Source organism: Sphingomonas sp. TREG-RG-20F-R18-01, assembly GCF_022662475.1.
Lineage (GTDB): Bacteria > Pseudomonadota > Alphaproteobacteria > Sphingomonadales > Sphingomonadaceae > Sphingomonas.
Genome location: NZ_JAKNQQ010000012.1, coordinates 1 through 54,300, shown reverse-complemented (window position 1 = coordinate 54,300; position 54,300 = coordinate 1). Strand labels below are relative to the sequence as shown.

The following is a 54,300-nucleotide window of genomic DNA, read 5'->3' as shown; positions in this document are numbered from 1 at the left end:
CTAAGCGCAACAACGCCTAACGCCACGATGGTCAGCCTTTTCATACGGTCTCCGTTCGTATCTTTGCCGCGCGGGCGGTGTTCGTGATCCATGGTTCGAGAGCGAGCAGCGATGCGGCCTAAGTCGAGCGAGAGGCCGAACCGCCCGAGCCGCCTCCAGCGACCGGACGGTTCGCCTGGGTGGCGCGCCGGAACATGAGTCGGTTGGTCAACATGTTCGCGCCGGTCATCAGGAAGCCATGGCCACCAGATGACGCGCCACCTGCGATGCCAGCCGCGATCGCCGGCGACTGGAAAAAGAAAATTGTACCGACGATGTAGATCGCCGCGCAGGCGACCGTGGCGACGAGCATCACGGACGCCTTCAGAACGATATAGCCGTTCTGGGTCATCAGAAATGACGAGCCATCATCGGGAACCGATCCCATGATACCGTCCATCGCGGCCTCCTGCAGCCCCGTAATGAACTTCGTCATGATCGCCATGACGACCATCAACAGGATGAAGTTGACGGTCTGCTTCAGCCATCCGTCGAACAACCAGCGGGAGGAGTTGAACAGCAGACATGCAAGCGCGAGTGGGGCGAGCGCGACGCAGATCGCGACTGACAGCTTGGCAAAGATGACGATGCAGAAACCTATCGACGCGGATAGGAACGCGAAGATGTAAAGGATGCCAATACACAGGTAGGTAATCAGCGTAGCGCTAAGCTGGATCACCGGCGTGCGGAAGTCGGTGAAACCCTTCTGTTCTTGCGACTGAACCTGTAGGTTCGCATTGACCAGCTTTCCTGCCAGCTTGCCCGTATCGGAGACATAGGTGTCGAAGGTCGTCCCCGGGTTGGTGACGGGCGTGCCCGATCCAGCCGCGATGATCTCGCTCGGCAGGTTGGTGACCACGTTCACCACGAACGCTGAATAGCCGATTGAGCTTGCGGCAGCTAGCGCGAAGCCAACCTTGCCGGCTTGGAAGACTAACTCGCGCAACGGCGCTTGAATCGCGCCTCGCAGCACGGCGAAGCCGAGCAGAAGAAAATAGATGATCGCTGCCAGCGCCAAAGGCGCCGCGACAAAACTGACGAGCCCCGACCCGAAGCTCGCGACCGAGGTCGCGATGGCGCTTTCGACGTACGTATACATCGTCGTGAAAAGCGTCATGATGTTGGGTGCAGCAGCAGGCATTACGGCATTTCCGATCTTCAGCGATCAAGGCGTAAAACGGGTTGCTACTTCCGGATCGTGTTCGCCTTGAAGAAGTCGGCTTCTTCGTTTCCGGCTTTGATCTGCGCTACCGAGATTGTCGCATCCCCAGTGGTTGCGCACATCCTTGCCTTTTCGTCGGCGGAAAGGTGACTATACTCTCCCGTTTCGCACTTCACCCGCCACTCCGCGAGGAGTGGTGGGCTTGCGATGAGTTCTTTCGCAGTCGGCACCACGACATTCTGCTGGCACCCACAAACAAACAGCAAAGCCGAGAGAGAGAATATCTTGCGCATGATTACTTCCTGATTGTGTTGGCGCTGAAGAATGCCGCTTCTTCGCGACCAGCCGCGACCTGCGCCGCACTGATCTGCATGTTCGCCTGACCGGACTGCGCCAGCTGGATCGCTTGCATCTTCAGCGTGTCGTTCTGAAGCTGAGCCTGTTCGACCGCGATACGGGCTTGCAGGTCCATCACGTCCTTGGGATCCTTAGCGGTATCGAGCTGCGACCGAAGCTGGTCGAGGCCCTGCATCCGGGTCTGGGTGATACTGAGCGTATTCTCGCCCAACGCTGCCATCGCCGCGGACGAGCCGGTCGCGTCCTTAAGCGCCTGGTTGTACGCCGCGTCCGCGTCTGAACCCGTCGACAGCGCGTAACGAGACTGGATGCTCGATGCGAGCGTACCTAGCGAACCGATCTTCGACAGGTCGCCGCTTAGCAGGGTCGACGCGTCGATCGTCGTGTTCGGCAAGATGTTGCGCACCTGCGGGCTCAACAACTGCGGCGCGAGACTGTTGACGTTTGTCAACTTTTGAAGCGAGCTGAGCTGGCTCGATGCCGTCTGGATCTGCTGCTCACCCTGCTGGATCATCTTCATCGTGTTCTGGACCTGGGCAAGCGCTTGCACGTAGGTCGACGTGTCGAACACAGGGATGCCCTGGGCTGAGGCCGGCGACGCGAACGCAGCGAGCGCGACGGGCGCGGCTGCAACCATGATGATATGCTTTAGCGACATGTCAGCTTCTCCTTTGGTTGGCGTAGAAGTGCGGCAGCCACGCCGCGGGATCGTTGCCCGCCAGGGCAATGGCCTCCTCCATGGCGACGAGCGTTTCCTCGCGACCAGAAAGCACTTTCAACTCATTGGGCATCCCGCCCAGATCGAGCTTCGCTACGATCGACGTGTGCCCTTGCTTGACCAGAAAGGTCCGGCTTTCCGGGGTGAGATCCTCGCGGATCAGCCGATACTCCGCCTCCGTCAGCCCCAACCCCTCGCAGTAATCCGACCGCTTCGCGTCCGAGTTAGGTAGGAGGATCTTGGTCGCCGTTTGCTCGATGATCGAGTGTGCGATCGGCGAGCGCAGCGCGTCAGCCGGCGACTGTGTGCCGAACACCATGAACGCGTTGCGCTTGCGGAAGGTCTTCAGACCGTCCTGCGCAAAAGCGCGGAATGCATCGTCCTCCAGCGCCTTCCAGAACTCGTCCACGTCAACGACGACACGCTGCCCGTTCAGCAGTTCGTCGACACGGTGGAAGAGGTACAGCATCGTCGGGGTGCGGATCTCCGGGTTCTCGAGGAAGTCCGTCATGTCGAACCCGACGAACTGCGCCGCCATCGACACCTTGTCCTCCGGCCCGTCGAACGCCCAACCGAGCGGCCCACCCAGGCACCAGCGCTCGAGCCGCGCGCCGATCCCCTCGGCATCGGCGTAGCCCAGCATCTCGCGCAGCGCGCTGAAGGAACGCGACGGCGCGGGCAGCCGCATCACGGCGTCGATCCCTTCGTCGATCAGCCGCTCTTCCGCGACGCTGAGCGGCCGGTTCTCCCGACGCACCAGTACGCGGATGAATTGCCGCAGGAACGCGATGTTATGGGCGCTGGCGGTCAATCCCTTGAGGGGCGCGAAGCCTGTCGGCTCGCCGTTGCGAAGCGCCAGATACGTGCCGCCACAAGCACGCACGAAGATCTCGGCGCCGCGGTCCTTGTCGAAGAAAACCTGCTTGGCACCGGTCTTTTCGAGCTGCGCCTGCAGGAAGTTCTGCAGGACTGTCTTGCCGCCGCCCGTGGGGCCGATGATGAGCGTGTGGCCGATGTCGGCGCGGTGAAAATTGAACCAGAAGGACGAACCCGCGCGCGTCTTGAGCAGCGTCACCGCTTCGCCCCAGTGGTTCCCGGACTTCCGCCCTGCCGGGAAGGTGTAGAACGGGCTCAGCGCCGCGAAATTGCGGCTGTTGATGACCGCTGGGCGCGCCCGCATTTTGAAGTTGCCGGGAAGCTGCGCCCAGAACGCGGCTTCCAGCGCCACGTCCTCGCGTGCCATTACCATGCCCGTGTCGGCCGCGGCCGATCGCGCGATCGACAATCTTTCCAGAAGCCGCTTCGGATCCTCGTCGATCACCGAGATCGACAGATGATGCTCGCCCATGGCGAAGCGGTTCGCCATCAGATCGTCGACGCCGTCGAGCAGCTCCTCCGCCTGGCTGACGCCGGCGTCGTCCGACGACACCATCTGCTTATACTTCTTCGTGAAGCGCTCGCTCGCGACCGACTTCACCAGCGGCGCAAAGCTCTGGGTCAACACGAAGGGGAAATCGAGTGTCAGGAGGCTGTTGAACTGCCCGCTACGCGTGCTGGCAACGTACTCACGCACCCCGAACATGCCGAGGTAATGCGACTTGTGCGGCAAGCGGATCTCGGCCGCTTCGCGGCCGAACACTACCCGCGAGGAGTAGAGCGCCTGACCAAGCCTGCCGTTGAGCAGCGGGATGCGGATGCGGTCACCGGTCAGGATGAAGTGCAGCACCTCCATCGGTTGCGAAAATAGGACGCCGTTGTGCTCGTAGAGCGACAGGGGCTCTGGCGCGACGTCGGCGAGCAGCGATTCAAAGTCCCGGCACTTGTCCGCCATGAGCGTCAGAGCACGATCATCGATCTCGGTGCTGGCACGCTTCTTCGAAAAGAACCGACCCACTTGATCGCCCGCCATGCTCGACGGACGCACCAAGATCGTGACGTAGAACTCGTTATGATAGAGAACCTTTTCCCTCAGGGTCTCCGCGTATTTATCCTGCAACGCCTTCGCAAATGCAGAATGGAAGTCGCCTCCCAAAACTGGGTCGGTCGCCGTTCGCACGAGATGGGTCCACATCGCGACGCGATCGTCACCTATCGAGCGCCAGGCGATGTTGAGCTTGCTATGCCATGTATTGAGGTCGGAGATGTCGCTGGTCTCGAACGGCCGCCCATCAACGCGGTACATGCGCATGAGCGAGCCGTCTTCGAGAGCGACCAAGGTATCGTCGACGTGCCGCGTGTAAGGGATGAACTTAATATCATCCGCCTCGCGAAGCGCAGTTTTCTTATGCTTCAGCTTGGAATCAGTCATCGCCGAAATGCTTCCGCTTCACGCCTTTGGCGAGGCGGACGGGAGAGTAGCTCCCGCCTCCCCAGAACTTGCGATTCTTTGATAGAAAACCCGTCTGGAACCACAGGCCCCACAGCCGGAACGCATTGAAGTCGTAATGGCAGATCATGCGGGCCGGAAAGTAGAGCGCCCCGAACAAGGTCAGGGGGTAGAAGGGATTATGGAAGATCCCCCAGAAAACCATGCAGACCATGATGATCGGCAGGATCGCCTCGAGTGGCAACCCCATGAACACCGATGGTCTGGTCAGGGCGAGGAACACCTTATCCTCGGTGATTTTCTCGACCTCAGGCACCCGAACTCATCCAGCCGACGATCGTCGTGGCCGAGAAGATGATGCCGATACCAATCAGGACGGTGACAGCCTTGCCCCAGTCCATCCGGCCGGTCAGCTTGGCGTAGCCGACTGCCATCACGGCGATCACACCGACGACCGAAGCGACTGTGGTCATCCACGTCTTGATGGTGCCGAGGCCTGACTCAATCGCCGTGCCGTCCGCGAGCGCCGGCTGCGCGATCGAGATGAGGGCAAGCGCACCGGCAAAACCGACGACCTGCCGGGCTCGGACGTCGGACATCATCCGGCCCATCTGGCGTGTGAACTTCATACGGGTCTCCATGGCTTGAGTTTACCTCTCGAGGTCGTAAGTGATTTGAATCGGTTCGATTTGCCGAACGGGCGTTGGCTCACGCACCGACACATCTAAGCCGCGCATCAGCGCGCCCGAGATCAATTCGCGGCTCTCCAGGCTCGCGGACATCATCCGATCCGCGTCCCCCTGGAAAGCCACACCAATGTGCTGCTCCATCGCCGCCTGTGCTTCGAGCGCATTGGCAAGACGTGGATCGGCCGCGATCCGCTCGGCGCTGCCGCGCAGGAACAACTCGGCCAGTTCCTCATTCTCGTCGCGGGCGGCAGCAGGACCGTGCTGCCGCTCCTCGCGAACGATTTGTGGTTCCGGTTCGGGCTGCCGTTCCGGCGGGGCCGTCGACGTGGCGACCTGTTGGTCTTCGCGGTCCGCCTCAACCGACGCTGCGGTGTCCCTCGCCACATCATGTCGATTGAGCCCCGAGCGGACGAGATAGATCGCGTCAGCGACCTGGCCATCCCACTCTCCCTCGCGCGCCATTCGGCGCAGATCGTCGGGCTCGTAGCCCGCCTTGGAGAACGAGCTGACCAGCGTCGGGCTCTCCAGCGCCTGCTCCAGCCCTCCGTCCAGCGCCTCCTTGTTCACATCCAGGCGCTCTTGCCGAAATTCTCGCTCCATCGGCCCGAGGTCCGGCGTCATACCCTCCGAAAGGGCTTTGCGATCTTGGGTGAAGACGCTCAGTCTCAACAGCAGGCATTTGTCGTCGTCCGACAGCTCCGCGCCGCTCTGCGCCGGCGACGCCGCGCCAGCAGGATCCCGACCTACATCTGCGGTCCGCACCCGATCCGTCGCAGCGATCGACACTGCGGCAACGACCGGCGCGGCCGGTTCGACCGCCGGGGCAGGCTTTGCAGCCGCCTCGCGTTCGCGCTGGGCCGCTTCGACACGCTCGCGCCGGCCCTGCTCCATTCGCGCCTGCTCGTCGAACTTTGGCTCATAGCCGCGAACCGTCAGTCCCTCGCGCGACCCGGCCTCCCACACGGCCTGCCGGAACTCGGGTGAGCCATCGACGTCGATCCCCTCCCAGCCATTGTGCTTGGCGATCTTGACCAGCGCCGCGACGGTTTCGGGATCTTCGTTGCGCGCGATGATCCGGTCCCCGTTACCAGAGACCTCGATCGATGGGTTCTCGCGATCCCCGGGCAGGAACATGCCAATGCGAGGCTCGCTCGCGTCGCTTGCGGGGATAATCCGAACTTCATACCGGTCCGCGAGATCGGGCGGCATCGCAAACCCGGCTTCAACCGCTCCGGGCGCCACGTCCCGCGTCGTTCGTGCAACGCTATTGTCCACGCTCATTTGAAGACCTCGATTGCATCGGAGGCGATCTGCCCAACCACCCAGCTATCGCCGTCACTTGGCGGTTTGGCGGCGCCGGTCGCAGCGACCGCCACAGCAGGCGCACCGAGAATAGGCGGGGGTGCCTGTATCGAGCCCAATCCGCTCGCGGCCGACCAGATGCGACCGACGTAGCCGTTGCGGAAACCCCGTGTCAGCGTGCCGGTGTTGTAGAGCGAGTACGTCGCAGAAATGGCGTCCAGGCCGCTGTAGTGCCGGCTCGCGAGGCCATAGCCCTCCTGCAACAGCGTCGAGGCAAGACGCAGGTTCGTGCAGGGATCGAACGCTTGCTCGACCGTGACGCCGAGCCGGGCGAAGTTCGTCGAGTTGATCTGGGCTAAGCCCACGTCGACCGTATAGCCCTGTGCCATATAGCGCCGCACCAACCCGGCGCCCTCGGCGACCGACCCGGCGCGCACGCGCGGGCCACGATTGACGTTGATCGAGAGATCGTCGCCGGCACTCTCGGTCACGACGAGCGGCACGACGGCCTCGGTCGCGACCTCGCCGGCACATCGCTGCGCCAGCACGGTAATGGCGGCGACGGTGTGGATCATTGCTGCGTCACCGTCTGGTAGCGCGCATCGAGGGAATAGCGCGAGGTGGTGCCGTCGGTCTGCGTCACGGTCATGGTGTAACCGTGCTTCGCCGACTTCGTTTTGATGCCGACCCCCGTGCACGAGGGAAACCCAGCGCCCATAGCGAGTGCGTTCCAGAGCTTCGTGATCGGAGGCACGCACTCCGCGTACTTGGTCGGCGACCCCGGAGTGGCGAGGCAAAGCACCACCTGGCACCCCCAATCCGATGCAAAGGCCGGTTGAGGAGCCGCAACTGCGATTACGCCGGCAACACAAAGCGCGATCGCGCCGCTCTTGCTCCCGAGCTTGTTCAGAAAACGTCCGATCATGAACCACCTCCGTGAGAAGCGCGCCATTCCGCACTCGCGAACACATCCCATTGCGGCGGGGCCTTCGCTGCGGTCTGAAGGACCAAGGCAGGCGCGGTATGCGCTTCGGTCCCAACCGGCGCCGACGCCGGCGCATCGGCGCTGGCGACATTGACGATCCAGTCTTCGTCCTCCCCGACCGGGCGCGTTCGATCGATGACCTGTCCCGGCCGCGCGAACGCGACATGCCAGTGGTTGGAGTGACCGCGGTCTCCTGGCCCGAGCAGCTCAATCAGGCGGATACCGCTCTGCCCCATCAGGGTGCGGATCTGATCGCGATTGATGGAATTGACCCCGCCCGCAGGCACGAAGTCCACCGCCTGACCAAATTTGTGCCAGCTATACCGCGCGCCGTAGCTCGCATTCATCGGCCGGATCGTATCGGTGACACGCGCGCCAAACGCGCGTCGGACCAGGGCAGCGACATTCGAGACGGTTGGCGCACCGGTTGCTGGCGCATCCATCCGACCATTATCGATATGGGCGAGCGCACAAGGATCGAACACCGATGCGGGCGTGACGCCGTAGGTCGCAAAGTCGCGTCCGCTTATCGCAAGCGGACCCGCCTCGAAATCCGCGCCCAAGGTGATGAGATCGCGAACTGTCGCCTCGGCGTCGCCCTCGACGAGTGGCTGGCGCCTGAGCGCCGCGCCAGCATGTATCGTGATTGCATAAGACACGGGGCCGGGCGCCACACCGGCTCCAAGCCCTGCTGCACAGAGCTGGATCGCCTTTGCCGTGAGCCCCACTGGAAGCATAACCGCCTTCCGATAGCCTAGTACAAATTTGATCCTATTCCATAATTGACGAGACTGGCAACACGCAATCGCCAAGGCGGCAACGATGTATCTGGTTATTACGGCTGCAAAATCGCTTCCGCTGTCAGCCTCTCGCCCGGTTGCCGATTCGCGTGGCTTGGCATAGAAAATTCCCTTTTTAGGGGTGGCGGCGCGAAGCGTCGTCGCGGTCTCAGGATAATGCGCTTCGCGTAAAGGGCAGAAGATTGAGCAAAAGCGTCGCTTTCCTCGCGCAAACACCGGGCTCGGCGACGATCGAAAGCCAACAATCGTGCCTCAACCCTGATGACATCGAGGTCTTCGCGGGCCGGAAGACGTTCAGCCAGCTCAGCGAGCTGCTGGAGCGCAAGGGCATCGGCCTTGAGGCCGGCGACCGGGTCAAAGTCCACGATCTCTCCTGCCTGACGATCGCAACGCCGATGCTCGTGCGCGCGATAATCAAGCTGCTTCGCAGTGGCGTCAGCTTTGAAATCTGTACGCCCCGGATCCATATCGAACCCGGTGCCGATGATAAGCTGCACGCGATGCTGGATGCGCTCGACGGCCATTATCGGCACCTGCACGGCATCAAGACGCATCCTGCCGAGATGTCGCCTCCAGGACGCAAGCGACTGCTTGCGCCAGACAAATTACCGGAGATCCGCAAACTGCTGAGCGCCCCAGGTGCAACCGCCACGGACGTCGCCCAAGAGCTAGGCATCGCCCGGTCCACGCTCTTCAACTACCTCGAGCGATACGACCTCGACCGCCGAACTGGTCGGGAGAAGAAGGGCGTGAACCGGCGTTCCGAGAACAGCGGCGATGACAGTCATATCGCGGAAAGTGACCGGGACGAGACTGCCAGCTAGGATCCGATCAACCCGAGTTGACGGCAGCGCGCTTCGCTCCGCAAGCTCGTCCTTCGATAGTCCCATTTCGCCGAGCAAGGCTCGAACTCGGCCCGCAAAATGCGATCGTACCTCAGCACTATCCCGCGCAGGTATCCCTTCTGCCCCCGATGCCGTGGCGGGATTCGTCTGAGGGCGGCTCGACACGCCGGTCATGCCGCTAACGACGAACGAACGAGCGACATGTCGAGGGGACCCGGCTCGTCCCAACGGCCCTCCGGCCTGATCGCCATCATCGGATCAATCCCGAACCGGATTTCGAGCGGATCCGCGGTCAGCTCCGCGACGATCTCGACATATTCCACGTCTGAGAACCAGAAGGACGGGCGTTGCGGGATGACATCAAAACCCAGACGCTGCCAAAACCCGACCAGGTCCGAGCGGGAATGTCCGTAGATCCGGCGGAAACCCTTCCTCGCGCAGTGAGCCAGCGCAGCTTCGACCAAAGGACGCGATAAGCTCCGGCTTCGATATTCGCGGCGAATGGCAAGGCGCTCGAGCTTCGCAAAATCACCGAAATAGCGGATGCGGATGCACGCTGCCGGATCATCGCCGACATACGCCAGAAGCTGTGTCGCACAAAAATCGTTGCCGTCGAACTCCTCGTTGTAAGGGCATGCCTGTTCAGCTTGGAAGGTGGCGGAGCGGACCGAAAAGACCTTGGCCATGTCCTCGATCGAGCGTGCGACGGCGACATGCAGATGCCCCTGACGGGCCCTTTCGATGTTCCGGGCGATATCGATCGGCACAGCATTGTCGGGGCATGCCGCGACCAGATGCGCAGGAGCGCCGGGGAACATCTCCTGAGCCGGACGGAAACCGACAGAACGTTGGATGCTCACCGAAGCATCCGTCGCTCCGTACGAGAATATGGCGCAGCCCTCCGGACAAAGTTCACGAAAGAGCCGCGCTATGGGCTCGAACATGCGGATCAACAGCCCCGGCGCGACGATCAGCCAGATCGCGATAGCCGACGGTTTTTCGCCTGCCGAGCAGATCCAGGCCGGGTCGGGCCTACTGCCATCATACCGTCCGGTGATCAGCGCCCATGCTCCGTATGCATTGAGCGGGAGGTAGGCAAAGATGCCCGCTGCCCCATCTTCCCCGGGCACGGTTACGGATCGGACGATATCAGGGTTCTTCTCAAGCATTCGGGCAACATGCACGCCGTCCGCCAGAGGAAGCTGCGCGCGCACCTCATCGATCATCTTCTTGGTGCTACCAGAAGGGAGCCGCTGCAGCCGGACTTGCCGACGGTGATTACGCGCGATGAGCGCGTCCATGCGGTCGTTGAAGCAACCATCCCAGAAAGAGGTCGGTTGGGAGCCTATCGGATTGCCAACGTCTTGAAACATTCGATATCCCCGGGGCTGTCGTGCGAACGGCGTCGTAGCGGAGGTGATATTGCGAAGGCGTCTGACTGACAGGCTCACAAAAGTTGAACCACGTGTTCCAGGGGTGAACACCGAACACCATGCCGAGTTCGCCGACCTGCAATGGGACGACGTGAGGCTGTTCCGGGCCATCCAGCGGCTCGGAAGCATGCGAAAGGTTGCTTCAGATCACGGGGTCGTGGTCAACACGATACGGCGGAGGATCGAGCGCACTGAGACAAGGCTCGGTCTGACCTTGGTACATCGCAGCGCCAACGGGATCGTGCTAGCCGAGGACGGAGAAAAGCTCTTAAGAATTGGCGAGGCGATGGGCCACGCCGCAGAGTGGGATCTTGCAGCGAGTAGCAAGGACGTTCTAGTGAAGCCTGGGCAGCTCACCATCGCTTGCACCGAGGGTATCGGAACACTATGGCTGACGCCGCGGATGTCGAGGTTGCAGGCAGTCCTCCCCGAAATGACCATTGGTCTCGATTTCGACTACAACCTTGAGCGTGACCGGACACACGAGGCCGACATCTGGTTGACGTATGAACAGCCAACGCAGGCGGATCTCATCGCCTCGAAACTGGCGACCATTCATTTCGCTGTGTATGCGAGCCAAAGCTACATTCAGCGGAATGGCATCCCAACAACGATGGACGCTCTTAAAAATCATAGGGTCGTGGAGCATGTCAGTCCTGGTGTGCGCTCGGAACTTCTCGACTTCCTAATCGGTACGGAACGTCCCCAAGGCTTCATCGCGATGCGAACCAACTCGTCGCTATCTCAGCTTTGGTCGGTCACGAGGGGGGTTGGTATCGGTGCACTGCCGACATTTGTCAGCGAAATCACAAGTGCTGCGGCTCCTGTACCTGTGGAATTGAGAATACGACGGGAGCTTCGCCTCGTATATCGTTCCAAGGCTAAGCCATCCCCAGCCATTTTTGCGGCAGTGAAATGGCTCCGTGAGTGTTTTGACCGGGCGATCCATCCCTGTTTCGCCGATACCTATATCGATCCGAAGACCTTTCGCCGGGATCCTAGCGACACCAACATCGTCAACATCTTTCCGGATACCTTCGACGAGATCGATTGACGAGGCTTAAAGCCTCGCCGCCTTTAGCCCTCAGCCTCTTTGTCAGAAGGACGCAGCAGATCCCAGATCTCCAGGTTCAGCGCCGCCGATAGCTTTACCATCATGTCCAGGGTCGGGTTCGCACGGCCCCTCTCGATCGAGGACAGGTAGCCTATCCCGATTTCCGTACGCTTGTAGATGTCGGTCTGAGTAAGCCCAAGCGCCTTGCGTCGCGCCTTGACGCGCGCTCCGAAGTCGAGCGCGGCGGGCTGAATAATCTCCTCCAGATGGAGTCTCATCGTCATTCAAAGCTCTCGTGCCGCTGCGATCACGGCCACGAATCCGTGTCCATTTGGTAATACCTTAATCCACGCCGCCTCGATATCCAAGGCGGCGCTAACGACAAGAGCCGCATCGATCTGGCGGAAGCCGTGCGGGACGTGTTCTCTGGCGATCCGACAAACTTAAGAAGAACGGCATCCGCTGGACGGTCGAAACACCGGACGGGCCGGTGCGTGTCGAGGCCGTCAAGGGGATGCTCCACCAGATCGTGGATGTGGATCGGCGTCGAAGCGTTGGACGCCGATCCAGACGTTATTATAGTCAGCATTTAAGAGTTGGCTGGATTTACAACTTACAGCTTGCCAAATCGGATTCTAGGACCGGCCTGGACCCGCAACGCGCGCATTTTTCGGCTTTTGTGCGATAAAGCACGAATATTCGTGCCGCTTTCGTTCGGTAAAGCACGAGTCAGGCCGCTTGCTCCGATCCGCGATTTCCCCACTTCTGGAGAAACTACCGATCCGAAAATGAAACGGATTCGGAGTCGAACAGGAGCCGGCTGTGACCACATAAAAGAATGCCCGGCACGAGGCCGGGCACCCTGCGGAGAACCGCTGCCACACGCCGCCAAGCGTGGGGCCAACTACGACAGTTGTTCCAAGGTAGCACCCTCCCCGGCCCCGTTCAAGATCGCGCGCCTCGCGCCACGCCTTCGTTTTGCCTGGTGACGGCCTCTAAGCATGGAGTGTCGAACGATGTCCTATACCCAAACTGCTTTCACAGGGCGGACCGGGGCTCGCCCGATCTCCGCGCTGACGAGGCTGATCGAACGCGAAGTGGCTACGCGCCTTGAGAGTGCCTGCGATATCGACAGGAACGAGCTCTATCGGGTGCTCGACGGCGCAAAGACAGCGATCGGCCTAAGCGCGTCGGCGCTGGAAACGCTCAAGCATCTGATCGGCTATACCCGTCCGAACGATTATAAGGGCGCAGCGCGCCCGATTGCATGGCCGAGCAACTATACGCTGGCGGAACTCGGCGGCGTCACCGAAAGCGCGATCAAAGCGCGCCTGCGCCAGCTGCGCAACCTAGCTCTTATCACTATGCGCGATGCAGCCCACGGCCGGCGCCGTGGCCAGCGCGGCGCAAGCGGTGAGATTGTAAGCGCTTATGGCATTGATCTCACACCGCTTCGCGCGCGTTTCGATGAATTGAAGGCAGCGGCAGAGGCACACAGCGCCTTTTCGCGCCTTGACAAGCTTGGGCGGCAGGAGATTGCGCGCGTACGCCGGATGGTCAGCCAAGCGCTTGCGCAGGCGGCCGACATGCGGTTAACCGGGCCGCACTGGATCATGTTGCAGGAGGCGATCGAGACTGTGGCGCAGCAGGCGGCCATGGCCCGATCGAGCCGAGATGCAGCGCTTTACGAGCGTGCTCTGGCGGATCTTCCCGAGATCGAAGATCAGGTTGGACAGACGATTGACCGTTTCATGTTTCATGATGAATCTAACGCCTCGGGGTCAAAATCCTCACCCTTCATACATATACAAACCAACCCCTGTCATGACTCCGTAACGGCTTTGCGAGAACGTAGTTCTGACCGGGACAGTCCCGCGCCTATCGAACCGGATCTCCCGGTCTCTCCGTCCAACAGCACATTCAAGACCTCGCCGATTGAACTCGTCGAGATGTTCCCCAGCACCGCAATGTACGTGGAGCGTCCCCGCCCCTCCTGGATCGATCTGCACCGGGCGACTGCGCGGCTGAGGAACGACCTGGGCATCCGCACCGGAACGTGGGTGGATGCGCTCGATAAACTGGGGGCGGACGGAGCCGCTGTCGCGATCATGATCACCGCCGAGCGCAGTGCGCGCCATGAGATCCGCCTGACTCCGGGCGCTTACTTCGCAGGCATGGTCACTCGCGCGCAGCGCGGCGAACTGGACCTGTCGAAGAGCCTTTGGGGCTTCCGCACCGAGCGGGCTGCGCTCCAGTGAAACAGCGGTCTAGGCTGGATGGCGCGTTACCGCCGCGGGGGCTTTCGTGCGGTAAAGCACGAATCGTTGGCAGGCTTCCAAATCGCCGCCCCATTGAGCGATCCCTCCCTTTCGTGCGGTAATTCACCCGAAAAACCACCGGAGTTCACATGAAATTGAGCTTCCGGTCGGCCGGCCATGAGGGCTTTCGTGCGCTTTTCCACCGGCACGGTGCCCAAGCGGGGCCTTTCGTGCGCTATCCCACCCGGAAAATCCCCAAATGGTCGACGGCCGCCCTTCTTTCGGGCGGTATCGTGGTTGCGGCAACCAACAACGGCATTCGACCGACCCTTTCGTGCGGTAAAGCGCGAGTCGGACGCGATCGCGACTCGGATCGGTCCCAAACTGTGGTCAATCGTGGTCCGGACACCGCTTCTCGGGCCCAAACCGCTCCGTAGGATCCGATAAATGCGCGGGTAGCGAATTAATGCTCGTGCTTTACCGCACGAAAGCCCCCTCGAATCGTGTCAGGCGTTGCATCGAATCGATGAAGTCGGTCATCACCCTCGCTCGAGGAGTTCCCCGATGGCCCGGCCCATGGAGATTCAAGGCAACCTGTTTACGCTCGATAGCCCGCTGCTCGGAGAAATTCTGGGCGAGCGCACGGTCGCCGAATTTCCTTTTTTCGCGCTCAAGAAGGCCCGTCAGCTCGAGCCGATGACCTTCCAAGCCGAAGGTGTGACCATCGAATTGTCGGCCGGCAAGCACGGTATCGCGACGATCTATGACAAGGAGATCCTCCTCTACGTCGCGAGCATCATGACGGATCTGCTAGATCGCGGCGGCACCCCGGCGCGGACGATCCGTTTCACCGCGCATGACCTGTTTCGCATTACTGGGTCGAATGCGAGTAAGCGGTCTTACGCGTATCTTATCGATGCGCTACGCCGGCTTCGCAATACGATGATCGAGACGAACATCGCGACCGGCGGTGAGATTCAGGAAGACAACTTCTCTTGGCTCGATCACTTTCGCGTCATGTACGCCGAAGACATGCGCGGCGAGAAGCGCGTCAAATATATCGAAGTCACGGTCTGCGATTGGTTTTATCGCGCGGTTCTGCGGGATCGACGGCTGGCCGCCTACGATCTCGATTACTTCACTCTTACCCCTATTCAGCGGCGTTTGTACGAGTTGGCGATGTTCCATTGCGAGCCGGGCAAATCTTTTGAACTTGGTCTGGAGGTAGTGGCGCAGCGGATGGGCTGTGGTGCAGCGCGCCTGCGTAATGCACGCGCTGAGATCACGAAAGTCGCCGAGCAGGATAGCCTGCCTGGATACTCGATTTCGCTCCACAGCGAAAAGGTCCCGACGGCAGGTCGGCCCCGCCTCCAGACGTTTGTGACGTTCACTGCCCGGCAGACCCTGCGGACCCGGAAAATTGTCCCTCAAACAACGCTAGTCGGGACCGAAGAGGCCAAGTCGGACGAACAGCTCAAGATTTATGAGGACGTCAGCGAAGCCGCTGTGTGACCGAATTCGCGTGGCATAAGTCACTGGCCGAAAAATCGAAATTGGCGATCGGGGATGTCGCCTTCAGCGAGCGGCACCAAAGTCCTGAGTGAGAGCATGCCTTTCTGGCCCTGCCACGCGCGCCGAATTGCGTGAAGCCGGACCCCGCAAGGTCGTGCTTCATGGTATTACTATCGGTCGACGCGAAAGTCCGTTGGCTGAGGTCGGCCGCGATCTCCTCGACGAGGCCGCGCGATAAACGCCGCCCCTGCATATGCTTGGCGATGACAACGTAGCCAAGCTCGAGCACATGCTCGAATCCGGTAATCGCGACGCCGGCTTGCTCGAACTTGTGTGCCCGGTAGGCCCTTCCCGGGGCCTTGAGCGCAGAGACTCCGACAATGCTGCCAGTCGCGGGCAGGCGCAGCAGCGCGAGGCGTCGCGTCTGATCGTCTGATCGAGGCGGCGGGTAATCTCGACGACCGTGCCGATGATCGAGCCGCCCTCCTTTACAAGCTTCGCGACAGCACGCCGATCGCCGGTGCATCCGCGCGGTTCTTGCGGCATGACGCAGGATCAATGCCCGATTTTGTCGATCTCGGCGGAGCCCACCGGTAGCGTTGGGCGGCGTCGAACAGACGCCTCGCCGCACATCAGCTGCGGTGGCCGCGCGCCGCTGGCAACTCGTCACCTTTTGGCTTCATCGAGCCGCGCTCACCTCCTGACCGCCAGCAGGCGAGACGACATACCGGAAATTTTCCAGCCTGTCGCCGGGGGGCCGTCATCGTACCCGAGAGAAGCTGGCCCAGGGCCAAACATTCTCTCACCGTCCATCACCATATCCCATCGAGCCGATGGCCGCGCAGCGCGACGTCGCGCAAGAAAGGCCGTGGTGGCACTCTGAGAGAGTGAGGGGAGTCTGAGCGGCGATACACGCGGCGGTCTTAGAAGGTCCAGCATCCGATCTCTCAAAGATCTGCCCGCCCGTGGGGTCCACCCCCTCTCTTTCCTGAACGACCTAATCCGGCCGTCCGCCGCCTCCAACCCGCGATCATTCGGGCCGAGTTGACGCTTTGCGCCTGCCCGCACCACCCCTTTGATAGGGGTTTCCCTACGCGCTGATGCGCTCAGTGGAGGCGTCGTCCTGGCCGTCTCTTTTTTGGTGTTCAGTCGAGGGGATGAGCCCCCGGCGAACAGAAAAAGGACCTCGAAATGCAGAACCTCGTCATTCTCGCCGGCAATGTCGGCGCAACGCCCGAGACCACCACCACCCAAGGCGGCACCAGGATCGCCAAGTTCAGCCTCGCGACCTCGCGCCCGAAGCGCGACCAGGACGGCAAGACCCTGAAGGATGGCGACGGTCGCCGGATGGAGGACACCGAATGGCACCGGATCACCTGCTTCAACGGCACGGCCAAGACGGTCGCCGAATATGTTGGGAAGGGCCAGAAGGTCATGGTCCGCGGCCGCATTCACTATACCCGCTGGACCGACCAGGAGAATGTCGAGCGCTACGGTGTCGAGATCATCGCCGACGAGGTCACCTTCCTCAGCTACGGCAAGTCCCGGCAGAACCGCGAAGGCGCGGCCCAGGACAATGAGGATGACGACGTCCCCTTCTGAGGTTAGCATTCAACGGCCCGGCGGCTCGCGCCGTCGGGCCTCTTGCCATCTTACAGGTCGAGCAGGCCGCGGGGCGGCCCGGAAACCCGCACGACGACAAACGCGAAGTCGATATGATGGGGCATGATCATCAGGCGCTCATAATGGACGTTGACAGCGGTTGTATCGTTGACGAAGCAACCTGGCCGTAAGTCCAGCAGCTTTTGCGCCGACGGGCCCTCGCTGTGTTTGGCGACCTCGGCCGCATATTTCAGGATCTGCAGCTCCCGTGGGAACACCCGGAAGCTCTGCGACAGCAAATACCCCATCGCGCGGTCGTGATGGTAGCGCCCCTCCTTGTCGCAGACTGCCGGGCCGCCGAAATCCTTGATCTGCTTTTCCCAAAGGTGAAACAGCGAAATAAGGAAGGCCTCGCGCACCAGCGCCAGCGAGACGATCCCCGCGCTCATGTCGCCGCTCAGGCTGTCGTTATGGTCCGACAGCGCCTCGCGATCGTCATGATCCATCACGTCATAGCGCTCCCAATCCTCCTGGAGCCGTTCGACGCGGCGCTTTGCGCGCTCGATCATCTCGGTCGGTCGCGCACAAGCGGCCTTATAGGCGGTCTCCAACCAGTCGAGCGCGGTATGAAACCGCAATCCGTGGACAGCAGCATGCAGTTCGGTCGCAGTCATCGGCCCATCGCTGTCCGCCGCATTCGCAGGAGTTGCTGTCGAGAGCGGCAGCGGCGTCTGATCCTCCTCGGTCATAGTCACCGCGCCGCGCCGGGCGGTCGCGGCTGGCCCGGTCGAACACCGCCGATGCGTGGGGTCGTCGGCGCGTCGGGATCGAGCGCGCCGACACTGTCTAGATATGGCTGGATCTCGTCGGCGTCGAAAAAGGAGGCTGGCTCGAAACACGCCTGCCGAAGCTGTTCGACAAAGTCCGGATGCGTCTCGAACAGCGCGTTGATGGTGAGGTTGAGCTTGGTCGATACCTTCGCCGATTGCGCCTGCGCGATCGGCCAGGCGACGTTGAGTGCCTGTTCGAGATCGACCGCCTCCGCGACCTGAATATACGTGCTCGAATGTGGATAGCTGAGCGCCATCTTCTGCTCCGCGATGTCCAACGCCAAGACCGCGCGATGCTCTTCCCACCCCGTGGCATCGCCAAAATGCGCCAGATATCGGTCTCGTAAGTCCGTGATGCGGTCATGCACCGCGCGTTGTGCCGGGTCGAGATGCGCGGTGATCTGCAGCTTGTTGCGGCCCTCGCTGCGACTATGCGTAGCGCGGGTGTAGAGAAGCATGGCTTGCCCGAACAATGCCTGTACGGTCGCCGCCTCGTCCCTTCGCGGGGCTTTGCCCTTTACGAAGGTCGCCTTGATCGACCGCGACAACGCCTTGCAGGCTGTCACCATCTCGCTGGCGCGTTTCAGATCATTCACGACCGAGAACATCGAGATCGCCGCGCGCACGAGCGGCTTTAGGGCCGCGATGGCGGCATCTTCGGGATAGCGTGCGACCAGCGCATCAAGATCGAACAATTCCAACATAACGGCTCTCAGTCTCTATCGGGGTGGCGGGCGACCATGCACGGTCGCCCGCCCCTTGGCCCTCTGCCCCGGAAACCTCTCCCGCGCGGCCGCGCAGGCTGTTATCCGCTGTACGGGGCGCGACGACGGGGGAGACCCGCCTTCGCAGGGCCTACGCCTGCTGGCGATGCTTGGGCAGCGTCACATTCTTGCGGCGCTTGCTATTCTCTTCCTTCATGGCGGTGAACTCGGGCTCGAGCTTCTTCAGCTTCGACACTAGGCCCGCCAGATCATATTCGTTGCTCGTCTTGCCGCGCCCCGGGCGCGTACGCTCGATCCGGCGCACCAGGCCCGCCTCTTCGAGATCGGCGATGTGGCGCTGGATCTGCCGCTCGCTCAAGCCGATGCGGTCGGACAGTAGCTTCTTGGTCGGCCACGGCTTGCGCTCCGGATCCCACCACATGTCGGCGAATTGCATGATGATGTTGAACTGGACCGGGTTGATCCCGAGGCGGGCCTGCGCCCACATCAGGAGCGACGGCACGATGCAGAAGCCCAGATCCATGACGGGCTTCCCGAACTTGCGCTCAGAGGCCTTTCGCGAATCCGGCTTGCCTTTCGCGGTGATCGGAACGACCGTCGTTGGTACGATCTTCGCTCCGGTGGGGGTTTTGATGATCTTCATGGTGCGTGTCCTCTTGGGACCTTTATCGGTGCGATTTCGGCGCGCATCAAGGGTCGCCGCCCGGACGCAAGTGTCCGATCGCGACTGGACATCAGTGTCCGACCCCGACGGGTCATGCGTGTCTGGTGAAGTAGCACCCACCATCCAGCACTTAGGGTGAATGGTCATACGAACATAGCACTCAAGGGCACCAGTCGCTGATGTCCGATCGCCGCTGGACAATCCGTTCAATCCGCACTATCTGATCAATGTTGGATGGAGGCGGTGATGAGTGAAGCGGCGCTGACGGTAGACATGGACGAGGTGCAGGCCGTGCTGCGCGGACGCAATCCGCGCGCACCAGCCGCCGAGATCAAGACCATGGCCAAGATCGTCTCGATCGCGGTCGACGTGATGTCTGGCTTTCCCGCGGTCAATCTGCGCGGGGTCGCGCGCGAGCACAAGCTGCGCGCGGCGCTCGAACAGGTCGCGCTTCAGTTCATACCGGCCGAGACGGCACAGGATGAGGCGGTCGAGCGGACGCGGGGCAGCGGTCTCGGCGAAGTGCTCAGCCTGAGCGAGGGGCGTGCCCGCCTTGCCGCCTATGTCGCCCCCAAAGCTATTGAGGACTGGGCGGGCCCCGTCGGCGGGGCCAGCGACATCGAGGCGCAGATCGGCGTCAAGCGCACCACGCTCAACACGTGGGTGAAGCAGGGCGCCGTCATCGGCCTGCTGCGCGGCCAGCGTAAGCTCGCCTATCCGCTCGATCAATTCATCGACGGCCGTCCGCTTCAGGGTATCGATGACGTCTTGAGCGTAGCGCCCGACGCGCGCGCGGCCTGGCTCTGGATGCGTCAGCCCCACGGGGCGCTCGGCGGGCGCACGCCGATCGACGCTCTACGCGCGGGACAGCAGAATCAAGTGAGTACGATCGCCCGACGGGACTTCGACCGCGAAATCGCCTAGTCGGGCCCGATGGCGCTCGACCCCAAGATCCTCCAATCGCTGACCCGCAGCGTCGCGCCGGCCGACTATCTGCGGGTCACGCCGTGGGCGCGGCGTAGCACCCCGCTCGGTATGGGCTATGGTGAGACCCGGTTCGCCAGCCCGATTAAGGTCTTCAAACTTCTCTACATCGCCGAGGACCTCGCTACATCGATTGCCGAGGCGATCATCCGCGACCGTTTCGAGGGCAAGACCGTCCGCGAATTGGCGCAGTCGGACATTGCGGATTGGGGCGTCTGTGCGGTGTCGGCGACCCGACCGTTGCGACTGCTGTCTCTTCGGGGTGACGCCTGCTTCAAGCTTGGGATCTCGACGGATATTGTGGGTGCCAAAGCGCATGACGAGGCGCGCGCCTTCGCCCAACAACTTTACGACACCACCATGCTCGACGGGATCGTCTATCACTCCCGACTCCGGAAGAAGAATTGCGTGGCGATCTTCGACCGTGCGGTGACGTCGGGCCTAAGTGCACGGCCGGTGGTCCAACTCGAGCGGCTTGCAGCGCTGGTCCCTGCTCTCAAGTCTCTCAAGACGACAATGATCTGAGAGTGGTGTTGGCATCTTCGATTCAGGGTTTCAGGCGTCTTCCGGCGGCGCCGGAACACTCGCTCTATTCCGCTGGACCCTTCACCGAGCCCCCGACGGGTCTCGGCCAATCGGATGATGATCAACTGACGAAGGGCGATGATCGGAGCGATCGCCGCGAAACCCTCTACCGCGCTCGTCAGGTGTGATCGCGCTGTTGAGGCGGCGTGGCGCTCAGTCGACCTGCTCGGCGAGCAGCTTAGTCTCAACGCTCCGATCGTCGCCGTCCATGATCCGGTTCGCGAGCGCACCTGCATCGTCTTGCGGGCTGAATGGTGCGTTCAAATAGCCGCCCTCGCGCTTGCTGATCCGTTTATACCGGCCCGCCCTTCGTCAAAGGGCGCTCGCAAATCAAGGCGGCTTCCAGCTCGATAAAATAGTATTGTCATTTTTGTCTGATATCGCAATAATGACGTTATGCCGGCCCTATGCCTGACTGCGGACGAGTTCGTACCCTCTAAAAAGGGACCGCGCTTTGTGCCGCGTAGAAGAGCGATCTTCCGGTGAGAGTGCGCGCGATACTGGGGGGCGCTGCAATACTCGCTGCGGTTGTCCTTTGGCACCGCCCCCCCCTCGACCACGGCGCTGCCGGTTCCAATGCGCTCGGCTGTACTGCCACGAACGACGGGTCGGTGTGCGATGCGGTCGCCGGCATTTCGAAGGCGATTCACTTTCCCCTGCTCCGTGCTAACCGCGCGGCGCTTCTTCCACCGCCCGAAACATCGGGGGCGGTCGACCCCGCCGTCACTCAGGCCAACATCGACAGCACGATCTGCCGCCCGGGTTACGCCCGGGCGGCACGACCCGCCTATTCGATCACCGGCCCGTTAAAACGCCGCATGATGGATGCGCAGCATCCCGGCGAAAGCATGGCCGATTACGAGCTGGACCATCTTATCCCGGTCTCGATCGGAGGGGCGCCGCTCGACAAGCACGACCTGTGGCTCCAGCCCCGCGAGGGCCAAGCAAACGCGGGCGACAAGAACGTCCTCGCCTATGTCTTGTGGCGGCTGGTCTGCACCCATCAGGTGCCGCTCCAGACCGCGCAGCGCGACATCAGTCACGACTGGACGCGAGCGTACCAGCTTTACGCGACGCCCGAGAATATCGCGAAATACCATTTTCAACATCCCGAGCAGGAGCGCGAATAGCGCTTTATGAACCGGGCGGTTTCAGCATTCCACCTCAGCCAAGGAGAGTATGATGCCCCAGAATATCGCAGAGTTCCGGATCATCGGCCGGATCGGCAAGATCACGTCGCGTGAGAAGGTTAAATACGTCAGCGTAGCCGCCAACTATAATCGGCGCGACGGCGACGAATGGAAGACCGACACGCATTGGAACAGCGTCGTATGCTTCTCGAATGTTGCCTCCCAGGTCGATAATGCTGCCAAAGGCGACCTTGTTCATATCACGGGCCGCGTGCGCGAGAGCCAGCATGGCGAGGCGGACGACACATCCTACCGGACCGAGCTGATCGCAGACTCCTTCTCTGTGCTAGCGAAGACCGAAAACGAGGATAGCTGATGCTGCGCGGGGGCGGCCTGCGGCACGGCTCTACCGCGGCAACGCCGCGACCGAACCCGCAAACGCGGTTTCGGCCCTCCCGGGTGACGATCCTCGCCTGGCCGGGAGGGCGGCCCTGCGGCCTAGCCCTCCCGCGTGAGGCAGACAGATGAGTACCGCAGCCAGCCATCTCGCGCCGATCTCCGGCTACATGATTGTCGGATTTTTCACGGTTGTCTTCGTCCTCAGCGCGATCGCCAGGCTGGTCCCGCACACCCCACGGGTACGAGCAAAGCCGCTGCTAACCGATCGCGAACGCGCGGCGCGCGCCATCATCGAGCGCGTCCTTCCCCACGCCCGCGTCCATGTGCAGGTATCAATGGGGCGCTTCTTCGAGCCGAGCGTGGCTTCAACCGCAGCGAGACCCTGCGTGTACGCAATAGGTTCTCGCAGAAGATCGTCGACTTCGTGATCGAGGATCGCACCTCCGGCGCGATCCTCGCCCTCGTCGAGCTGGATGATCGCAGCCATGACGATATCCGGGATCGCGTCCGCGACGCGATGACCGCCTCAGCCGGCTATCGCACAATTCGTCTTCCCGCTGGTCGGGTGGATCACGCAGACATCGCCGCACGGCTTCAGTCCCTTCAGCCCAGGATCGCTACTGTCGCCAACTCGCCGCTTGGCGCCGAGAGGCAGAGTGCGTGATGCGCGGCGATTTTCTCCTTTCGTTCTGGTCCGGCATGATTCAGAATCATGTCCATGCCGATCCGCCCCGAACATCGCTGGCTCTATCCGATCGACTGGCCGGAGATCAGCAACATCGTGCGCTTCATGCGCGCGGGCGGGCGCTGCGAGCATTGTCGCCGCCCCCACGGTCGGTATGTCACCTTCCTCGCCGGCGCCGATGGCGTATGGTGGGACGTCGAAATTCATGCCTGGCGAGACGGCCGTGGCCGTCGGCTCCGCTACGCACCCGACGTCGTACCGCTCGAAGCCATCCGCATGACGCGCAAGCCCGTCTATCTGGCGACGGCGCACCTCAATCACGACCCGACCTATTCCGGGCCGCGCTGGCGCAATCTCGCAGCGCTCTGCCAGCGCTGCCACATGATCCACGACGCGGCCGAGCATCGTCGGCGTCGCTGGTGGAACGCTTTTCGGATGCGCGCGCTCGGCGACCTTTTCTCGGGCCGCTACAGCTAATCACCGCATTCCCGCTGATGACGCGGGGCCGGTCCGATTCAGCGGCTGGCGTTCGGTCTCCTCGTTCTCGCGCTGCGGCCCTCCCAGAGGGGAGGATGCTGATTGCCCTTCGGTTCAAGTTTTCCGGAGGCATCGATGACCGAAATCCAACAAACCCACAGGACAGGTCCGATGGCACGTCTTCCGCTCGACGCTGAGATCCGCGCCAAGACCATCGTCGAGCAGCTCGGCGGTGTCTGGCGCGGGACGCGCGGCGAATGCCGCTGTCCCGCCCACGACGACGGGTCGCCAAGCCTGAGCGTCCGGCTCGGCGATACCGCCATCCTGTTTCACTGCTTCGCCGGATGTACCACCATCGAGGTTCTGAAAGCGCTCCAGCGCCGGAAGCTCCACGACAAGGGGCCGATGTCGATGCCCGAAGCGACCCCCAAGCGCGACATGGGTGCTCTCGCGCTCCGGCTGTGGAAGGCCAGTCAGCCGATCGTCGGCACGCTCGCCGAGGAGTACCTTCTCGCGCGCGGCATATCCGCCCCCTACCCCAAGGCCCTGCGCTTTAACCCGTCAACCATCCTCGGGTCCGGCCCGACCAAGCGGACGATGCCCGCTATGATTGCGGCCGTCGAAAACGACATCGGCCTGGTCGCGGTGCAGCGCACCTTCCTCGATCCCGAGAACGTGCTGCACAAACCGATCACCAAGCCCAAGGTTTCGCTGGGCCTGCTCGGCACCGCGGCCATTCGGCTCGCCCCCGCCACGGACGAGCTTGGTCTTGCCGAGGGCATCGAGGACGCCCTGTCCGCCATGGAATGGTTCGGCACGCCGACTTGGGCCCTGGGCGGCGTCGAGCGCTTGGCGTTCGTCGCCATCCCGGAGAAAGTACGCCGCGTCATCGTCTATGCCGATCGCGGACGCGCTGCCGATCGGCTGCTCGCCAAGGCACGCGACCATCTTACGGCACATGGCCGCGAGCTGGTCAGCCGCGTGCCTGAGCGTCACGACGACTGGAACGATGCCTGGAGAGCGCACCTTTCGTGCGGTATTCGTGCATCTTCGGCATGAACTAAGTGGAGGCGAAGCCGTGACCAAGATCATCCCCGTCGCTTTGATCCTGATCGGGATCTTGATGTGGCGGTATCCGGCGCGCGCCTCTTTCAACCGACGCAACCAGTACGGCGTCGAGATCTTCAAGTCTTACGGCAACATGCGGACGCGCCGGCTGTTCGAAGGACTGATCCGCTTTGCCGGTGCCATTCTGCTCCTGGTCGGCGTCGGCCAATTCTTCGTGCCGAAGCAATATAGCCTCTCCAACCTTCCCCGCCCGGGTAATCCCTCGCCAAAAGCTGCAGAACCGACGCAGCATCATCGCCACTGACGCAACCGCCCCCCGGCAGACGACAAAGGAGCCGCCATGAACGCCTTCACACCGCCCGGCGATTTTTCTGGACAGCCTGACCGGGCGCACGACGTCTTCGCGACGATCGGACGCGCAAACCACGCGCTCGGACGCGCGCTTGTTCCCGGCAACAGGCATCTTCCACGCCAGATCAGCGAACGGATGTTGGACGTGGTCAAGGCGATCCAGTTCCTGCCGATGTATCTGGACGGGGTGGCGACGATCGATCTGAAAAACGCGTTGAGCGACGCCCTGGGCGCGATCGCGGCGCTCGATGCAGCCGTCGAGCGTGACCGCCGCACCATAGCTGGAAGATTTGCGCGCTGGCTTCATTTCCGCCGCCACCCTGAGGAATATACCGTTCTTGTGGCCGCACCGACCCAGTCCGGAAAAGGGGTCGGGATCGTGATGCCCTCACTGGCCGATTGGCAGGGTCCGATTCAGGTGCACGATCCCAAGGCAGACCCCAACACCCTGCATTGAGAGGAGAGGGAGCCTTCGGCTTGTTGATCCGGTGATGAGCACCGGGCGACAGACCGGAGGCCCACGATGCGCACTTCAGCCGCAGCTCTCGAACTCAATTTCACCGAACCGTCGATCACGGCCGCCAGGGCGGTCGCGTGTTCCATCGCCCAGAACGGATCGCTCCAGCGCGAGACGCTGCTGTGGGTCATGGAGCAAGCCTATGGCGGGTCTTCGGCCGACGGCCGCTGGTCCCTCCGCGATGCATACGACATGCTCGAACTTGCCGAGGTCATGCACTTTGCGAAGGCCGATCTTCCCGCTGACCCTGGCGCGTGTCTCAGCGCTCTCAGCGAACTGGTCGGCAGCCTGCCGACGCACACGGTTCGCAGCGAGGAGCAAATCGAACTCCAGCAATTCTCCACTCCTGCACCGATCGCCTATCTCGCGGCGCTGGCTGGCCGGATCGCGGCTACCGATCTGGTTCTGGAGCCCTCTGCGGGCACTGGCCTGCTCGCCGTCTTTGCGCAGCGCGTCGGCGCCCGCCTCGTCCTCAACGAGCTCGATCCGGGTCGAGCCGAGATGCTTGCAGCCGCCTTCCCCGGTGTCGACGTCACCCGCCACGATGCCGAGCTGATCCACGACCTTCTTCCGTCGACGATCCGGCCAACGGCCGTTCTTATCAACCCGCCCTTCTCGCGCAGCATCGGCCGTCATGCGGACCCGCTCGCCGCCTTCCGGCATCTGCGGGCCGCGCTGATGCGGCTTGCGGCCGGAGGCCGCTGTGCCGCGATCCTTCCTGATCGCGTTGACACCTCAAGCCGCGCCTGGGCGAAGGCGACCGAGGGCTGCACGCTGACGCTGCACCTCGAGCTACCGGCAAACGCCTATGCCAAGCATGGCACCAGCCAGACCGTGAAGATCATGGTGCTGGAGAAAGGCACCGGCACACCTGCTGAGCTGACCCGCTGCGCGTCGCTCGGTGACGCACTCGCGGCGATCGGCGTCGGAAAGTCGGCGCTACCCGTCACGCCTGCGGGCCGCCCGCTGTCGCTGCCCGCCCGCCCTGCCGTTCGCAGCTCGCTGCTTGGCGGGGCGCTGAGCAAGTCGCGCCTGACCGCCCCTGCTCCGAAAGCGGCGCCGTCACAGGCCGCGCACACCATCGACTATACCGTGTTCACCGATCCGCTCCCGACCGGCGAATCCGTCGGCGTGTACCTGCCCTATCGGCCGAGCCGGATAGCGATCGCGTGCGCGTCCGCCCATCCCACCGCGCTGGTGGAATCGATCGCCATGGGCTCGATCACCGCGCCAAGGCCGTCCTACGTCCCTACCCTCTCGCAGTCGGTCGTCGACGCGAAGACGCTTTCCGACGCACAGCTCGAGACGCTGATCTATGCCGGCGACGCTTTCGAGCGCGATATTCCCGGCCGGTTCAAGCCGGTCGAGGAAGGGCTCTCACTCACGCCCGACGAGGAAGGCCGTCCCTACCGAACCGGCTTCTTCCTCGGCGACGGCACGGGCGCCGGCAAGGGCCGTCAGGTCGCCGCGATCATCCTCGACCAATGGCTGCGCGGTCGCTGCAAGCACATCTGGATCTCGAAGACCGAGACGCTGCTCGAAGACGCGCGTCGCGACTGGACCGCCGTGGGCGGTCTCGCGCTCGACATCCAGCATCTCAATCAGTGGAAGCTCGGCACCCCCATCGGTGCCGGCGAGGGCATCCTCTTTCTCACCTATGCGACGCTGCGCTCCAATCGCGGCGACAAGGGCACCCGGCTCCAGCAGATCCTTGAATGGGTCGGCGACGATTATGACGGCATGGTCGTGTTCGACGAGGCGCACGAGATGGCCGGTGTCGCAGGCGGCGAAGGCCGCTTCGGCACCAAGGACGGATCGGACCAGGGCATCGCCGGCGTCCGCCTGCAGAACCTCCTGCCCCGCGCCCGGGTCCTCTACGTGTCCGCGACTGGCGCGTCCGACGTCAACAACCTTGCCTATGCCACCCGGCTCGGCCTTTGGGGTCCGAGCACGGCGTTCGCTGATCGCCGCACCTTCGTCGACTCCCTGCGCCGTGGCGGGATCGCGGCGATGGAGCTGATCGCTCGCGACCTCAAGATGCAGGGTCTCTATGTCGCTCGCGCGCTGAGCTTCGCCGGCGTCGAGTACGACATCCTCAATCACAACCTAACCCCCGACCAGATCGAGGTGTACGATGCCTATGCCGACGCATGGGCGATCATCCACGCGAACCTGCGCGCCGCGCTGGACGCGACCCGCGTCACCGACAGCTTCTCGAAGGACACCTATAACAGCGGCGCCAAGGCGGCCGCACTGTCGATCTTCGAGTCCACCAAGCAGCGGTTCTTCTGCCAGCTCCTGATCGGCATGAAACTGCCCGCGCTGATCCCTGCGATCCGTGCCGACCTCGATCGCGGCGAGAGCGTCGTGATCCAGCTTGTCTCCACGTCCGAGGCGATGCTCAACCGCGCACTTGCCGCGCTGACGGTCGAGGAGCGTGCTAACCTCGACATCGAGCTTTCCCCGCGCGAGTTCGTCATGTCGTATCTGACGGCCGCCTTCCCGGTCCGGCAGATGAAAACCTATGTCGACGACACCGGCAAGACGCGCTCCGAACCGATGTCGGACGAGGACGGCCGCCCCGTGTTCAGCCAGGAAGCGCTCGAAATGCGCGACAACCTAGTCGAGCAGCTTTGCGCGCTCCCCGTCGTCGGCTCCGCCCTCGATCATATCATCGGGCATTTCGGCACCGACGCAGTTGCCGAGGTGACGGGGCGCAGCCGTCGCGTCATCATGGACGCGCACGGTCGCCAGCGCGTCGAGAGCCGCAGCCCGCGCACCAATCTCGCCGAAACTGACGCCTTCATGCGTGGCGCCAAGAAGATCCTCATCTTCTCTGACGCAGGCGGCACCGGCCGCAGCTATCACGCGAGCCTTACTGCTGAGAACCAGACCCGTCGTAACCACTATCTCCTCGAGCCGGGTTGGCGCGCTGACGCCGCCATCCAGGGGCTCGGCCGCACGCACCGCACCCATCAGGCGACCGCGCCGCTGTTCCGGCCGGTGTCGACCGATTGCCGGGGCGAACGTCGCTTCATCTCGACGATCGCGCGCCGGCTCGACAGCCTTGGCGCGCTGACGCGCGGCCAGCGGCAGACGGGCGGACAGGGCCTGTTCGATCCGCGCGACAACCTTGAAAGCGACTATGCCAAAGAATCCCTGGAAAAGTGGTTCCGGCTGCTCGCCGATGGCAAGCTGCGCTCGACCACGCTGGACCAGTTCCAGAAGCTCACCGGCCTCGAGCTGGAGGGCGAAGGTGGCGGCCTCAAGGAAGACCTGCCGCCCATCCAGCGCTGGCTCAACCGCATCCTGGCGCTGCGCATCGCGCTCCAGAACGCGATCTTCGACGAGTATCTCGGGCTGACCGAGGCACGCATCGAGGCGGCCAAGGAAGCCGGCACGCTCGATCTTGGCGTCGAGAGCATCAACGCCGAGCGGATCACCATCCTCGACCGCACCGTCATCCGGCGCGACCAGACCAGCGGTGCCGAGACCGAGATACTCCGGCTCGAAACCGAGGAACGCTACAAACCGCTCGCGCTCGCCTCCGCGCTCAGGATCCTCGGCGACGATGCACGGCCGATGGTAAACCGGAAGTCGGGCAAGGCCGCGATCCGGTGCAGCACCTATTCGCTGACCGACGATGATGGCGAGATTGTGCGCCGCTACGAACTGGTTCGCCCCACCCGGAGCGAGCGGATGCGGCAGGATCTTCTCGTCGAGACGATGTGGGAGGAGGCGAGCGAGGAGCAGTTCTCGGCGCTGTGGCAGGCCGAGGTCGAGGAGATGTCGGGCAAGACCCGAACCAGCACGCTATACCTCGTCACTGGCCTGCTCCTTCCCGTCTGGGACCGCCTGCCCGACGATCACGTCCAGGTCTGGCGTCTCAACACCGATGACGGCGAGTCCTTCCTGGGCCGCATCGTGCCTGCCCCGCTTGTCTCGAAACTCGCCGACGCCTTCGGCATCGCGGCGACCATCACGGTGTCGGGGGCAGAGACCGCCAAGCACGTCATCACGAGCGGCGAGATCGCGGCCGTGGGCGCGTACCGGCTGAAGCGCAGCCTGGTCGCGGGTCAGCAGCGCCTCGAACTGCTCGATTGGCCGCACACGCGGCTTGCCGAGCTTAAGGCGGCCGGCTGCTTCACCGAGATCATCCAGCACAAGACGCGGATGTTCGTGCCCGTCGCGACCGCGGCGACCGTGATCGACCGCATCACCGCCTGACGAACCAAGGACTTCCTCCCCGCTCGATCAAAGGGAGGGGAGGGAGCCTTCGGCTTTTTGAGCCTGATGAGCAGGCTTGCGTGACCGTCGGAACGGCTGCGCTGATCCCCAAATGGAGTATGACCGATGATCCAGTCCGTGAAGGTCAAGAACCTGACGCTCTCGAAGGAAAACGTCCGCAAGTCGAACCGCGATGCCGGCATCGACACCCTCGCCGCCAACATCGCAGCCCAGGGGCTGTTGCAGAACCTGATCGTCACCCCGCTCAAGAAGGCGGGTACGTTCACCGTGAAGGCGGGCGGTCGCCGCCTGCGCGCGCTCCAGCTCCTGATCGAGCAGGGCACCCTCCCCGCTGACCACACCGTCCCGGTCCTCGTGCTGAGCGACGACGACAATTCGATCGAGGCGAGCCTCGCCGAGAACTTCCAGCGCGTGCCGATGAACCCGGCCGACGAATGCACCGCGTTCAACTTCCTGATCCAGAAGGGTATGACCGCCGACGACGTCGCCAAGCGTCAGGGCGTGACCACCCGCTTCGTCGAGCAGCGCGTGCGCCTTGCCGAGCTGGCACCGTGCGTCTTCGAGGCGCTGGCCGCAGGCGAGATCACGCTCGGCGTCGCCCAGGCATACGCCGTCACCACCGATGTCGACCGGCAGGCCCGCGTGTTCACCCAGATGAACAGCTCGTACTACGGCGACAACCCCGACAATATCCGGCGCGCCATCCTCAACGGCACGGTCAAGGCGAACGACGCCAAGGCCCGCTTCGTCGGTCGCGATGCCTATGTCGCCGCGGGCGGTCGCATCGAGGGCGACTTGTTCGCGACCGAGGGCGACGAGAACTGGATCGACGTCGACCTGATCGAGACGCTCGCGGCCAAGAAGCTCGAAGCGGCCGCGGCCGAACTGGCGCAGGCCGAGGGCCTCGCCTTCGTCACCCCGATCGCGGCCACGCACGTCCCCTACGACGTCGCGAACCAGCTTCACGAGTTTCACGCCCCCACGCGTGCGCTCACCGAGGAGGAAAACGCGCGTGTCGAGGCGCTGTCGGCCGAGAACGACGCCCTGCTCGACCAGCTTGAGCAGGAACTCCCCGATGGCAGCACCGAGGCCGAAGCCGCCAACGCGCGTATCGAGGCGATCGAACGCGAACTGGAAACGATCGACGATGCCCGTCACGAGATCGATCCGGCGGTGAAGGCGCAGGTCGGCACGTTCGTCTATATTGGCGGTGACGGCGAGCCCCGTGTTCACACCGGCCTGTTCAGCGAGAAGCCGGTCGTGGACCCCAACGCACCGCCCAAGGCGTCGGGCGGCGCAGCCGGTGACGGTGATGCGGGGGACTCCGATCAGGGGCCGAAGCTCAGCGCCACGCTGATCGACGAACTGGCGACCCAGCGCCGCCAGATCCTCGTCGCCCACCTCGCCAGCGACCCCTCGATGGCGCTCGACCTGACCATCTTCCTGATGGCTCAGAATGTCGTGTTCGAGCAGAGCCACATCCCCAATCACTCGACCCTGAAGTCGGGCGCAGTCGCCTTCCCGATCGTCGCCTTCCGCGACGAGGGTTCGATGGCGTCGCAGACCATTGACGACCAGCGTCAGCGCCTGGACACGAGCTGGGCCGGCCACAAGACCATGACCGAGCGGTTCGACGCTTTCCGGGCGCTCGACGACGAGGCCCGGGGCGCCTGGGTGGCATACTCGATCGCGCGCACGCTGGAGCCCACGCTCAACGTCGCCGAGGGGTACCGCAGCAACGGCTTCCACGACCATCTCGGCCGCCTTCTCGACATCCAGGTCGAGAATTGGTGGCGCCCGACCGCCGAAAACTTCTTCGGCCGGGTCAAGAAGGGCATCATGCTCGACGCGCTCGAGGAGATTGGCGGGCCGATCCTGCGCGGCCGCTACAAGGACGCCAAGAAGGGCGACCTTGCCGGTACCTGTGCGTCGCTGTGCAACGGCCAAGGCATCGTTGAGGCCGAGATCCGCGAGAAGGCGACCGCCTGGTTGCCCGAAGCGATGCGCTTCGACGCCGTTGAGAAACCCGCCAGGACGGCGCTCCGCTCCAGCTTCGTCGACGACGACAGCGGCACGGACCCCGACGAGGACGAGGATACCTACACCGACGTCGATGCCGAAACCGACGCCGGCGACGACATCGACGATGATGGTAGCGACAACGATCAGGAGAACGGCCAGCATCTGAGCGAGGCGGCCTAGCCCCTCCCTCCCACGCAGTTCGAGGCGACTGGGGGCGGCACTCTTCGCGAGTGTCGCCCCTCTTTTTGTGACCCGGCACCGCCCTCTCCAGAGGGGAGAAAGCTGACGCGGGTTGCCTCAACCAGATCAGGAGAACGATCGTGGCACAGACCAACGACAAGCCGTCGCCTGCCGACATCATCACCAACACCATCATCGACAAGCTGGAATCGGGCGTGCGCCCCTGGGTCAAACCGTGGCGCCCCGGCCTTGGCGGCCGTCCGCTGCGCGCGACCGGCGACCCCTACAAGGGCATAAACTGCTTCTGGTTGTGGCTGTGCGCCGAGGGCGCTGGCTACAACTCGCGCACCTGGATGACGTACAAGCAGGCGCAGGCCCTTGGCGGCCAGGTCCGCGAGGGCGAGCGCTCTCAGATCGCCATCTTCTACAAATCTTACAGCAAGACCGTGGAATCGGTCGTGACTGGCGACACCACAGACGAGATGCGCCGCGTGCTGCGCTCCTACGCGGTGTTCAACTGCGACCAGATTGACGGCCTATCGCCGGACTACTACCCCAGCCCGGTCAGCATCGTTCCTCCCGCTGACCAGCTCCCCGACCGCGCGCAGCGCTTCATCGACGCACTGCCGGCGAAGGTCCAGATGCGTGGCGATCGCGCGTTCTACGACCGCATCGCCGACAGCATCACCATGCCGCCCGTGGAACTGTTCTCGACCTGCGCGTATTGGGCCTCGACCCTCGCCCATGAAGCCGGCCATTGGAGTGGCCACCCCGACCGCCTCGATCGCACCTTCGGCACACGGTTCGGCGACGACGCTTACGCCTTCGAGGAGCTGTGCGCCGAGATGACCTCCGCGCTACTTGGTGCTGATCTGGGCCTGCCGACCTCGCACATGGACGACCACGCCGCGTATATCGGCTCGTGGTTGAAGGTCCTGCGCAAGGACAGCCGCGCGATCATGACCGCAGCCGCCAAAGCCGAAGCCGCAGCCGGCTACCTGCTCCGCGCGACGGGTCTCGACGTCTCGGCCGAGTCCGAGGATCAGATCCGTGAAGCAGCATGACCGGGCAGGACGCCCGCCTCGACCTAGGCGCCTACCGGCGCTTCGTCGTGGCGTTCAGTGGCGGCAAGGACAGCCTTGCCGCCCTCCTGCACCTCCTCAGCCTCGGCGTGCCTTCGCACGCCATTGAGCTGCACCATCATGATGTCGATGGCCACGGCCCGACCTTCATGGATTGGCCTTGCACGCCCGGCTATGTCCGCGCGATCGCCGAGCATTTCGGCATCGCGCTCTACGTCTCGTGGCGCGAGGGCGGCTTCGCGCGCGAGCTGGCGCGCGACGACGCGCCGACCGCGCCGATTGCGTTCGAGACTCCAACCGGCATCGGCCGTGCCGGAGGTAACGGCCCTGCCGGCACGCGCGGGCTCTTTCCCCAAACGTCTCCCGATCTTCGGGTGCGCTGGTGCAGCCCCGCGCTGAAGATCGACGTCCTCGCGGCCGCGATCCGGAATCAATCGCGGTTCCTCGACGGCCGCACGCTCGTCATCACCGGCGAGCGCGCCGAGGAAAGTCCCTCGCGTGCGCGCTATGCGACGCTCGAGCCGCATCGCACGTCGACCCTCACCCGCGCCGTTGACCATTGGCGTCCGGTTCATGGATGGATCGAGGGCGAAGTCTGGGACGTGCTCTCGCGATCGGGAATTAGGCCCCATCCGGCCTACGTCCTGGGATGGGGCCGACTGTCGTGTCGCGCGTGCATTTTTGGCTCGCCCGACCAGTGGGCCACGCTTCGGCTCGTTTTCCCGTCGGCTTTCCAGCGTGTTGCCGCCCGCGAGGCGGCGAGTGGAAAGACGATCCATCGCGCGCTCAGCATCATGCAGCTCGCCGATCGCGGCACCCCGTTTCCGGCTGCTTTGCTCCATCCCGACGAACTCGCTCAAGCCGACGATCCAGCGTGGCGTCTCTCAATCGTGGCGGATCGTTGGACGCTCCCTGCCGGCGCTTTCGGCGACAATGCAGGGCCGTTATGATGGCCAGAATCCAACCAATCACGGGGCACGACGATCGGTCGGGGGGCCGCAGTCGACAGAAGCTGACAAAAAAAGGACACGCTGCTAGCCTCGGCTTCGGGCCACCTGGCTCTGTGGGGATTGGTTTGAGCCGGCATCTGATTAATGAGTATCGCGCGGATCTTGACCGCCTACGAGCAGTTTCAGGTAGCAGACGCGAGAGCGTGCTTCGTGAAGCATTCAAGGATCTACTGAAGGGATGGGGACGTACCAACGATCTCCTGTTCGTCCCTGAACACGACATCGTTACCCCTCAGAAGAACCGTATCTACCTTGATGGAGCATTGCTTCATGCTCTGCGAGTGCCCTTTGGCTATTGGGAAGCCAAGGACGCCGATGACGATTTAGACGCCGAGATTGCCGCGAAGACGCGAAAAGGCTATCCTCGCGACAATATCATATACTCAGACGACCACACAGCCGTCCTCTTACAAGATGGCCGTGAGGTGTCCCGTGTTTCGATGGAAGACACAGAGGCCCTCTACGGCCTCATGGATCGGTTCTTCAGCCATGAAAGGCAGGAGATTGCCGACTTTAACAAAGCAGTTCGTCAGTTCGCTCAGGACTTGCCAGCCGTTCTGGAAGCCCTCCGCGATCTCATCGCTAAAAAGCTGATAGGATCACCCGCTTTCGCTTAGAGGCCGTGTCAGAATGGTAGTGTAACGGTGGACGATCGAGCTTCGATGTGATTCCGGGCGGTTGCGAGACCAGACCTGGAAGACATCATGTGGAACCCGACCGCCCGTGCGCTGCATAGCCGCGCAGGGCTGCGCTATGGAAGCGATCTGACCGATGCGGAGTGGGCGATCGTCGCACCGCTGCTGCCCAAGCCTTGCGAGCGAGGGCGACGCCGCCGATGGCACTGGCGTGAGGTGCTCGACGCGATCTTCTATGTGCTGAGGGCAGGCTGTCCCTGGCGTTTTCTGCCCGATAGCTTCCCGCCGTGGCGCACCGTCTATCGCTGGTTCGGCGAACTCCGCGACGCAGGCGCGTTCGAAAGCCTGAACCACCACCTCGTCCAGATGGATCGTGCCCGGGTTGGGCGCGAGCCAATGCCCTCGGCAGCCGTGATCGACAGCCAGAGCGTGAAGACCACCGAGGCCGGCGGCCCGCGCGGCTACGATGCGGGCAAGAAGATCAAAGGGCGAAAGCGTCATGCCATGGTCGACACTGATGGCCGAACGCTCGAACTGCTGGTGCATCCGGCCGACGTGCAGGATCGCGACGGCGCCGTGCCCCTGCTCAAGCTGTCCCGCGGTCGGCACCCGTTCGTGAAGCTTGCCTATGCCGACAGTGCATATTCCAGTCCTCGGGTCGCAATGGCGACGTCAATCGGGATCGAGATCGTGCGCAAATTCGCCGATCAGACCGGCTTCGTCGCGCATCCGCGACGGTGGGTCGTCGAACGGACATTCGCGTGGCTCAATCGCAACCGACGCCTCGCCAAGGACTTTGAGCAGACCATCCGATCCGCAACCGCCTTCCTTTATGCCGCCTCAGCCATGATGCTCATCCGACGATTGGCTCGTTACGCATGAGATTCGAAACGGACTCTAAGGCGGAAAAAGCGTTACTTAGACATGCTCAAGATGCAATCAATCCAGCTGTCAACGAAGCCGACGTCCAAGAGATGTTAATCCAGCATATTTTAACAGAGGACATATTCGCAAAGGTATTTGACAACCCGGACTTCCACCGGCAAAATAATGTTGCGTCTGAACTTTAAATACTTGAAGAAAAGCTCTTCGCTCGCGGCGAGAAGTCGACTCTGCTTAGGGCGCTTTCTCCGTACTACTCTGGAATTGCCGCCACTGCTGCCGTGATTCAAAGTCACTCGGAAAAGCAAGGATTTTTAAAAGGCCTCTACGAGAAATTTTATAAGGTATATAACGTTAAGGCGGCCGATCGGCTCGGCGTTGTTTACACACCGGGCGAAATCGTTCGGTTTATGATCCGATCTGCGGATTGGCTTTGCGAGCAACATTTCGATAAGAATCTCATCGACCGAGGTGTGGAGATCTTAGACCCTGCGACCGGGACAGGGACGTTCATAGTCGAGCTTCTCGAACACTTTCGCGGTAACAAGGAAAAGTTAAGGCATAAATACGCTGAGGAACTCCACGCTAACGAAGTGTGGATTCTGCCGTATTATGTCGCGAATCTAAACATCGAAGCCACCTATCAATCTATCGTTGGTGAATTCGCAGAGTTCGAAAATCTCTGTTTCGTTGATACGCTCGATAATGTTGACGCACTCGGCATACATTCTGGACACCAATTCGACCTGCTCGGCACGCTAACCGACGAAAATATAGAGCGTATCAAGCGCCAAAATAGACGAAAGATAAGCGTGATTATCGGGAACCCCCGTATAACGCTAATCAGCAAAATGAAAACGATAATAACAAAAACCGCGCCTACGCGCATATCGATACAATAATCAAGAACACTTACATAAAGACGTCTGTCGCACAGAAAACCAAGCTTTATGATATGTACGCCCGCTTCTTTCGATGGGCAAGTGATCGTCTAGGCGACGAAGGGCTTGTCGCATTTGTTACAAATAATAGCTTTCTTGAGACTTGCACATTTGATGGATTTCACAAAAGTATCGCTAAGGATTTCAGTGAAGCCTGGGTAGTCGACCTGAAGGGAAATGCGAGACGCAGCGGCGAGCAGCGGCGCCGCGAGGGCGGCAATATATTTGAAGACAAGATCAAGGTGGGTGTTGCAATCACTTTACTTGTGCGTCGTAAAGAGAAGCAGGCTTTCAAATTGCATTATCTGGCGGTCGACGATTACAAACGGGATGATGATAAGCGGTCCTTCATAGCGCGCTGCAAACTTACAGACGAGGGATTCACTACCATCACGCCGACTGCCGCTGGTGATTGGCTGAACCAAAACCAAGGCAGCGCTTGGGAGACATTTCTGCCGATCGTGGGCGGCTAAACTCAGCGGATCTGCTGCCGAGCGCAATGACCCGGCCATATTCTCAATGTCGTCCTTCGGCACGGTCTCTAATCAGGATGAGTGGGTCTATGACTACTCTCTGTCGCATCTGAAGGAAAAGTTGGGATTCTATATCGATACCTATAATCAGACCGTGCGTTCACTTCCTATTGATCGAAATGTCGATATATCCGGTAATTTCGACGGTACTATAAAATGGTCATCTGACTTAAGAACATATGCTAAAGCGCGCAAGATTCTGACCGTTGATGATGCCGCCTTCGTTCGGTCTCTTTATAGGCCGTTCAACAAGAAATATTATTATTATAGTTCTGACCTAAATTGGTCGCTGTATAAAATACCGGACATCTTCCCGCGAAGCGACCATGGCAATAAGGCGTTTTTCTTCACAGACCGTGGTGGGCGCAGTCAGTTTTCCGCTCTCGCAGTCGACACCGTGGGGGATCTGCATGTCTGCGCGAGCTCGGACGGCTTTCAAGCCGTTGCACGTTACCGGTTCGATAAGAACGGAGAGCAGATCGACAACATTACAGATTGGGCGAGAAACAAATTCGTCAAACAGTACGGTAGGAAGGCGTCCAGTAAAGACGCTATTTTCCAATATATATACGGAGTCCTACATGACCCACTTTACCGAGAGACGTACGCGCAAAATCTTAAGCGGGAGTTCCCAAGAATCCCATTCTATCCCGATTCCTTAAAGTGGGCAGCATGGGGTGAGCGCCTAATGGCGCTTCATATTGGCTACGAGGCCATAGACCCGTGGCCATTAAATCGGAAGGAGACCGCCGCGCGAAGGGCTGAAGGTTCACATCCGAAGCCGGTTTTGAAGTCGAGTCCCGAGGAAGGTCGCGTTCTCATCGATGCTGACACGCGCATTGATGATATCCCTTCGGAGGCATGGAAGTATCGGCTCGGAAACCGCTCAGCAATCGATTGGGTACTTGAGCAGCATAAGGGGAAGAAGCCTCGGGACGCAACGATCGGTAAAATGTTCAACACTTACGCGTTCGCTGATTACAAGGAGGAAATGATTGATCTCCTCGCGAAGGTAGTCAGGGTTAGCTTGGAGACGGTCGAGATCACGGACGAGATGAGTCTCGCTGATCGCTCCGCTCTGAATATCGCTAAATCTAAGGGGGTTGGCTCCGATAAATAGGTCTCTCAGGGCCCTCCTATGAGGGCAGAGGAGAGGAAGCCTTCGGCCTTTTGAGCGCGCCCTGGCGCTCAGGAGGTTCGTCCGATGCTCTACGACACGATCTACCGCCACAATCAGGCGCTCTCCCCCGCGGGCCTGGAGACGCTGCCGGCTGCGCTCCACGCCCTCAACGCCGCGGTCGACGACTGCCGGCGTGCCGGCAAGCCGCTCGACCGGGACGCTGCAGTCCTTCTGCTGATCCGCAACCTGGCCGACGTCGCCGACCGTGACGCGCCCAGCGCGAACGATCTGCGCATACGCTGCGCCGAGGAGCGTATGGCGGCGATCGCCGCCCCTGCCCTGCTCGACATCGCCGGCAACTCTGTCGCCGGCGACCCTGCGGCCAAACGCACTTTCCACTATCAGGTGCGTCGCGCGCTCGCCCGTCTCGCCGAGGCGATCGGGCTCGATCCCGATGATGCCCGTATCAATACGGTGATGGGCCGCGACGAGGACGAGGGCACGACCGAGTTGCGCCACGCCGATCTGTCGATCCGCGTCGTGCCTCGCAGCTTTCTCCCCGACAGCGAGATCACGTTTAATCGCTGCCGCGCGGGTGAACACGCAGGACAGGTTCACCGCGCGCCGATCGCCGAGCTGTTGGACGCCCCGGCGTTCCAGCGTCGTCTCACCGCCTCCATCGGCATGGGCGCTCCGCGCCTCGCCGCTGCCGCCTGATCCCACCAAATCCGGAGAACCGTCATGGGTTGGCTCTTTATGCGCGATATGGACGGCTAAGCCGTCCCGCGCTCCTATCTCGACAACCAGTTCACCTACGCGCGTGACGATCACCGTCTCACCGTGCTGGCCTCGTCCATGGTCGCGTCGACCTATTACGCCGCGTGCGAACGCATCGAGGCGAACGGCGACCGGCAGGTCTTCGCCGTCGTGTGCCTGACCAAGCACAACCGGCGATCGACCGACGGTCACGTCTTTGGGTACAAAGACATGACCGAACATATGGGGCCATGCGAAAGCGAGTGCCCCGCCGCGATCCTAGACGAGCTGACCGCGACTGACAGCGAGTACGCGTTGGATTGGCGCGCGCGCTGCCGCGCCAATCTGATCCGACGCAAGCTGGAGCAGGCCAAGCCGACACCGAAGCCCGGGCAGACGATCATCTTCGATGAGCCCATGCGCTTCAGCGATGGCAGCGACCGCGCCCGCTTCGAGGTCGTCGCCAATCCCAAGGGCAAGACGCCACTTTTCCGCGACCCGGAGAGCTTGGCGATCTGCCGGATCCCGGCCTTCCGCAAGCGGGCCTACCGCATCGTCCACGCCGCGATCGTCGTCAGGGACGCGGCCAATGGCTGACCGCCCGCCCGTCATCGCCGCCTGGGGCGCCGGCGTCGATTCCACCGCCATGATCGTCGAGCTCGCCGAACGCGGCGAGCCCCTAGATATGGTTCTCTTCGCCGATCTCGGCGCCGAGAAGTCGAACACCTATGCCTTTATCCCGCTGTTTCGAGCGTGGATGGCAGAGCGCGGCATCGCGTCCGAGATCGTCCGCTACCAGCCCCACAACTTCAAGCACTGGCCGCCCTATGCGGGCATCGCCGAGAACATGTTGACCAACGCCACCCTGCCCTCCGTGGTCTTTGGTGGGGGGTCCTGTTCGCAGAAATGGAAGGCGGCCCCGCAAGATGCGTGGACTGCAAAGTGGGAGCCGGCGCGCCGCTGCTGGGACGCAGGCGACCGCGTCGTAAAGCTGATCGGCTATGACGCCTCGGGACGCGACACGCAGCGTTACCGCCATGCGATCGGGTGCGAGGATCCTCGCTACGCCTATCGCTACCCTTTGCGGGAATGGGGTTGGTCTCGCGCCGAATGCGAGGCGCGCATTGCGCGCGCCGGCCTGCCCGTCCCGCCCAAATCGAGCTGCTTTTTTTGCGGCAGCATCAAACCCGACGAAGTGCTCGAGCTTTCAATTCCGGAGCTGGGCGTCATCGTGCTGATGGAGGCACGCGCCAAGCCGCGCCTCCGCAACGTCGACGGTCTCTGGCGCAAACCGGTTCTGGGCCGTCGCGGCGCTACGCCGCGCCCCGGCAGTATCACCGAGTTCATCCGCGAACGCGGCCTCCTTCCCCCGGCCGAGATCGATCACATCACCCGGACCGCGCCTTTGGCGCTGCTCGACTTCCAGGCGGTCCAGGCCGCGCTTCCCGTCGAGCAACGCGCCTCCATGGGGCGCTGGCTCGACGACTTCCATCGCGCGACCGACGCGCTCGAAAGGAGCCGGCCCCATGCCTAGCGCCATCATCAAGCAATTCGTCGTCGAAGGCGCAACCGACTTCCCATTCGCCATGCTGACGGCCGACGAGTGCTGGCCAGCGCGCGCCGCTGATGCGGCTGCGATCGCCGGCAGCCAGCTCGATGCCGGTGCGGCTACGCCGCCCCGCAAGATCATCCTCGCCACCGTCGCGAAATATGCGCCCAACCGCCAGTGCTGGATCGCCGCTGGCTGGCGCGTGATCGACTGAAAAGCCGCCCGGAGGGGAGGCGTCCTTTGGACAGATGAGCTTTTGGCTCCTGGTCGAGAAAGGATTTTCATCATGCGCAGCGTTGCCATTTACCTCACCCAACGGCTCTATGGCGGCCCCGAGGAAGGTGGCTGGTGGTACGACGCCGGTGAACTCTGCACCGATCCGGTGCTGACCGCCTTCGGGGTCACCTTCCCCGACGGTCACGAGGACCGTGCCGCGCGAATGTCGATCGAGGTTCAGGCGCATCTCGATCGCGACTGGAACACCGGCGACCACGCGCGGCCGATCAGCAGCGTCCTCTCCGCTGGGCGCTTCGAGGCCCGCGTCCACGATGGCTGGCCCCCTCTCGCCTATCCGGCCGAGCGTCCCCGCTACGAATGACCCGAACCGCTTGGGGTTCTCCCATTTTACCAACCTTCAGGAGTCCGGTCCCATGAAGACCTTCACCGTCCACTGCGAATACCCTGCCCATTACCGTGCGGAAATCACGGTCGAGGCGGAGGATGTTGTCAGCGCCTGCCGCTCCGCGATCGATGCGTCACACACGACCGACGGGTGGAAGAGCCTGGACACGGAGCATCCCACCTATGTCAGCGCAATCGCAGAAGGAGCCGACGTCGATCCCTGGCGCTTCGTCCCCGATGGAGACGATGCCTCCGTCCTGCCCGTCCCGGGCGTGTTCTCTGGTGTGGCGGCCTCCGCGGGCTATGCCGCGACCCGGAGCGAGGATCTGGTCGACCAACTCCGCATCATGGTCGACGCGATCGGCGCCGATGGAAGGTTGAGGATCACTCCAGCTGCGATGGTCCGCTTGTGTGCAACGGGGCAGGCACTTCTCGACGATATCGCGACGTTCGGGTTGAGCCCCACTTCAAACGTAGCAGCAAGCGTGGTCACGTCTGCGCCCGACGCCACCTGACGCCCGACAGCCTTCCGCCAGAGAGATGCGGCACATGGGCGGCCGCGAGACCCCCGCAACCGCAAAAATCCGGGCCGAGTTGCCGCTATGCGGCTGCCCGCACCACCCCGGTTTTGCGGTTTCCCTGCGCTGCGCTTCGGTGCGGATGCCTCTTATTCGGCCGCCCAGGAGGTGCGCATCCGGCGGATAGGCCGCCGGCCTCGATCAGATGAAGGGCTTGACCCCATGACCACTTCCCTCGCTGCCGCACTCTCCGCTCTGGAGCTGGGACACCTCGAACCCCGCGCCGAAGACGTTTCGGGCATGTGCCCACCCTCGACTGAGGCACTGGAGCAGACCACCACCGCAATCTGGAGCGACCTGTTCGCAACCCTCCAGAACACGTCGCTCGAGCGCGACATCGAGGAGATGGGCTGGGGCCTAGTCAATCTCTTCCACCGGGCCGCGGCAAAGAAGCACGCGACGATCGACCGTCTCACCGACGAAATCAGGCTCCTCCTGGCCGAGCAGGACGGTTCGGAGATCAACACCTCCAACCTCGAGGACAAGATCGACCTTGCGAAGAAGATCGAGGAAGCCGCCACCTGCTACGAACACATGCGCGACACCGCAGCGGCACACTATATCCGCGAAACCGGTCGTTCCTGGATCCCGTCGACCGGCAACCGCATTTCGCTCGGGGTTACGTCGGCAATCGTTGACGGACGCGCCTTCCTCCAGGCTCGGCGCGAGCGGGTCCGCGACGCCAACACGGCACAGGGCACGCCCGTAGTGTTTGCCGGGGGACGTCTGACCTTCCGGACCGACGAGGACATGAAGGCGTTTGGCGACAATCTGCTGCGCACCCTGGGTGCGGTTCGGGAGCGCGTCGGCGACATGTATCTCGTCCATGGTGGCGACATGAAGGGGATCGAGCGCATCGCGGCATCGTGGGCCGAACAGCACGGTGTCCAGCAAGTCCGCTTCGGTCTCGATCGCAAGCTCGGAGATCGAGCCGGCTTCCGTCGCAACGAGCAGATGCTCTCGCTGAAACCCCGCTACGTCATCGCCTTCCAGGGCAACGGCGTGACCGAGCGTCTGGTAATCGACGCCAAGAAGGCCGGCATCCGCGTGGTCGATCGTCGCGGCCCACTCGGCACCCCACCCGCAGCACAGAACGCTCAGCGCGACCGCAAGGTCGCCTGAGCTTCGGCTCGGCCGCTGGTACGCCAGCGGTCGAGCCGATGGCGGCTTGCCGCACACCGCCCCGAACGGGGCGTATCGATCATCAACCCGCCAAGGAGCGCACACCATGTCACGCCCGAATCCGTTCCAGACCGCCGCCCATTGCTGGCGCTTCGCGCTGCGCCGGGCGTCGGCAGCCGGCGAAACCTTCCATATCGTAATGACGGACGATCCCGCCGCTCCGCGCGCGGTCATGTCCGATCGCGAGCTGTTCGCTCGCGAGGATCTCACGCCTGACGACATCGAGGCGTCCTGCGACCCGTTCCTGTTGGGGATCAGCAACGCCGGATCCCGGCCATAGTCGGGCCTTGAACCCGAGCGCCGACAGAGGAGAGGATGCTCCGAGCGCTGCGAGCGACCGATCCCCGGTCCGCACGGAGCCAGCAAGATGACCGAGACCCTGACCATCGGCACGATCCCAGCCGAGGAGGATTGCGCCCAACTCGGACGTACTCCCGACTTCCAACGGCTAACCCGCCTCGAAGTCGATTGCTACCAAGCCGCGCTGATCGCACGCTACGGCCCGCCTCCTCCCGGAGCGACCTTCGCGCGCGACACCTCGAACCACGATTTCGGGCGCTACACCGAACTCGCGTTGCGCTTCGATCCTTCGGACGAAGCCCAGGCCGCTTACGCCATGCTCGCCGACAAAGGGTTCGGCCGCTGGTTTCACGCCGGCTTCACCGGCCCGGTCGAGTACCCCGACAGCGCATCCCTGGTGCTCCACCACGCGGATCTTGCTGCCGCGATCCGCTCCGCGATCAGCATCATGCGGCCGCCCTACCCCGAGGGCGAACAGGCGATCGCCAACCTCCGCGCCCATTATCCGGAATTGGTCTCGGCCTGATGGCACGCGACTGCATCCCGCACCCGCGCCACGTCATCCAGCCCCTCGTGATCGGGCGTCAGCCCGATCTCTTCGATGGCCCGACCGTGACGCACGAGCAGCCGCCCAAGCCGGTCCCGCACACCTGGAGCCGGGACTCCCTGCGCTACCTCAGAGCCACTGGCTCCAACCCCGATTAAGGATGCCGACCATGGCCGATTATTCCAAACCCGTCCGCGTCGCGGTGCCGGACTGGACCGACGAGGAGCTACGCACCCTCGTCGACTTTCGACGCCGCAACGGACGCCGGTGGAAGAGCAAGCTGCTTGACCTCTATCTGTTCGGCAAGGATGACAGCGAGCCGAACAGCGCTAGCCTTCGACACATCAGGAACCGCCAAGGCCCAAGCCGGGTGGATGCCCTGAGCAAGGCGACTCTCGATGATGTCGAGAAGCGCCTTGCGCCGATCGCCGACCGCCCATCGCAAGGGGATGCGCCATGAGCCGCCACGACTATCGGAACGACGCAGCCCGCGTCTCGATCGGCTGGGACGCTCCGCTTGCAACCTTCTTCCTACAGGTCTGGACCGGCGACATCGACGATGAGGACGCTGCCCCGGCGATCTGGCTCGGAGGCTTCTACGGCGAAGCCCCGCAACCCGACCCGCTGATCGCGGTCGCCCGCCGCCACATCCCCGACCTGCCCGCGACACTCCATCGCCAACTCACCGTCGATCGACTTGGAGCCCCGGCACGCCCGCGCCGTCCGGGTCTGATCGACCCGTGACGGCAACAGCCGACCCGACCCCGTGTGTCTATCTGGTGGCCTGCGTTTCGCAGAAGCTCGATCGGCGCGCATGCGCGGCCGACCTCTATCGCTCGGACTGGTTCCGCAAAGCACGAACCTATGTCGAGGAGACCGGCGAGCGCTGGTTCATCCTCTCGGCCGCACACGGCCTCGTGAAGCCCTCGCAGCGCGTCGTGCCTTATGACGCCTCGCTCCGCGACCTGACGGCCGCAGAGCGGCGTCTGTGGGGCGAGAAGACGACGCGGCAGCTACGCCGCGCGATCGGGCCTCGCCATGCCGGCCCGATCGTCTTCCTGGCAGGACGTCTCTACCGCGAGCCGCTGCTCGCCTTCGCAGGCAACCGCGCCACCATCCCCATGCTCGGCATGGGCATCGGCCAACAGAAAGCATGGCTTGCCGCGCAAATTGTCGAACAACGCGAGCGCGCGTGGCGCACCGCTCAATTAGATCTGTTCGCCAACTAGCTCTTGGCGGACCCGCTTGCGGCGCAGCAGCCACCATATCAAAGCAAAATACGCGATGTTCATCGCAAACAGCAGCATATGGAAGTAGAGCCCCGCCTTACCCTCATAATCGCGGATGCGCTACTCGTAGGCTTCAAACCCGCCCGTCAGGGTCACGTTCTTATCGATCTTGCCGTTGCAGGGGTGCAGCGGCGACTTCAGGGCATAATCTGGAATCGGCGACTTCTTTTTGACGGCGAGACTGACCGTTTTGCCCGTGCGATCAATGGTCCATGTTGAGATAGCGCAGATCGACGCGTCGCTGTGGAAGGTGATAAACCGATTGTCCCAACTGTCGATGTCGTAAGGCGTTACGTCAAGGTTGAGGAAGCGGTCAAAGACGTCTGCGGTTGCAACATTGCATGTCTTGGCACCCCTATCGCAGGAGACATCGGTGCTTCCGAGAACCATACGGTCGCCTTCTTCCTCCGCGTTCGTGTTCTCCATCGTTCCCTTTGCGTGGAAATATCCTTGGTCCCAACTCTCAGGACTGAAATCCATAGACGCGACCATTACCGGCACGGCATTGTGTTCAAACTGAGTGTAAGTCGCGAGATATAGCGCCATCACAGCGCACCAGCCGATCAGGACAAGCAAGACCTTTCCTGCCCATGCTGCCCCGCTTTTAAGCTTCCTCTGAACCGTCATTCCGCGCCCCCCAAACTCTCGCGAAATTGGCACAAGAGCAAACCAATGGGTATCCGCATGGATGACGCGGAGCGGTTCCTTGGTGGCGAGGCCCGGGAAGCTGCCCCGGCCGTCCTCCCAGGCCAGACGGAGCGCGTCACCTCACCCCGTTGGTCCGCGCGCTGGCTTCGCTGCGCTATGCCGAGGGGCATGCGTTGTCGGCAGCACGACAGCCGCGCCGAGCCCCTGCCATCCAGCCGGAGAGCTGCGTAGCACGAACCACCCCATCGTCATCTCGACAACCATGACGCGCGCGCCGTGACAGCAAGGGCGGCACCAAGGTCCACGCCGCAACTCGCATCCTTCAAGTGGCCCTGGCGCAGGGCGGATGCACCAGCGAGGAAGGGTGTCAGAGCCGCCCCGGGTAGCGAGGTCGAGCCACAACGACACTGCCGGGCGAATGAGGCGACAAGGGCGTCCTGCACACGGTTCCATATCCATGTCCCGCCCGTGGCGGTTCATCCCCTCTCTTTCCTGAACGACCTAATCCGGCCGTCCACCCCCTCCAACCCGCGATCATTCGGGCCGAGTTGCCGCTGCGCGGCTGCCCGCACCACCCCTTTGATCGGGGTTTCCCTACGCGCTTCGCGCTCCGGTGGAGAGGGCGTCCTGGCCGTCTTTTTTGGTGTTCAGTCGAGGGGACGAACCCCCGGCGAACACAAAAAGGAACCTCGAAATGCAGAACCTCGTCATCCTCGCCGGCAACGTCGGCGCCACGCCTGAAGTCCGCACCACCCAGGGCGGTGCCAAGATCACCAGCTTCAGCCTCGCTACCTCGCGCCCAAAGCGCGACAGCGACGGCAAGACCATGAAGGACGGCGACGGTCGCCGGGTCGAGGACACCGAATGGCACCGCATCACCTGCTTCAACGGCACTGGCAAGACGGTCGCCCAGTATGTCGAGAAGGGCCAGAAGGTCATGGTCCGAGGCCGCATCCACTACACCCGCTGGACCGACAGCGAGAACATCGAGCGCTACGGCGTCGAGATCATCGCCGACGAAGTGACCTTCCTCAGCCGCGGTCGCCAGAGCCAAGGCAACACGCAGGACCACGGCGGTCTGGAGGACGATGACGTCCCCTTCTGAACCGGGGAGGGAACGGCCCGGAGCTACGGCTCCGGGCCTCTCTCCATGTTCGCCGCAGCTCAGACGGCCTGCGTGAGAGGCACCGGCTTTTTCCCATTGGGTAGCGTCTCGCGCAAATGGTCGTGAACCATGCGCGTGTTGAACGGCTTGCCGAGGAACGTCGCCTTGTCTGGCATGTCCCCAGCTTCTGGTTTCCGCCGACCGCTCGAGATGACGATCTCGATGTGGGGCCAGTGCGCCGCAACATGATGCGCCAGCGCGAACCCATTCATGTCGCCGGGCATCTCGACATCGGAAAACACCAGTATGACGTTGTCTGCATGGACCTCGAGGAGCGTTACCGCTTCGTACCCGGTGCCCGCTTCATGACATCGAAAGCCAGCCTCTCGGAGGATCTCGCAAGCGTCCATCAGGATCAGGGCATCGTCGTCAACGACAAGAGCATAGGGTTCGGTTGATAGGTCCATTGATGCTCAACCGTTGATCTAAGTCAAAAGACCCCGATCAATTTACGGCGTCTCCCGGCTGCGCCGGGACCGTCGCTCTATTCCGCTTCGCTCCACCGAGCCCCTATGGGTCTCGGCCCATTCGGGTGACGATCAACTGACGGGCGCGTAGCGCGCAGGAAATCCTTTTCCGAAAAGCGGCAACATCTTTCCACCCCAGGCACAGCCAGGGCGGCCTTGCAGCCACGCGAACTCTCACGCGATCGGGGGACGCAGAGTATGGCTACGAGGAACAAGCGACCGCCATGCGTGAGCGAGGGGGACGTCACCGGCGACCCAGCGCTGAGCACGACGCTCCGGCCAGCGAGCTTCACCCCGCTCTTTGAGGCGCAATCCTTGGGCCGGCTCGGGGCCTTATACGATCAACCCGTGAAGGGTCCGGGCGCTTCGCTACGGCTTTTTTCGCTGAGCGAAAAAAGTGATCGCGGCCCCTCCCCGTCCCTGTCGGGCGCCTGTCGAGCGGGGATGAACCCCGCCGGCTTCACAGGAGCCTCGGACATGTTCAACGATATCTGGATCGCCCGCAAAAACGCCATGAGCCTCGCAAAGACCCTGATGGTGGCAACCATGGTCATCGCCGTCGGCACAGGGTACGCCGTCATCACCGCCGAAGATCACGACAGCTCGGTCGTCGTCGTGAACGAATACGACCCCTTCGCCTGACCGGGTGGGGGCCGGAAGGCCCCCGCGCCTTCCTTAGGCGCAAAAAGACCAGGGCCAGAACGGGCATCGAGCCCGCCCCGGCCCCGCGCGATGCGCGGCTGCGGCACGGTTGGGGTTGGCTCATTCGTGTGTCTGTCATTGTGACATGGGTGGCGGCGAGCGCGTCAAGGATCGGCGGTCCCCCCAAAATCCTTACGTATTTTGGCTCCCCCACCGCCCGCTGGCGCGGCCGCTTGCGCGGTCCCTGACCCCCTCGCCCGGAGCCCGTGTCGGGGCGCTTGCGCACACTAACGTGCACAAGGAGAAGCCTATGCAGATCGATCTGTATCAAACATTCAAAGCAATCAACGTCAGCGACGAACAGGCAAAGCTGGTGGTATCCAGCCTTGAGGAGTATATCGATAGCATGGTTGGAGACGCTACAAAGCCGCTTCAGGAGAAGATCGACGGGCTGCAACGCTCGCTCGATACGCACATGAAAACCCAGACCTGGGTCATCAGCATCATCGGCTTTACCATCGTCGCACTGACGGCAGTCGGAACGCTGGTCTCGATCCTGCGGCACTGACCAAGAGGGGGCTTTACACCCCCTTTTTTTGCTCACCGCCTAATGTTTGGTGGCGGGATCCAGATCGAACCCTATCGCGCCAAGACGAGCCGAGCGGTCAGCGTCGCGCCGTCCGCACAGGCGGCAGAACCTCAAACGCTGTCACCAGCTCCGGATCGCGCAGCAAAGTCGTCCACTGGCCGCCATAGGTCCGCGATGCCAGGTAGAAGGTCGAGCTGATGCACTCGACCATCCGGCACCGCTCCAGCTTGTCGATCAACGAATAGCCGGGGCCATGCCGTGCCACGATGTCGTTGAGGTCGGCCCGCATCAGCGTCCCGCAGCCGCAGCACCGCGTCCGGACCAGAGCATTCATGCGCAGCATCTCGCCCGCGCTCTCCATCCAGCGGGGCCACAGGGTGACAATGTCGGCAGCCGTTTCCATGGCCGGACGATACGCCCCGATCGCGACAGTCGTCCAGCGTCAGGATCAGGGCATGGCCTCCCCCTTGTCGCCAATCAGCGGGGTGTTCGGGCTCTCAGTCCTCGCCGGGGCGTCCACCCGCGCAAGCCCGCCCAAGCGGGCTTCTCCTCTGCGTTTCGACCCTGCGGGTGCGCTTACGTGAACTATGCCCCGGCAGTCCTGTCGCCTGTCGAACGACCCCGATTGGCGGGGTCAGGACGAGGAGACCATCATGGCCGAGCAAACGCCGCATTCAGACCGCGCCAAGGGTGGCGTAACCGAGATCGCGCAGCTCAACGACTGGCTACGCGAACACATCACCGCACCCGGCAACAACCGCGTCGTGATGACTATCGGGATTGCCGAGCTTATCGGCGACGTCAGCCTGTTTCGGGGATGGCGCAACCGCGCCCAGATCCTGCGTGAGGTGCGCGATTTCGACGCATTCGACAACGCCATCAACCCGCACGGCGAGCGCGACATGGGCAAGTTCGAGTTCGCGGGCGTGCCCTGCTACTGGAAGATCGACTATTACAATCTCGACCTCACCGCTGGTTCTGAGGATCCGTCCGATCCCTTCCAGACCGTCCGTGTCCTCACCATCATGCGAACCGATGAGCGATGACCTTCCGCCCCGGCGCTCAGTCGCCGGGGTATACCACCATCTACCGAAAGGATCGGATCATGACCGTCGAAACGATCAACCAGATCAGCGCAAGCGAGCGGACACGCCGTCACCGTGAAGTCGATTTCGCTCGTGGCAACGTCCGCCACGAAGGCGGCATCCTCTCCGAGGAAATCGAGCGTCTCAACGCCCGCTACGTCGCCGGCGAGATCGACAGCGACGAGCTGACCGCCGCCATCCTCCGATCGCAGACCGTCAAGCCCTAGCGAGGATGATCTACAGGCCCGGACTTCCTTTCCCGGTCACATAGGGATGTTCGGCTCTGACCAGCTCGATCGCCGCTTCGATCCAGCGGCGGTCGTCCTGCGTCCCGCTCACCTCGACCCGCCAGTTGGATCGCGGGTGGTAAGCGAGCGAGAGAATTTCGACCAATCCGACCAGCGCGTCCCATCGGGCAGTAGGGGTCTCGCTGGCGCCGGCGATCACCGTCACCAGCGTTGCGCGCAGCTCGATCGCAGTAGGCACACTCATCAGTCGTCGCGTACCCCCCAAGCGTTTCAAAACTCTGTCGTCGACGCCCTTCTATCGTGACGATCGGTCAGGGCCGGCGTCAAGGATGCGCGGTGCCCCCAATTTTGCCGCGGCCTGCGTTTTCGCTGCGCTTCACTCCGGCCGCGACAAAATCGGCACCCCCACGCCCCGCTTCGCGGCCGCTGCGCGGTCCTGTGACTCCGGCCCCGACCGACCGTCGGCCGCACCCGTCTTAGGCGAACAGACGGAGGTTCACATGCACACGCACACCGCACGCACCCAGGCATGGCTGGCTGAACTGGCAAGCATCCAGGCAGAGATCGCAGCACACGGAATGCCCGCCCCCGCACCCCGGCCCGCTCGCAAGCGGACCCGCAGGCTCAAGCCACTTTGGGAAGAATGACCAAGGACGGGGCGGCACCGCCGCCCCGCTCTCGCCCTGTCTCACACCGTGCGCTGTGCCATCGTTTTCCGGATGACAGGTCCAGATGGACCTACGGACCGAGCCGCTGGATGACGTAACTGCCATTGCATCGATTGCACTTGCGATCGGCTCTTCGCAGGTGCAGCAAAGACAGGCCTTTCAGGCATCCTCTCCTAAAACTTCCAGGCCGTCCTTTGGGCGGCCTTTTTTTGTCCATCGATGCGCTAAGCCGTATTTGGGCGATCATCGCTCGGCTGCGACGCCTCGCGCGCTGCCGGAATCTCGCCTGCACTGATCGACACGCGCCGCATGCTTTGCCAGAACTGCGGACCTTGGACAGCTTGGGGTGGGATCGGTTATGATCGGCACCGCTATGCAACAGGGAATAGATATGGACGAGAAGACTGACAGGATTGCGTTGGCAGCCGAACTCACCGCTGCGTGGCTTGCGAACCCGAATACCCGACCCGAAGCCGATGCTGTCCCGGCTTTCCTTACCTCGATGCACGCGGCCCTGGTGAAGCTGGACGCCCCGGGCGAAGCCGATCAACAGCCCGCCGCGCCAACCGACGCGGAATATCCACCGGCAACGACCGCGCGAAAGTCGCTGGCGTCGCCCGATCAGATCATATCCATGATCGACGGAAAGCCGTACCGAACCCTACGCCGGCATCTGAGCAGCAACGGGCTTACGCCCGAGGAATACCGCGCCCGCTATAATCTCAAACCCGATTATCCGATGGTAGCGCCGGCCTACAGCGAGGCACGTCGCGCGATGGCTAAGCAGATCGGCCTTGGACGGAAACCCAAGATGCCAGAGGCAGAGCCGGAAGGACCGTCGCCCGCGCCGACGCCAGCACCGACACCCCGGCGCAAGCTCAAGGTGGCAACGCCTGCATAGGTCAGGATCGCAAAAGACCATTCGGTCACGCGATCGTGAAACCAAATAATGCACGAAATCCCGCTCTCGCTGTATGATACCCTTGGGTGACAGCGATGGGGAGTTCACAGCCCCTGCCGCAAATCATGTCACCCAAAGGAGGTGATATTGATTTGACCATGTATGAAACCGCAATGGTCGTGCTGACTGGTGTTTCGCTAGTCGTCGCGATCGTCACGCTGGGCCGGAAGTAATTCCGGCTTAGCGGGGGGCGGAGGTCTCACAGGGCCTTCGCCCTTTCTTCCAAGAAAAAGGCCGGCGCTGTTTACGGCGCCAGCCCCGGAAGTTTGAACCCGCCGCGTTCACAGCGCGACGGGTTCAGGTAAGTGACACCGATCTGACTCGATGAAACCGCACACCCCATATACGCCATCCATCCTGAAAATCTAGTTTCAGGATGGATGGCCCTCACGCTCTGAGCGAAAATCCACTTTCGTAGAACCCGTCCCCTGCCCCGCACCTATCGCGCTATCGGTATCTCCCCGATCCGGGTCGTCCATGCTGGGCTCTTCTGGCTTCGCTTCGTATCGAACCCGCGCGCCCCGAACCCCTGCGCTGCGATCCCTACCGTCCCGCGTCCAAAACGATCGTTGAGGCCATCCATAGCCGCCAGCAAACCGGGCGCACTCGTATCCTCCACGGCGAACAAGTCCCCCTGCCCCGCGCCCTGCGGCAGCAGCTCCTTAAGCAGGACGCCGTACTTCGTATAGATCCCCCCGGGCTGATACATCGCCTCCATCACGCTACCGGCGAGGCCGGCGATGACGACCATCCGGAATGGCGACGCTGAGCCCCTGCCCTTTTGGTCATTCTTTGATGTTGGCCCCTGCTCCAGCAAGCCGCTCGTGCCATCAGACATAGGCCCAACCGTGATCGCTGCCACTTCGGAGCGGCGAAAGGTACCGACCATGCCGAGCGCGCCCGGTCGCGGTATGAGCGCAGGTCAGTGCCATCGATCGTGTGCAGCATATCGCGCAGCGCGTCACCATCGGCAGGACGCTTCTTGGTGGCTGGATCGTCACGCTTGCCGCGACGCATCGTTCGCACCGCCTTGTCCAGCCGTGCCGCATCCGCCGTGCTTGGGCAGATCGACTTCGGCCGCGGAACGTCCAAGCGGTCTCGCCGAAAGCTCCCGCCCTCCCGGCGCCCGCTGCGGCCGTTGGGGTACGAATCAGGTTTCGGCGAGCAGCGTCAGGAACGCAGCAATAATCGCCGGTATTGCCGGCGACGGCCGGTAGCAGTTCTCCGAACATCAGGCGTAAAAGTGCCCGAAGGCGGATTGGCAGGCCCTAAGCGTCGCTTCGGATTACGCGCGGGCGACATAACCGTCGACGAGAATTATGATCCGCTGCTTGCACTCGTGCAAGCAGGCTGCTTGCTTATAAATAGCGCTCTGGCAAGCGGCCTCGCAAGCGATCATAAAAGCGCAAGCGCAAGCGCAAGCGCAAGCGCAAGCACAAGCACAAGCACAAGCACAAGCACAAGCACAAGCACAAGCACAGGCACAGGCACAGGCACAAGCGCAAGCGCCCGCGCAAGCGCAGGCAAAAGCGCTAGCAAAAGCGCTAGCACATGCACAAGCGCAATGGCTGGCGCTTGTGCAAGGGCAAGCGATTGGGCGAGCGCAAGCGCTAGACATCCGCAAGCTAAAGCGATATCGATTGCGACAGCGCATGCGCTAGCTAACTCGCAAGCGGCTGCGCAATCCTGATGGGGGGGCTCCATGTCCGTAATTTCGATCGGCAATCCAAAAGGCGGGGCGGGTAAAACCACACTTGCGCTAGTGCTCGCGGACCAGCTCCACGAGAACGGAGTCAAGACCGCCGTCATCGATGCTGATCCGAACGCGATCATAGCCAAGTGGGCTGCGAAGCGAACTCAGGCGGGGAAGGGCGTCCCTTACACAGTCGTCCCCCGGCCGACCGAAGGCGAGATGATCCAAACAATCGAGCGCCTGTCTGAGACGCACAGCATCGTTATCATCGACCTTGAGGGTGCCGCCTCACGAATGACTTCGCGCGCTCTCGCACGGTCACACATGGTCCTCATTCCATTCAATCAATCGCCGGTTGATGCAGAACTCGCGGCGACAGCGGTCGCACTTATCGAGGAAGAAAGCGAAGCGCTTGGCCGCCGGATCCCGTATCGGTTGGTACGTAGCCGAGACAGCGCAGCGATTGCGACGAAGACGTCCAAGCGCATTGCAAGTGCGATTGAAGAGGCCGGGCTGCCGACACTGAGCGTGGGCCTCGTCGAGCGAGCCGCCTACCGGGACATATATGAGTTCGGAGCGTTGCTGCGCGAGTTAAGTCCGGCCGAAACATCAGGCCTCCCTAGGGCCCAAGAGAACGCGCAAGCCCTGGCTGAAGCCGTGATCGAAGCGCTGCGCGTGGAGTACAAGGCATGAGCAACTTCGGGTTTAAAAAACCGGGGGCAAGCGGAGAAGATACCAAGAGGCCGGGTCTCGATCTCGAAGGCATCCCGACGGGACCAATCGCGCTAGATCCTGCGAAGGAGCGAGAGGCCGTGCAAAGGGGTGAAGCACTTGGCTTCACCGATCGCGGTCAGAATGAGGACACTCAGAAGGGCAGGGGGCGCCGCCGACAGAAGCCTCCAGCCACGCCGATGGAGGTCATCTATGTCCGCGCGCCCAAAGAATTGGCGGAATGGTTTCAAAACTACACCGACGCCCAAGGTCACAAGGCATACTGGCAGTCGATCCAGGACATGCGGGATCTGATCGAACGACGGCGTGACGCCGGCACGGAACGACAGCCGCAGGAATGAGCCGTTAGAAGGGCCTGACGTTGATGACGCCCTCGCACGTGATCGCGTTCAAGCAGGCAAGCACCGGCTAGAGAGGCCGGCTAGCCGAG

General features: G+C 62.6%; 64 protein-coding genes and 1 pseudogene. 43 read left to right on the top strand and 22 right to left on the bottom strand.

The window, feature by feature from the left end; genetic code table 11:
* Positions 1–118: 118 nt before the first annotated feature.
* Positions 119–1,057 carry a type IV secretion system protein gene (locus L8K25_RS19870; RefSeq protein WP_242140735.1) on the bottom strand — a complete coding sequence of 313 codons (939 nt, stop codon included), beginning with the start codon at positions 1,055–1,057 and terminating at the stop codon, positions 119–121.
* On the opposite strand from L8K25_RS19870, the gene L8K25_RS19865 reads away from it, so the two are divergent.
* Positions 1,038–1,250, top strand: a complete 213-nt coding sequence (locus L8K25_RS19865) for a hypothetical protein (protein ID WP_242140734.1) — start codon at positions 1,038–1,040, stop codon at positions 1,248–1,250. The genes L8K25_RS19870 and L8K25_RS19865 overlap by 20 nt on opposite strands.
* On the opposite strand, the gene L8K25_RS19860 is transcribed toward L8K25_RS19865, so the two are convergent.
* The 9 genes from L8K25_RS19860 to L8K25_RS19820 are packed head-to-tail and all read right to left on the bottom strand — an operon-like array spanning position 1,225 to position 8,237.
* On the bottom strand, positions 1,225–1,494 hold the full coding sequence (locus L8K25_RS19860) for a hypothetical protein (RefSeq protein WP_242140733.1): 270 nt from the start codon (positions 1,492–1,494) through the stop codon (positions 1,225–1,227). The genes L8K25_RS19865 and L8K25_RS19860 overlap by 26 nt on opposite strands.
* A 2-nt stretch (positions 1,495–1,496) precedes the next feature.
* Positions 1,497–2,216 (bottom strand): type IV secretion system protein, encoded by a 720-nt coding sequence (locus L8K25_RS19855; RefSeq protein WP_242140732.1) that lies wholly within the window; start codon positions 2,214–2,216, stop codon positions 1,497–1,499.
* A 1-nt stretch (position 2,217) separates the two neighbouring features.
* Positions 2,218–4,584: a VirB4 family type IV secretion/conjugal transfer ATPase gene (locus L8K25_RS19850; protein WP_242140731.1), complete on the bottom strand. Its 2,367-nt coding sequence runs from the start codon at positions 4,582–4,584 to the stop codon at positions 2,218–2,220.
* The gene (locus L8K25_RS19845; protein ID WP_242140730.1) at positions 4,577–4,918 is read right to left on the bottom strand and encodes a VirB3 family type IV secretion system protein; all 342 of its coding nucleotides are present in this window, start codon (positions 4,916–4,918) and stop codon (positions 4,577–4,579) included. Before L8K25_RS19845 ends, L8K25_RS19850 begins: the two co-directional genes overlap by 8 nt.
* The gene (locus L8K25_RS19840) at positions 4,911–5,231 is read right to left on the bottom strand and encodes a TrbC/VirB2 family protein (RefSeq protein WP_242140729.1); all 321 of its coding nucleotides are present in this window, start codon (positions 5,229–5,231) and stop codon (positions 4,911–4,913) included. Before L8K25_RS19840 ends, L8K25_RS19845 begins: the two co-directional genes overlap by 8 nt.
* A gap of 21 nt (positions 5,232–5,252) precedes the next feature.
* A complete protein-coding gene (locus L8K25_RS19835; protein ID WP_242140728.1) occupies positions 5,253–6,533 on the bottom strand; it encodes an LPD7 domain-containing protein in 1,281 nt (426 codons plus the stop codon).
* 35 nt (positions 6,534–6,568) lie between these two features.
* Positions 6,569–7,168, bottom strand: a complete 600-nt coding sequence (locus L8K25_RS19830; RefSeq protein ID WP_242140727.1) for a lytic transglycosylase domain-containing protein — start codon at positions 7,166–7,168, stop codon at positions 6,569–6,571.
* Entirely contained in the window at positions 7,165–7,518 is a 354-nt protein-coding gene (locus L8K25_RS19825) for a hypothetical protein (RefSeq protein WP_242140726.1), read from the bottom strand. Before L8K25_RS19825 ends, L8K25_RS19830 begins: the two co-directional genes overlap by 4 nt.
* The gene (locus L8K25_RS19820) at positions 7,515–8,237 is read right to left on the bottom strand and encodes a muramidase (RefSeq protein WP_242140725.1); all 723 of its coding nucleotides are present in this window, start codon (positions 8,235–8,237) and stop codon (positions 7,515–7,517) included. The genes L8K25_RS19825 and L8K25_RS19820 overlap by 4 nt, the downstream gene beginning before the upstream one ends.
* Before the next feature lie 323 nt (positions 8,238–8,560).
* Here L8K25_RS19820 and L8K25_RS19815 point away from each other — a divergent pair, with 323 nt between their 5' ends.
* Entirely contained in the window at positions 8,561–9,202 is a 642-nt protein-coding gene (locus L8K25_RS19815; protein WP_242140724.1) for a helix-turn-helix domain-containing protein, read from the top strand.
* A gap of 191 nt (positions 9,203–9,393) precedes the next feature.
* Here the strand turns inward: L8K25_RS19815 and L8K25_RS19810 are convergent, their stop codons facing one another.
* On the bottom strand, positions 9,394–10,596 hold the full coding sequence (locus L8K25_RS19810; RefSeq protein WP_242140723.1) for a GNAT family N-acetyltransferase: 1,203 nt from the start codon (positions 10,594–10,596) through the stop codon (positions 9,394–9,396).
* Positions 10,597–10,699: 103 nt separating this feature from the next.
* On the opposite strand from L8K25_RS19810, the gene L8K25_RS19805 reads away from it, so the two are divergent.
* Positions 10,700–11,710: a LysR family transcriptional regulator gene (locus L8K25_RS19805; RefSeq protein WP_242140722.1), complete on the top strand. Its 1,011-nt coding sequence runs from the start codon at positions 10,700–10,702 to the stop codon at positions 11,708–11,710.
* A gap of 23 nt (positions 11,711–11,733) precedes the next feature.
* Here L8K25_RS19805 and L8K25_RS19800 read toward each other — a convergent pair whose 3' ends face one another.
* Positions 11,734–11,994: a helix-turn-helix transcriptional regulator gene (locus tag L8K25_RS19800; protein WP_242140721.1), complete on the bottom strand. Its 261-nt coding sequence runs from the start codon at positions 11,992–11,994 to the stop codon at positions 11,734–11,736.
* Positions 11,995–12,726: 732 nt separating this feature from the next.
* Here L8K25_RS19800 and repC point away from each other — a divergent pair.
* Entirely contained in the window at positions 12,727–13,968 is a 1,242-nt protein-coding gene (gene repC / locus L8K25_RS19795; protein ID WP_242140720.1) for a plasmid replication protein RepC, read from the top strand.
* Positions 13,969–14,532: 564 nt separating this feature from the next.
* On the top strand, positions 14,533–15,480 hold the full coding sequence (locus tag L8K25_RS19790; protein WP_242140719.1) for a replication initiator protein A: 948 nt from the start codon (positions 14,533–14,535) through the stop codon (positions 15,478–15,480).
* Here L8K25_RS19790 and L8K25_RS19785 read toward each other — a convergent pair.
* Positions 15,461–16,039, bottom strand: a complete 579-nt coding sequence (locus L8K25_RS19785; protein ID WP_242140718.1) for a hypothetical protein — start codon at positions 16,037–16,039, stop codon at positions 15,461–15,463. The genes L8K25_RS19790 and L8K25_RS19785 overlap by 20 nt on opposite strands.
* 632 nt (positions 16,040–16,671) lie before the next feature.
* On the opposite strand from L8K25_RS19785, the gene L8K25_RS19780 reads away from it, so the two are divergent.
* Positions 16,672–17,082 (top strand): single-stranded DNA-binding protein, encoded by a 411-nt coding sequence (locus tag L8K25_RS19780; RefSeq protein WP_242140717.1) that lies wholly within the window; start codon positions 16,672–16,674, stop codon positions 17,080–17,082.
* Between the two features lie 50 nt (positions 17,083–17,132).
* Here L8K25_RS19780 and L8K25_RS19775 read toward each other — a convergent pair whose 3' ends face one another.
* From L8K25_RS19775 to L8K25_RS19765, 3 genes are all read right to left on the bottom strand, one after another.
* Entirely contained in the window at positions 17,133–17,756 is a 624-nt protein-coding gene (locus tag L8K25_RS19775; RefSeq protein WP_242140716.1) for a hypothetical protein, read from the bottom strand.
* 77 nt (positions 17,757–17,833) lie between these two features.
* A complete protein-coding gene (locus tag L8K25_RS19770; protein ID WP_242140715.1) occupies positions 17,834–18,616 on the bottom strand; it encodes a hypothetical protein in 783 nt (260 codons plus the stop codon).
* A 151-nt stretch (positions 18,617–18,767) separates the two neighbouring features.
* Complete coding sequence (locus L8K25_RS19765; protein ID WP_242140714.1) at positions 18,768–19,280, bottom strand: helix-turn-helix domain-containing protein; 513 nt, start codon at positions 19,278–19,280, stop codon at positions 18,768–18,770.
* Positions 19,281–19,535: 255 nt separating this feature from the next.
* On the opposite strand from L8K25_RS19765, the gene L8K25_RS19760 reads away from it, so the two are divergent.
* From L8K25_RS19760 to L8K25_RS19745, 4 genes are all read left to right on the top strand, one after another.
* On the top strand, positions 19,536–20,225 hold the full coding sequence (locus L8K25_RS19760; RefSeq protein ID WP_242140713.1) for an antitoxin Xre/MbcA/ParS toxin-binding domain-containing protein: 690 nt from the start codon (positions 19,536–19,538) through the stop codon (positions 20,223–20,225).
* Positions 20,226–20,234: 9 nt separating this feature from the next.
* Positions 20,235–20,810 (top strand): RES family NAD+ phosphorylase, encoded by a 576-nt coding sequence (locus tag L8K25_RS19755; protein WP_242140712.1) that lies wholly within the window; start codon positions 20,235–20,237, stop codon positions 20,808–20,810.
* Positions 20,811–21,481: 671 nt separating this feature from the next.
* Positions 21,482–22,000, top strand: a complete 519-nt coding sequence (locus L8K25_RS19750) for a hypothetical protein (protein WP_242140711.1) — start codon at positions 21,482–21,484, stop codon at positions 21,998–22,000.
* 52 nt (positions 22,001–22,052) lie between these two features.
* Positions 22,053–22,376, top strand: coding sequence for a single-stranded DNA-binding protein (locus tag L8K25_RS19745; RefSeq protein WP_242140746.1), 324 nt, complete (start codon positions 22,053–22,055; stop codon positions 22,374–22,376).
* A 186-nt stretch (positions 22,377–22,562) separates the two neighbouring features.
* Here the strand turns inward: L8K25_RS19745 and L8K25_RS19740 are convergent, their stop codons facing one another.
* Entirely contained in the window at positions 22,563–22,886 is a 324-nt protein-coding gene (locus L8K25_RS19740; protein WP_242140710.1) for a hypothetical protein, read from the bottom strand.
* Positions 22,887–23,111: 225 nt separating this feature from the next.
* Here L8K25_RS19740 and L8K25_RS19735 point away from each other — a divergent pair, with 225 nt between their 5' ends.
* From L8K25_RS19735 to L8K25_RS19615, 25 genes are all read left to right on the top strand, one after another.
* Positions 23,112–23,561 carry a hypothetical protein gene (locus tag L8K25_RS19735; RefSeq protein ID WP_242140709.1) on the top strand — a complete coding sequence of 150 codons (450 nt, stop codon included), beginning with the start codon at positions 23,112–23,114 and terminating at the stop codon, positions 23,559–23,561.
* A gap of 171 nt (positions 23,562–23,732) precedes the next feature.
* Positions 23,733–24,620: a toprim domain-containing protein gene (locus L8K25_RS19730; RefSeq protein ID WP_242140708.1), complete on the top strand. Its 888-nt coding sequence runs from the start codon at positions 23,733–23,735 to the stop codon at positions 24,618–24,620.
* 19 nt (positions 24,621–24,639) lie between these two features.
* Positions 24,640–24,933, top strand: coding sequence for a hypothetical protein (locus L8K25_RS19725; protein ID WP_242140707.1), 294 nt, complete (start codon positions 24,640–24,642; stop codon positions 24,931–24,933).
* 36 nt (positions 24,934–24,969) lie between these two features.
* Positions 24,970–25,437, top strand: coding sequence for a type IV secretory system conjugative DNA transfer family protein (locus tag L8K25_RS19720; RefSeq protein WP_242140706.1), 468 nt, complete (start codon positions 24,970–24,972; stop codon positions 25,435–25,437).
* Positions 25,438–25,503: 66 nt separating this feature from the next.
* On the top strand, positions 25,504–29,724 hold the full coding sequence (locus L8K25_RS19715; RefSeq protein ID WP_242140705.1) for a strawberry notch-like NTP hydrolase domain-containing protein: 4,221 nt from the start codon (positions 25,504–25,506) through the stop codon (positions 29,722–29,724).
* Positions 29,725–29,850: 126 nt separating this feature from the next.
* A complete protein-coding gene (locus L8K25_RS19710; protein ID WP_242140704.1) occupies positions 29,851–31,947 on the top strand; it encodes a ParB/RepB/Spo0J family partition protein in 2,097 nt (698 codons plus the stop codon).
* Between the two features lie 140 nt (positions 31,948–32,087).
* Positions 32,088–33,011, top strand: coding sequence for a zincin-like metallopeptidase domain-containing protein (locus L8K25_RS19705; RefSeq protein ID WP_242140703.1), 924 nt, complete (start codon positions 32,088–32,090; stop codon positions 33,009–33,011).
* The gene (locus L8K25_RS19700; protein WP_242140702.1) at positions 33,008–33,979 is read left to right on the top strand and encodes a phosphoadenosine phosphosulfate reductase family protein; all 972 of its coding nucleotides are present in this window, start codon (positions 33,008–33,010) and stop codon (positions 33,977–33,979) included. The genes L8K25_RS19705 and L8K25_RS19700 overlap by 4 nt, the downstream gene beginning before the upstream one ends.
* 125 nt (positions 33,980–34,104) lie before the next feature.
* Positions 34,105–34,656 (top strand): hypothetical protein, encoded by a 552-nt coding sequence (locus tag L8K25_RS19695; protein WP_242140701.1) that lies wholly within the window; start codon positions 34,105–34,107, stop codon positions 34,654–34,656.
* An 87-nt stretch (positions 34,657–34,743) separates the two neighbouring features.
* On the top strand, positions 34,744–35,556 hold the full coding sequence (locus L8K25_RS19690; protein ID WP_242140700.1) for an IS5 family transposase: 813 nt from the start codon (positions 34,744–34,746) through the stop codon (positions 35,554–35,556).
* 281 nt (positions 35,557–35,837) lie between these two features.
* Entirely contained in the window at positions 35,838–36,458 is a 621-nt protein-coding gene (locus tag L8K25_RS19685; protein ID WP_242140699.1) for an N-6 DNA methylase, read from the top strand.
* A 53-nt stretch (positions 36,459–36,511) separates the two neighbouring features.
* Positions 36,512–36,970 carry a hypothetical protein gene (locus tag L8K25_RS19680; protein WP_242140698.1) on the top strand — a complete coding sequence of 153 codons (459 nt, stop codon included), beginning with the start codon at positions 36,512–36,514 and terminating at the stop codon, positions 36,968–36,970.
* A gap of 46 nt (positions 36,971–37,016) precedes the next feature.
* Positions 37,017–38,150: a type ISP restriction/modification enzyme gene (locus L8K25_RS19675; protein WP_242140697.1), complete on the top strand. Its 1,134-nt coding sequence runs from the start codon at positions 37,017–37,019 to the stop codon at positions 38,148–38,150.
* 84 nt (positions 38,151–38,234) lie between these two features.
* Complete coding sequence (locus L8K25_RS19670; protein ID WP_242140696.1) at positions 38,235–38,867, top strand: hypothetical protein; 633 nt, start codon at positions 38,235–38,237, stop codon at positions 38,865–38,867.
* 138 nt (positions 38,868–39,005) lie between these two features.
* Complete coding sequence (locus L8K25_RS19665; RefSeq protein WP_242140695.1) at positions 39,006–39,503, top strand: hypothetical protein; 498 nt, start codon at positions 39,006–39,008, stop codon at positions 39,501–39,503.
* On the top strand, positions 39,496–40,440 hold the full coding sequence (locus L8K25_RS19660) for a hypothetical protein (protein ID WP_242140694.1): 945 nt from the start codon (positions 39,496–39,498) through the stop codon (positions 40,438–40,440). The genes L8K25_RS19665 and L8K25_RS19660 overlap by 8 nt, the downstream gene beginning before the upstream one ends.
* Complete coding sequence (locus L8K25_RS19655) at positions 40,433–40,669, top strand: hypothetical protein (protein WP_242140693.1); 237 nt, start codon at positions 40,433–40,435, stop codon at positions 40,667–40,669. Before L8K25_RS19660 ends, L8K25_RS19655 begins: the two co-directional genes overlap by 8 nt.
* Positions 40,670–40,741: 72 nt before the next feature.
* Complete coding sequence (locus L8K25_RS19650) at positions 40,742–41,053, top strand: hypothetical protein (protein ID WP_242140692.1); 312 nt, start codon at positions 40,742–40,744, stop codon at positions 41,051–41,053.
* A gap of 52 nt (positions 41,054–41,105) precedes the next feature.
* Positions 41,106–41,591 carry a hypothetical protein gene (locus L8K25_RS19645; RefSeq protein ID WP_242140691.1) on the top strand — a complete coding sequence of 162 codons (486 nt, stop codon included), beginning with the start codon at positions 41,106–41,108 and terminating at the stop codon, positions 41,589–41,591.
* A gap of 225 nt (positions 41,592–41,816) precedes the next feature.
* Positions 41,817–42,776, top strand: a complete 960-nt coding sequence (locus L8K25_RS19640) for a DUF2493 domain-containing protein (RefSeq protein WP_242140690.1) — start codon at positions 41,817–41,819, stop codon at positions 42,774–42,776.
* A 106-nt stretch (positions 42,777–42,882) separates the two neighbouring features.
* The gene (locus L8K25_RS19635) at positions 42,883–43,116 is read left to right on the top strand and encodes a hypothetical protein (RefSeq protein ID WP_242140689.1); all 234 of its coding nucleotides are present in this window, start codon (positions 42,883–42,885) and stop codon (positions 43,114–43,116) included.
* A gap of 87 nt (positions 43,117–43,203) precedes the next feature.
* Positions 43,204–43,662: a hypothetical protein gene (locus L8K25_RS19630; protein WP_242140688.1), complete on the top strand. Its 459-nt coding sequence runs from the start codon at positions 43,204–43,206 to the stop codon at positions 43,660–43,662.
* 190 nt (positions 43,663–43,852) lie between these two features.
* The gene (locus L8K25_RS19625; protein WP_242140687.1) at positions 43,853–44,143 is read left to right on the top strand and encodes a hypothetical protein; all 291 of its coding nucleotides are present in this window, start codon (positions 43,853–43,855) and stop codon (positions 44,141–44,143) included.
* Entirely contained in the window at positions 44,140–44,427 is a 288-nt protein-coding gene (locus tag L8K25_RS19620) for a hypothetical protein (protein WP_242140686.1), read from the top strand. Before L8K25_RS19625 ends, L8K25_RS19620 begins: the two co-directional genes overlap by 4 nt.
* Complete coding sequence (locus L8K25_RS19615; RefSeq protein WP_242140685.1) at positions 44,424–44,912, top strand: DUF6884 domain-containing protein; 489 nt, start codon at positions 44,424–44,426, stop codon at positions 44,910–44,912. Before L8K25_RS19620 ends, L8K25_RS19615 begins: the two co-directional genes overlap by 4 nt.
* A gap of 120 nt (positions 44,913–45,032) precedes the next feature.
* On the opposite strand, the gene L8K25_RS19610 is transcribed toward L8K25_RS19615, so the two are convergent.
* The gene (locus L8K25_RS19610) at positions 45,033–45,548 is read right to left on the bottom strand and encodes a hypothetical protein (RefSeq protein WP_242140684.1); all 516 of its coding nucleotides are present in this window, start codon (positions 45,546–45,548) and stop codon (positions 45,033–45,035) included.
* A gap of 766 nt (positions 45,549–46,314) precedes the next feature.
* On the opposite strand from L8K25_RS19610, the gene L8K25_RS19605 reads away from it, so the two are divergent.
* A complete protein-coding gene (locus L8K25_RS19605; protein ID WP_242140683.1) occupies positions 46,315–46,725 on the top strand; it encodes a single-stranded DNA-binding protein in 411 nt (136 codons plus the stop codon).
* 59 nt (positions 46,726–46,784) lie between these two features.
* On the opposite strand, the gene L8K25_RS19600 is transcribed toward L8K25_RS19605, so the two are convergent.
* Entirely contained in the window at positions 46,785–47,135 is a 351-nt protein-coding gene (locus L8K25_RS19600; protein ID WP_242140745.1) for a response regulator, read from the bottom strand.
* A gap of 594 nt (positions 47,136–47,729) precedes the next feature.
* On the opposite strand from L8K25_RS19600, the gene L8K25_RS19595 reads away from it, so the two are divergent.
* Both L8K25_RS19595 and L8K25_RS19590 read left to right on the top strand, forming a co-directional pair.
* The gene (locus tag L8K25_RS19595; protein ID WP_242140682.1) at positions 47,730–47,894 is read left to right on the top strand and encodes a hypothetical protein; all 165 of its coding nucleotides are present in this window, start codon (positions 47,730–47,732) and stop codon (positions 47,892–47,894) included.
* A gap of 310 nt (positions 47,895–48,204) precedes the next feature.
* A complete protein-coding gene (locus tag L8K25_RS19590; RefSeq protein WP_242140681.1) occupies positions 48,205–48,462 on the top strand; it encodes a hypothetical protein in 258 nt (85 codons plus the stop codon).
* 97 nt (positions 48,463–48,559) lie between these two features.
* Here L8K25_RS19590 and L8K25_RS19585 read toward each other — a convergent pair whose 3' ends face one another.
* Positions 48,560–48,886, bottom strand: a complete 327-nt coding sequence (locus L8K25_RS19585; protein ID WP_242140680.1) for a hypothetical protein — start codon at positions 48,884–48,886, stop codon at positions 48,560–48,562.
* Between the two features lie 250 nt (positions 48,887–49,136).
* Here L8K25_RS19585 and L8K25_RS19580 point away from each other — a divergent pair, with 250 nt between their 5' ends.
* Positions 49,137–49,529, top strand: a complete 393-nt coding sequence (locus L8K25_RS19580; RefSeq protein ID WP_242140679.1) for a DUF3768 domain-containing protein — start codon at positions 49,137–49,139, stop codon at positions 49,527–49,529.
* A 59-nt stretch (positions 49,530–49,588) separates the two neighbouring features.
* Positions 49,589–49,795, top strand: a complete 207-nt coding sequence (locus tag L8K25_RS19575) for an antitoxin VbhA family protein (protein WP_242140678.1) — start codon at positions 49,589–49,591, stop codon at positions 49,793–49,795.
* 10 nt (positions 49,796–49,805) lie between these two features.
* Here L8K25_RS19575 and L8K25_RS19570 read toward each other — a convergent pair whose 3' ends face one another.
* The gene (locus L8K25_RS19570) at positions 49,806–50,060 is read right to left on the bottom strand and encodes a hypothetical protein (RefSeq protein WP_242140677.1); all 255 of its coding nucleotides are present in this window, start codon (positions 50,058–50,060) and stop codon (positions 49,806–49,808) included.
* An 815-nt stretch (positions 50,061–50,875) separates the two neighbouring features.
* Between L8K25_RS19570 and L8K25_RS19565 the strand changes: the two genes are divergently transcribed.
* On the top strand, positions 50,876–51,385 hold the full coding sequence (locus L8K25_RS19565; protein ID WP_242140676.1) for a MucR family transcriptional regulator: 510 nt from the start codon (positions 50,876–50,878) through the stop codon (positions 51,383–51,385).
* 499 nt (positions 51,386–51,884) lie between these two features.
* On the opposite strand, the pseudogene L8K25_RS19560 reads toward L8K25_RS19565, so the two are convergent.
* Positions 51,885–52,190: pseudogene (locus L8K25_RS19560) on the bottom strand (DUF4113 domain-containing protein); the annotation flags it as partial.
* Positions 52,191–53,147: 957 nt separating this feature from the next.
* Between L8K25_RS19560 and L8K25_RS19555 the strand changes: the two are divergent.
* Positions 53,148–53,831 carry an AAA family ATPase gene (locus L8K25_RS19555; RefSeq protein WP_242140675.1) on the top strand — a complete coding sequence of 228 codons (684 nt, stop codon included), beginning with the start codon at positions 53,148–53,150 and terminating at the stop codon, positions 53,829–53,831.
* On the top strand, positions 53,828–54,211 hold the full coding sequence (locus tag L8K25_RS19550) for a hypothetical protein (RefSeq protein WP_242140674.1): 384 nt from the start codon (positions 53,828–53,830) through the stop codon (positions 54,209–54,211). The genes L8K25_RS19555 and L8K25_RS19550 overlap by 4 nt, the downstream gene beginning before the upstream one ends.
* Positions 54,212–54,300: the final 89 nt, after the last annotated feature.

Excerpts from the sequence above, each read along its gene's own strand:
- L8K25_RS19865 (WP_242140734.1), top strand. The coding sequence starts at position 1,038 with ATGATCGCTGCCAGCGCCAAAGGCGCCGCGACAAAACTGACGAGCCCC.
- L8K25_RS19860 (WP_242140733.1), bottom strand. The coding sequence starts at position 1,494 with ATGCGCAAGATATTCTCTCTCTCGGCTTTGCTGTTTGTTTGTGGGTGC.
- L8K25_RS19855 (WP_242140732.1), bottom strand. The coding sequence starts at position 2,216 with ATGTCGCTAAAGCATATCATCATGGTTGCAGCCGCGCCCGTCGCGCTC.
- L8K25_RS19850 (WP_242140731.1), bottom strand. The coding sequence starts at position 4,584 with ATGACTGATTCCAAGCTGAAGCATAAGAAAACTGCGCTTCGCGAGGCG.
- L8K25_RS19840 (WP_242140729.1), bottom strand. The coding sequence starts at position 5,231 with ATGAAGTTCACACGCCAGATGGGCCGGATGATGTCCGACGTCCGAGCC.
- L8K25_RS19830 (WP_242140727.1), bottom strand. The coding sequence starts at position 7,168 with ATGATCCACACCGTCGCCGCCATTACCGTGCTGGCGCAGCGATGTGCC.
- L8K25_RS19825 (WP_242140726.1), bottom strand. The coding sequence starts at position 7,518 with ATGATCGGACGTTTTCTGAACAAGCTCGGGAGCAAGAGCGGCGCGATC.
- L8K25_RS19810 (WP_242140723.1), bottom strand. The coding sequence starts at position 10,596 with ATGTTTCAAGACGTTGGCAATCCGATAGGCTCCCAACCGACCTCTTTC.
- L8K25_RS19800 (WP_242140721.1), bottom strand. The coding sequence starts at position 11,994 with ATGACGATGAGACTCCATCTGGAGGAGATTATTCAGCCCGCCGCGCTC.
- repC (WP_242140720.1), top strand. The coding sequence starts at position 12,727 with ATGTCCTATACCCAAACTGCTTTCACAGGGCGGACCGGGGCTCGCCCG.
- L8K25_RS19790 (WP_242140719.1), top strand. The coding sequence starts at position 14,533 with ATGGCCCGGCCCATGGAGATTCAAGGCAACCTGTTTACGCTCGATAGC.
- L8K25_RS19780 (WP_242140717.1), top strand. The coding sequence starts at position 16,672 with ATGCAGAACCTCGTCATTCTCGCCGGCAATGTCGGCGCAACGCCCGAG.
- L8K25_RS19775 (WP_242140716.1), bottom strand. The coding sequence starts at position 17,756 with ATGACTGCGACCGAACTGCATGCTGCTGTCCACGGATTGCGGTTTCAT.
- L8K25_RS19770 (WP_242140715.1), bottom strand. The coding sequence starts at position 18,616 with ATGTTGGAATTGTTCGATCTTGATGCGCTGGTCGCACGCTATCCCGAA.
- L8K25_RS19765 (WP_242140714.1), bottom strand. The coding sequence starts at position 19,280 with ATGAAGATCATCAAAACCCCCACCGGAGCGAAGATCGTACCAACGACG.
- L8K25_RS19760 (WP_242140713.1), top strand. The coding sequence starts at position 19,536 with ATGGAGGCGGTGATGAGTGAAGCGGCGCTGACGGTAGACATGGACGAG.
- L8K25_RS19755 (WP_242140712.1), top strand. The coding sequence starts at position 20,235 with ATGGCGCTCGACCCCAAGATCCTCCAATCGCTGACCCGCAGCGTCGCG.
- L8K25_RS19745 (WP_242140746.1), top strand. The coding sequence starts at position 22,053 with ATGCCCCAGAATATCGCAGAGTTCCGGATCATCGGCCGGATCGGCAAG.
- L8K25_RS19740 (WP_242140710.1), bottom strand. The coding sequence starts at position 22,886 with ATGGCTGCGATCATCCAGCTCGACGAGGGCGAGGATCGCGCCGGAGGT.
- L8K25_RS19735 (WP_242140709.1), top strand. The coding sequence starts at position 23,112 with ATGTCCATGCCGATCCGCCCCGAACATCGCTGGCTCTATCCGATCGAC.
- L8K25_RS19730 (WP_242140708.1), top strand. The coding sequence starts at position 23,733 with ATGGCACGTCTTCCGCTCGACGCTGAGATCCGCGCCAAGACCATCGTC.
- L8K25_RS19720 (WP_242140706.1), top strand. The coding sequence starts at position 24,970 with ATGAACGCCTTCACACCGCCCGGCGATTTTTCTGGACAGCCTGACCGG.
- L8K25_RS19715 (WP_242140705.1), top strand. The coding sequence starts at position 25,504 with ATGCGCACTTCAGCCGCAGCTCTCGAACTCAATTTCACCGAACCGTCG.
- L8K25_RS19710 (WP_242140704.1), top strand. The coding sequence starts at position 29,851 with ATGATCCAGTCCGTGAAGGTCAAGAACCTGACGCTCTCGAAGGAAAAC.
- L8K25_RS19700 (WP_242140702.1), top strand. The coding sequence starts at position 33,008 with ATGACCGGGCAGGACGCCCGCCTCGACCTAGGCGCCTACCGGCGCTTC.
- L8K25_RS19690 (WP_242140700.1), top strand. The coding sequence starts at position 34,744 with ATGTGGAACCCGACCGCCCGTGCGCTGCATAGCCGCGCAGGGCTGCGC.
- L8K25_RS19680 (WP_242140698.1), top strand. The coding sequence starts at position 36,512 with ATGTACGCCCGCTTCTTTCGATGGGCAAGTGATCGTCTAGGCGACGAA.
- L8K25_RS19675 (WP_242140697.1), top strand. The coding sequence starts at position 37,017 with ATGTCGTCCTTCGGCACGGTCTCTAATCAGGATGAGTGGGTCTATGAC.
- L8K25_RS19670 (WP_242140696.1), top strand. The coding sequence starts at position 38,235 with ATGCTCTACGACACGATCTACCGCCACAATCAGGCGCTCTCCCCCGCG.
- L8K25_RS19665 (WP_242140695.1), top strand. The coding sequence starts at position 39,006 with ATGGTCGCGTCGACCTATTACGCCGCGTGCGAACGCATCGAGGCGAAC.
- L8K25_RS19660 (WP_242140694.1), top strand. The coding sequence starts at position 39,496 with ATGGCTGACCGCCCGCCCGTCATCGCCGCCTGGGGCGCCGGCGTCGAT.
- L8K25_RS19655 (WP_242140693.1), top strand. The coding sequence starts at position 40,433 with ATGCCTAGCGCCATCATCAAGCAATTCGTCGTCGAAGGCGCAACCGAC.
- L8K25_RS19650 (WP_242140692.1), top strand. The coding sequence starts at position 40,742 with ATGCGCAGCGTTGCCATTTACCTCACCCAACGGCTCTATGGCGGCCCC.
- L8K25_RS19645 (WP_242140691.1), top strand. The coding sequence starts at position 41,106 with ATGAAGACCTTCACCGTCCACTGCGAATACCCTGCCCATTACCGTGCG.
- L8K25_RS19640 (WP_242140690.1), top strand. The coding sequence starts at position 41,817 with ATGACCACTTCCCTCGCTGCCGCACTCTCCGCTCTGGAGCTGGGACAC.
- L8K25_RS19635 (WP_242140689.1), top strand. The coding sequence starts at position 42,883 with ATGTCACGCCCGAATCCGTTCCAGACCGCCGCCCATTGCTGGCGCTTC.
- L8K25_RS19630 (WP_242140688.1), top strand. The coding sequence starts at position 43,204 with ATGACCGAGACCCTGACCATCGGCACGATCCCAGCCGAGGAGGATTGC.
- L8K25_RS19625 (WP_242140687.1), top strand. The coding sequence starts at position 43,853 with ATGGCCGATTATTCCAAACCCGTCCGCGTCGCGGTGCCGGACTGGACC.
- L8K25_RS19620 (WP_242140686.1), top strand. The coding sequence starts at position 44,140 with ATGAGCCGCCACGACTATCGGAACGACGCAGCCCGCGTCTCGATCGGC.
- L8K25_RS19605 (WP_242140683.1), top strand. The coding sequence starts at position 46,315 with ATGCAGAACCTCGTCATCCTCGCCGGCAACGTCGGCGCCACGCCTGAA.
- L8K25_RS19600 (WP_242140745.1), bottom strand. The coding sequence starts at position 47,135 with ATGGACGCTTGCGAGATCCTCCGAGAGGCTGGCTTTCGATGTCATGAA.
- L8K25_RS19595 (WP_242140682.1), top strand. The coding sequence starts at position 47,730 with ATGTTCAACGATATCTGGATCGCCCGCAAAAACGCCATGAGCCTCGCA.
- L8K25_RS19590 (WP_242140681.1), top strand. The coding sequence starts at position 48,205 with ATGCAGATCGATCTGTATCAAACATTCAAAGCAATCAACGTCAGCGAC.
- L8K25_RS19585 (WP_242140680.1), bottom strand. The coding sequence starts at position 48,886 with ATGGAAACGGCTGCCGACATTGTCACCCTGTGGCCCCGCTGGATGGAG.
- L8K25_RS19580 (WP_242140679.1), top strand. The coding sequence starts at position 49,137 with ATGGCCGAGCAAACGCCGCATTCAGACCGCGCCAAGGGTGGCGTAACC.
- L8K25_RS19575 (WP_242140678.1), top strand. The coding sequence starts at position 49,589 with ATGACCGTCGAAACGATCAACCAGATCAGCGCAAGCGAGCGGACACGC.
- L8K25_RS19570 (WP_242140677.1), bottom strand. The coding sequence starts at position 50,060 with ATGAGTGTGCCTACTGCGATCGAGCTGCGCGCAACGCTGGTGACGGTG.
- L8K25_RS19565 (WP_242140676.1), top strand. The coding sequence starts at position 50,876 with ATGGACGAGAAGACTGACAGGATTGCGTTGGCAGCCGAACTCACCGCT.
- L8K25_RS19555 (WP_242140675.1), top strand. The coding sequence starts at position 53,148 with ATGTCCGTAATTTCGATCGGCAATCCAAAAGGCGGGGCGGGTAAAACC.
- L8K25_RS19550 (WP_242140674.1), top strand. The coding sequence starts at position 53,828 with ATGAGCAACTTCGGGTTTAAAAAACCGGGGGCAAGCGGAGAAGATACC.